Origin of the sequence: Anaerotignum sp. (assembly GCF_051877975.1) — a bacterium.
Lineage (GTDB): Bacteria > Bacillota > Clostridia > Lachnospirales > Anaerotignaceae > Anaerotignum_A.
Map to the genome: position 1 here is coordinate 1 of NZ_JBJEJK010000028.1, position 46,207 is coordinate 46,207.

General features: G+C 46.7%; 53 protein-coding genes, 1 riboswitch and 1 other annotated feature. Of the genes, 12 read left to right on the forward strand and 41 right to left on the reverse strand.

Annotated features, from left to right (window positions below; translation table 11 throughout):
• Positions 1–41: 41 nt before the first annotated feature.
• Positions 42–566 (forward strand): manganese catalase family protein, encoded by a 525-nt coding sequence (locus ACI39P_RS05005; RefSeq protein WP_439719587.1) that lies wholly within the window; start codon positions 42–44, stop codon positions 564–566.
• 62 nt (positions 567–628) lie between these two features.
• On the opposite strand, the gene ACI39P_RS05010 is transcribed toward ACI39P_RS05005, so the two are convergent.
• Positions 629–1,957 carry a Glu/Leu/Phe/Val dehydrogenase dimerization domain-containing protein gene (locus tag ACI39P_RS05010; RefSeq protein ID WP_439719588.1) on the reverse strand — a complete coding sequence of 443 codons (1,329 nt, stop codon included), beginning with the start codon at positions 1,955–1,957 and terminating at the stop codon, positions 629–631.
• A gap of 273 nt (positions 1,958–2,230) precedes the next feature.
• Between ACI39P_RS05010 and ACI39P_RS05015 the strand changes: the two genes are divergently transcribed.
• Positions 2,231–2,878, forward strand: coding sequence for a GntR family transcriptional regulator (locus ACI39P_RS05015; RefSeq protein WP_439719589.1), 648 nt, complete (start codon positions 2,231–2,233; stop codon positions 2,876–2,878).
• Positions 2,879–3,002: 124 nt separating this feature from the next.
• Here ACI39P_RS05015 and ACI39P_RS05020 read toward each other — a convergent pair whose 3' ends face one another.
• The 12 genes from ACI39P_RS05020 to ACI39P_RS05075 form a co-directional block, all read right to left on the reverse strand.
• Positions 3,003–3,887 (reverse strand): LysR substrate-binding domain-containing protein, encoded by an 885-nt coding sequence (locus ACI39P_RS05020; RefSeq protein WP_439719590.1) that lies wholly within the window; start codon positions 3,885–3,887, stop codon positions 3,003–3,005.
• Positions 3,888–4,052: 165 nt separating this feature from the next.
• A complete protein-coding gene (gene thiD / locus ACI39P_RS05025; protein WP_439719591.1) occupies positions 4,053–4,850 on the reverse strand; it encodes a bifunctional hydroxymethylpyrimidine kinase/phosphomethylpyrimidine kinase in 798 nt (265 codons plus the stop codon).
• Between the two features lie 48 nt (positions 4,851–4,898).
• Positions 4,899–5,540 carry a thiamine phosphate synthase gene (thiE, locus tag ACI39P_RS05030; RefSeq protein WP_439719592.1) on the reverse strand — a complete coding sequence of 214 codons (642 nt, stop codon included), beginning with the start codon at positions 5,538–5,540 and terminating at the stop codon, positions 4,899–4,901.
• A 12-nt stretch (positions 5,541–5,552) separates the two neighbouring features.
• The gene (thiM, locus tag ACI39P_RS05035) at positions 5,553–6,374 is read right to left on the reverse strand and encodes a hydroxyethylthiazole kinase (protein WP_439719593.1); all 822 of its coding nucleotides are present in this window, start codon (positions 6,372–6,374) and stop codon (positions 5,553–5,555) included.
• An 18-nt stretch (positions 6,375–6,392) separates the two neighbouring features.
• The gene (thiW, locus tag ACI39P_RS05040) at positions 6,393–6,893 is read right to left on the reverse strand and encodes an energy coupling factor transporter S component ThiW (protein WP_439719594.1); all 501 of its coding nucleotides are present in this window, start codon (positions 6,891–6,893) and stop codon (positions 6,393–6,395) included.
• A gap of 278 nt (positions 6,894–7,171) precedes the next feature.
• Positions 7,172–7,774 (reverse strand): thiamine phosphate synthase, encoded by a 603-nt coding sequence (locus ACI39P_RS05045; protein WP_439719595.1) that lies wholly within the window; start codon positions 7,772–7,774, stop codon positions 7,172–7,174.
• On the reverse strand, positions 7,755–9,008 hold the full coding sequence (thiH, locus tag ACI39P_RS05050) for a 2-iminoacetate synthase ThiH (protein WP_439719596.1): 1,254 nt from the start codon (positions 9,006–9,008) through the stop codon (positions 7,755–7,757). Before thiH ends, ACI39P_RS05045 begins: the two co-directional genes overlap by 20 nt.
• Positions 9,009–9,020: 12 nt before the next feature.
• Positions 9,021–9,794 (reverse strand): thiazole synthase, encoded by a 774-nt coding sequence (locus ACI39P_RS05055; RefSeq protein ID WP_439719597.1) that lies wholly within the window; start codon positions 9,792–9,794, stop codon positions 9,021–9,023.
• A 30-nt stretch (positions 9,795–9,824) separates the two neighbouring features.
• Positions 9,825–10,475 carry a thiamine biosynthesis protein ThiF gene (gene thiF, locus ACI39P_RS05060; protein ID WP_439719663.1) on the reverse strand — a complete coding sequence of 217 codons (651 nt, stop codon included), beginning with the start codon at positions 10,473–10,475 and terminating at the stop codon, positions 9,825–9,827.
• Positions 10,468–10,662 (reverse strand): sulfur carrier protein ThiS, encoded by a 195-nt coding sequence (gene thiS, locus ACI39P_RS05065; protein ID WP_439719598.1) that lies wholly within the window; start codon positions 10,660–10,662, stop codon positions 10,468–10,470. The genes thiF and thiS overlap by 8 nt, the downstream gene beginning before the upstream one ends.
• Positions 10,663–10,864: 202 nt before the next feature.
• Positions 10,865–10,971, reverse strand: a riboswitch (TPP riboswitch).
• A gap of 54 nt (positions 10,972–11,025) precedes the next feature.
• Positions 11,026–11,787, reverse strand: coding sequence for an esterase family protein (locus ACI39P_RS05070; protein WP_439719599.1), 762 nt, complete (start codon positions 11,785–11,787; stop codon positions 11,026–11,028).
• A 217-nt stretch (positions 11,788–12,004) separates the two neighbouring features.
• The gene (locus tag ACI39P_RS05075) at positions 12,005–12,943 is read right to left on the reverse strand and encodes a calcium/sodium antiporter (protein WP_439719600.1); all 939 of its coding nucleotides are present in this window, start codon (positions 12,941–12,943) and stop codon (positions 12,005–12,007) included.
• 182 nt (positions 12,944–13,125) lie between these two features.
• Here ACI39P_RS05075 and ACI39P_RS05080 point away from each other — a divergent pair, with 182 nt between their 5' ends.
• Positions 13,126–13,524, forward strand: coding sequence for a pyridoxamine 5'-phosphate oxidase family protein (locus tag ACI39P_RS05080; protein ID WP_439719601.1), 399 nt, complete (start codon positions 13,126–13,128; stop codon positions 13,522–13,524).
• Positions 13,525–13,601: 77 nt separating this feature from the next.
• On the opposite strand, the gene ACI39P_RS05085 is transcribed toward ACI39P_RS05080, so the two are convergent.
• From ACI39P_RS05085 to ACI39P_RS05100, 4 genes are all read right to left on the reverse strand, one after another.
• Entirely contained in the window at positions 13,602–15,680 is a 2,079-nt protein-coding gene (locus ACI39P_RS05085) for a heavy metal translocating P-type ATPase (RefSeq protein WP_439719602.1), read from the reverse strand.
• A gap of 54 nt (positions 15,681–15,734) precedes the next feature.
• Entirely contained in the window at positions 15,735–16,034 is a 300-nt protein-coding gene (locus ACI39P_RS05090; protein ID WP_439719603.1) for a DUF6110 family protein, read from the reverse strand.
• 244 nt (positions 16,035–16,278) lie between these two features.
• Positions 16,279–16,734, reverse strand: a complete 456-nt coding sequence (locus tag ACI39P_RS05095) for a transcriptional repressor (RefSeq protein WP_439719604.1) — start codon at positions 16,732–16,734, stop codon at positions 16,279–16,281.
• Between the two features lie 209 nt (positions 16,735–16,943).
• Positions 16,944–17,324 carry a cation transporter gene (locus ACI39P_RS05100; RefSeq protein ID WP_439719605.1) on the reverse strand — a complete coding sequence of 127 codons (381 nt, stop codon included), beginning with the start codon at positions 17,322–17,324 and terminating at the stop codon, positions 16,944–16,946.
• A gap of 435 nt (positions 17,325–17,759) precedes the next feature.
• Between ACI39P_RS05100 and ACI39P_RS05105 the strand changes: the two genes are divergently transcribed.
• Positions 17,760–18,092 (forward strand): hypothetical protein, encoded by a 333-nt coding sequence (locus ACI39P_RS05105; RefSeq protein ID WP_439719606.1) that lies wholly within the window; start codon positions 17,760–17,762, stop codon positions 18,090–18,092.
• A gap of 109 nt (positions 18,093–18,201) precedes the next feature.
• Here the strand turns inward: ACI39P_RS05105 and rplL are convergent, their stop codons facing one another.
• The 11 genes from rplL to ACI39P_RS05160 form a co-directional block, all read right to left on the reverse strand.
• Positions 18,202–18,567: a 50S ribosomal protein L7/L12 gene (rplL, locus tag ACI39P_RS05110; RefSeq protein WP_320790989.1), complete on the reverse strand. Its 366-nt coding sequence runs from the start codon at positions 18,565–18,567 to the stop codon at positions 18,202–18,204.
• A gap of 235 nt (positions 18,568–18,802) precedes the next feature.
• Entirely contained in the window at positions 18,803–19,303 is a 501-nt protein-coding gene (gene rplJ / locus ACI39P_RS05115) for a 50S ribosomal protein L10 (protein ID WP_439719607.1), read from the reverse strand.
• Positions 19,304–19,340: 37 nt separating this feature from the next.
• Positions 19,341–19,463, reverse strand: a sequence feature (ribosomal protein L10 leader region).
• A 55-nt stretch (positions 19,464–19,518) separates the two neighbouring features.
• Complete coding sequence (gene rplA / locus ACI39P_RS05120; RefSeq protein ID WP_439719608.1) at positions 19,519–20,214, reverse strand: 50S ribosomal protein L1; 696 nt, start codon at positions 20,212–20,214, stop codon at positions 19,519–19,521.
• 94 nt (positions 20,215–20,308) lie between these two features.
• The gene (rplK, locus tag ACI39P_RS05125) at positions 20,309–20,734 is read right to left on the reverse strand and encodes a 50S ribosomal protein L11 (protein ID WP_320790929.1); all 426 of its coding nucleotides are present in this window, start codon (positions 20,732–20,734) and stop codon (positions 20,309–20,311) included.
• A 104-nt stretch (positions 20,735–20,838) separates the two neighbouring features.
• Positions 20,839–21,396 carry a transcription termination/antitermination protein NusG gene (nusG, locus tag ACI39P_RS05130; protein WP_439719609.1) on the reverse strand — a complete coding sequence of 186 codons (558 nt, stop codon included), beginning with the start codon at positions 21,394–21,396 and terminating at the stop codon, positions 20,839–20,841.
• A 34-nt stretch (positions 21,397–21,430) separates the two neighbouring features.
• On the reverse strand, positions 21,431–21,697 hold the full coding sequence (gene secE / locus ACI39P_RS05135) for a preprotein translocase subunit SecE (RefSeq protein WP_439715156.1): 267 nt from the start codon (positions 21,695–21,697) through the stop codon (positions 21,431–21,433).
• 40 nt (positions 21,698–21,737) lie between these two features.
• Positions 21,738–21,887, reverse strand: coding sequence for a 50S ribosomal protein L33 (rpmG, locus tag ACI39P_RS05140; RefSeq protein ID WP_205133052.1), 150 nt, complete (start codon positions 21,885–21,887; stop codon positions 21,738–21,740).
• Between the two features lie 216 nt (positions 21,888–22,103).
• The gene (locus ACI39P_RS05145; RefSeq protein ID WP_439719610.1) at positions 22,104–22,355 is read right to left on the reverse strand and encodes a TIGR03905 family TSCPD domain-containing protein; all 252 of its coding nucleotides are present in this window, start codon (positions 22,353–22,355) and stop codon (positions 22,104–22,106) included.
• Positions 22,356–22,420: 65 nt separating this feature from the next.
• Positions 22,421–23,257, reverse strand: coding sequence for a metal ABC transporter permease (locus ACI39P_RS05150; protein WP_439719611.1), 837 nt, complete (start codon positions 23,255–23,257; stop codon positions 22,421–22,423).
• Positions 23,248–24,009 carry an ATP-binding cassette domain-containing protein gene (locus ACI39P_RS05155; RefSeq protein WP_439719612.1) on the reverse strand — a complete coding sequence of 254 codons (762 nt, stop codon included), beginning with the start codon at positions 24,007–24,009 and terminating at the stop codon, positions 23,248–23,250. The genes ACI39P_RS05150 and ACI39P_RS05155 overlap by 10 nt, the downstream gene beginning before the upstream one ends.
• A complete protein-coding gene (locus ACI39P_RS05160; protein WP_439719613.1) occupies positions 24,006–24,950 on the reverse strand; it encodes a metal ABC transporter solute-binding protein, Zn/Mn family in 945 nt (314 codons plus the stop codon). The genes ACI39P_RS05155 and ACI39P_RS05160 overlap by 4 nt, the downstream gene beginning before the upstream one ends.
• Before the next feature lie 168 nt (positions 24,951–25,118).
• Between ACI39P_RS05160 and ACI39P_RS05165 the strand changes: the two genes are divergently transcribed.
• Both ACI39P_RS05165 and ACI39P_RS05170 read left to right on the forward strand, forming a co-directional pair.
• Positions 25,119–25,649: a DapH/DapD/GlmU-related protein gene (locus ACI39P_RS05165; RefSeq protein ID WP_439719614.1), complete on the forward strand. Its 531-nt coding sequence runs from the start codon at positions 25,119–25,121 to the stop codon at positions 25,647–25,649.
• Between the two features lie 145 nt (positions 25,650–25,794).
• The gene (locus ACI39P_RS05170; RefSeq protein ID WP_439719615.1) at positions 25,795–25,965 is read left to right on the forward strand and encodes a DUF362 domain-containing protein; all 171 of its coding nucleotides are present in this window, start codon (positions 25,795–25,797) and stop codon (positions 25,963–25,965) included.
• Between the two features lie 143 nt (positions 25,966–26,108).
• On the opposite strand, the gene ACI39P_RS05175 is transcribed toward ACI39P_RS05170, so the two are convergent.
• The 7 genes from ACI39P_RS05175 to ACI39P_RS05205 form a co-directional block, all read right to left on the reverse strand.
• Positions 26,109–26,981 carry an EamA family transporter gene (locus ACI39P_RS05175; protein WP_439719616.1) on the reverse strand — a complete coding sequence of 291 codons (873 nt, stop codon included), beginning with the start codon at positions 26,979–26,981 and terminating at the stop codon, positions 26,109–26,111.
• Positions 26,982–26,993: 12 nt separating this feature from the next.
• Complete coding sequence (gene addA / locus ACI39P_RS05180) at positions 26,994–30,659, reverse strand: helicase-exonuclease AddAB subunit AddA (RefSeq protein WP_439719617.1); 3,666 nt, start codon at positions 30,657–30,659, stop codon at positions 26,994–26,996.
• A 37-nt stretch (positions 30,660–30,696) separates the two neighbouring features.
• On the reverse strand, positions 30,697–31,269 hold the full coding sequence (locus ACI39P_RS05185; protein WP_439719618.1) for a hypothetical protein: 573 nt from the start codon (positions 31,267–31,269) through the stop codon (positions 30,697–30,699).
• Positions 31,270–31,375: 106 nt separating this feature from the next.
• Positions 31,376–31,573 (reverse strand): chorion class high-cysteine HCB protein 13, encoded by a 198-nt coding sequence (locus tag ACI39P_RS05190; protein WP_439719619.1) that lies wholly within the window; start codon positions 31,571–31,573, stop codon positions 31,376–31,378.
• A gap of 93 nt (positions 31,574–31,666) precedes the next feature.
• Positions 31,667–31,942: a hypothetical protein gene (locus tag ACI39P_RS05195; RefSeq protein WP_439719620.1), complete on the reverse strand. Its 276-nt coding sequence runs from the start codon at positions 31,940–31,942 to the stop codon at positions 31,667–31,669.
• Positions 31,943–31,946: 4 nt separating this feature from the next.
• Positions 31,947–32,411: a transcriptional regulator NrdR gene (gene nrdR, locus ACI39P_RS05200; protein ID WP_439719621.1), complete on the reverse strand. Its 465-nt coding sequence runs from the start codon at positions 32,409–32,411 to the stop codon at positions 31,947–31,949.
• Between the two features lie 94 nt (positions 32,412–32,505).
• Positions 32,506–32,775: a YlmC/YmxH family sporulation protein gene (locus tag ACI39P_RS05205; RefSeq protein WP_439719622.1), complete on the reverse strand. Its 270-nt coding sequence runs from the start codon at positions 32,773–32,775 to the stop codon at positions 32,506–32,508.
• A gap of 249 nt (positions 32,776–33,024) precedes the next feature.
• Here ACI39P_RS05205 and ACI39P_RS05210 point away from each other — a divergent pair, with 249 nt between their 5' ends.
• On the forward strand, positions 33,025–35,373 hold the full coding sequence (locus ACI39P_RS05210; RefSeq protein WP_439719623.1) for an anaerobic ribonucleoside triphosphate reductase: 2,349 nt from the start codon (positions 33,025–33,027) through the stop codon (positions 35,371–35,373).
• 1 nt (position 35,374) lies between these two features.
• Positions 35,375–35,884 (forward strand): anaerobic ribonucleoside-triphosphate reductase activating protein, encoded by a 510-nt coding sequence (gene nrdG / locus ACI39P_RS05215; RefSeq protein ID WP_439719624.1) that lies wholly within the window; start codon positions 35,375–35,377, stop codon positions 35,882–35,884.
• 136 nt (positions 35,885–36,020) lie between these two features.
• On the opposite strand, the gene ACI39P_RS05220 is transcribed toward nrdG, so the two are convergent.
• Together ACI39P_RS05220 and ACI39P_RS05225 are read right to left on the reverse strand one after the other, a co-directional pair.
• Complete coding sequence (locus ACI39P_RS05220) at positions 36,021–36,392, reverse strand: hypothetical protein (RefSeq protein WP_439719625.1); 372 nt, start codon at positions 36,390–36,392, stop codon at positions 36,021–36,023.
• Positions 36,392–36,937, reverse strand: coding sequence for a hypothetical protein (locus ACI39P_RS05225; RefSeq protein ID WP_439719626.1), 546 nt, complete (start codon positions 36,935–36,937; stop codon positions 36,392–36,394). The genes ACI39P_RS05220 and ACI39P_RS05225 overlap by 1 nt, the downstream gene beginning before the upstream one ends.
• A gap of 794 nt (positions 36,938–37,731) precedes the next feature.
• Here ACI39P_RS05225 and ACI39P_RS05230 point away from each other — a divergent pair.
• Both ACI39P_RS05230 and ACI39P_RS05235 read left to right on the forward strand, forming a co-directional pair.
• Positions 37,732–38,430: a response regulator gene (locus ACI39P_RS05230; RefSeq protein WP_439719627.1), complete on the forward strand. Its 699-nt coding sequence runs from the start codon at positions 37,732–37,734 to the stop codon at positions 38,428–38,430.
• A complete protein-coding gene (locus tag ACI39P_RS05235; RefSeq protein ID WP_439719628.1) occupies positions 38,427–40,436 on the forward strand; it encodes a histidine kinase dimerization/phospho-acceptor domain-containing protein in 2,010 nt (669 codons plus the stop codon). Before ACI39P_RS05230 ends, ACI39P_RS05235 begins: the two co-directional genes overlap by 4 nt.
• Before the next feature lie 140 nt (positions 40,437–40,576).
• Here ACI39P_RS05235 and ACI39P_RS05240 read toward each other — a convergent pair whose 3' ends face one another.
• On the reverse strand, positions 40,577–41,065 hold the full coding sequence (locus tag ACI39P_RS05240; RefSeq protein ID WP_439719629.1) for a TrmH family RNA methyltransferase: 489 nt from the start codon (positions 41,063–41,065) through the stop codon (positions 40,577–40,579).
• A 246-nt stretch (positions 41,066–41,311) separates the two neighbouring features.
• Between ACI39P_RS05240 and ACI39P_RS05245 the strand changes: the two genes are divergently transcribed.
• Positions 41,312–41,725, forward strand: coding sequence for a transcriptional repressor (locus ACI39P_RS05245; RefSeq protein ID WP_439719630.1), 414 nt, complete (start codon positions 41,312–41,314; stop codon positions 41,723–41,725).
• 144 nt (positions 41,726–41,869) lie between these two features.
• Here the strand turns inward: ACI39P_RS05245 and ACI39P_RS05250 are convergent, their stop codons facing one another.
• The 3 genes from ACI39P_RS05250 to ACI39P_RS05260 form a co-directional block, all read right to left on the reverse strand.
• Entirely contained in the window at positions 41,870–43,108 is a 1,239-nt protein-coding gene (locus ACI39P_RS05250) for an aspartate kinase (RefSeq protein WP_439719631.1), read from the reverse strand.
• A 15-nt stretch (positions 43,109–43,123) separates the two neighbouring features.
• Complete coding sequence (thrB, locus tag ACI39P_RS05255) at positions 43,124–44,026, reverse strand: homoserine kinase (RefSeq protein WP_439719632.1); 903 nt, start codon at positions 44,024–44,026, stop codon at positions 43,124–43,126.
• Positions 44,027–44,093: 67 nt separating this feature from the next.
• Positions 44,094–44,537: an ACT domain-containing protein gene (locus ACI39P_RS05260; protein WP_439719633.1), complete on the reverse strand. Its 444-nt coding sequence runs from the start codon at positions 44,535–44,537 to the stop codon at positions 44,094–44,096.
• Between the two features lie 283 nt (positions 44,538–44,820).
• Between ACI39P_RS05260 and ACI39P_RS05265 the strand changes: the two genes are divergently transcribed.
• On the forward strand, positions 44,821–46,207 hold a 1,387-nt coding region (locus ACI39P_RS05265), incomplete at its 3' end, for a hypothetical protein (RefSeq protein WP_439719634.1).

The window sequence follows — 46,207 nt, forward strand, 5'->3', positions numbered from 1 at the left end:
GCATTGAGCTGTTTTTATTTGACGGATAGACCTATATCATAATGCAGAAAGGGGGCGCCGATGGTGAACTGGGCGCCACCCTGCGCTATCTGAGCCAGAAATTCACTATGGTCACCCCCGAAGCGAAAGCAACCCTGAATGATATTGCCACGGAGGAACTGGCACATCTGGAAATGATGGGAACCATCGTGCATCAACTGACACAGGGGCTGACGAAAGATCAGATCATTGCTGCCGGCTTAGACCCCTATTATGTGAACCATGGATTAGGTGTATATCCCTCTTCCGCCGCCGGTGTCCCCTTCAATGCCACCTGCCTGCAGTCCAAAGGGGATCCTATCACTGATCTGTATGAGGATATGGCAGCAGAACAGAAGGCCCGCAGTACCTATGAATATCTCATCGACCTGACGGATGACCCGGAAGTGCTGGCACCCCTGCGTTTCCTGCGGGAGCGGGAAATCGTACACTTCCAGCGCTTCGGCGAAGCACTGGAAATTGCCCGTGACTATCTGGATCAGCAGCATTATTTCTTCATACAGAAAAATGGCTGCAATACAAAATAAACACAACAAAACCCGGAGAAGTTCTCTCCGGGTCTTTTTATATCAGATTCTTATGTAACTGCTCAATCCTCGTAAAGCAAACCTTCGCACAGAGAATAGCATGCTTCTGTGGGCGTTACCCCCAGTTCCTTTGCTCTGTTCAGGTTATTCCATGTATTTACGGGCAGGATTTCTTCTACTTTCTTCTTCAGGGATGCTTCATCGCCATCATACAGATATTCTTCCGCACCGCAGATTACGCCTGCCGTGTTATGCCACCATTCAGACTGGAACAGCACACCATGCTCTGCCACCAATTTTGCCAGTCTGTATTCTTCTTCCTGGCTGGATGCCCGCAGCTGATTGTTTGCGGAGCCCCAGATATATTTGCATTTCAGTTTCGGGATATTTTCATCATACAGAATACCGCCGATGGCGCAAGGGCAAACGATATCCACATCCAAATACAATACATCCTCTACAGAGACAATTTCAACGTCTCTGCCGGGGTGTTTATCCACAAATTCCTGGGCTCTTGCAGGGTTGATATCGGCTACATACAGTTTGACATCTTCACTCAGCAGATGTTCCCCCATATACCAGCCAACAGCCCCCAGCCCCATCAGGGCAACGCTCTTGCCATCCAGGCTTTCGGTACCTTCTTTAAATTTGACAGCCTGTTTCATGGAAAGGTATACGCCGTAAGCTGTAGGTTTGCCGGTTTCGCCGGTTTTTGCGCTGGGGCCGCCTGTGTACTGCATGGAATAGCCTTCACGAATCATCACATCAGACATTTCTGTAGGGAAATTCATATCCGGGCCTGTCATATCTCTTGTCGTATCCAGCGCATACGCCAAAAAGCCCATGATCTCCATATTTGTTATATCCAATTCATCCATCTGTACTGTTGCCTTGCAGCCGCCAAAGGGCAGTTTCCCGGCAATATTTTTAAAGCTCATGCCACGACCTAAGTTCAGGCCATCGATGATAACTTCTTTTTCTTCCTCTTCGGGGAAATGTCTGCGGATACCCCCTGCCATGATTGCATGGCTCTTATTCAGCACCCCCAGCTTTCTGCTGTGTTCATGCATCATAAAGCGAATATCATATTTTTCATAGTAATATGCGTCGATGCCGAAATGTTTTCCCTGGCGGATCAAATCCAGAATTTCATCGAAATAGTCTTCCAAGTCATATTTTCTGTACAGTTCTCTTACCTGTTTTGTATTCAGATATACCGCATCTTCCGTAAAAATACCATCCAGATAAAATTCCTTATTATATTTGGAAAAATCAAAATCAGGTTCCCATTCCTTTGCTGCATAGAAACGGAAGCTGCCGTCTTTAAAATTATGTCTGATCTTCAGTGTTGTCAGGCCTTCTGCTTTCAGTGGTGTAAATAAGCTTTTCATGCCAGTTCATCCTTTCTTTTCTATCTCTCGCATTCAAATTACGCATTATGCACAATCGATAATTTGATTTTACCATTTTACCTCCGTATGTCAATGGATTTTTCACAAGATTCCTTCATTTTGTATCCTTTCACAAACATTCCTCGTCTTTTCTGTGAAAAATGGGGCTATTGACTGCCTTTTCCCTTTTCATTATAATTTGAAATAAGCATCAAAACCTTTCCGTACCAAGGAACGGTATCTATGAAAAAGGGACTTAGAAAAGAGGCATTTATGGGTACATTAAAGAAAACCACCATAAAAGAACAGGTCTGCGACCTGATCCGACAGCGCATTTTAGACCAAACCTACACCTTTGGCGAAAAAATAAATATGCTGGAGCTTTCTCAGGAATTGGGGGTCAGCAATTCTCCCATCCGGGAGGCCCTTTCTATTCTGGAAAGTGAGCATCTCATCACATTTGTACCAAATGCAGGCCCTAAGGTTATCCAAATCGATGAAAAAATTTTTGAAGAAGTACAGCAGACTGCCCGTATTTTGCTCATCGGCAGCTATGAGCAATGCCTGCAGCAGGGGCTGATCCCTCAGCTCATTCTGGAGATGGAAAAACACCTTTCCCGGCAAAAAGCCCTGATTGGAGATACTTCCCCGGAAAGCGGCCATGCCTTTGCAAAAATCGCCATTGAATTTGACGTTTCCCTCATCAAAATTTTGAAAAATGAAACGCTGGAAGGTCTGTATGCCGGTTTCTTCAATTTACTGTATCTGGTCGTTCTCTATGACCATCAGAATTCCGATACGGACAGAGCCATGAATGTAGCAGAACATGAACAGATTCTGGCTGCCCTGAAAAATGGCGAACCCACTGCAGTGAAAACACAGCTGCAGCTACATTTCAGCCGAACCATCGCAGCTCCATAAAAGATACCCAACCTCTTCCCAAACAATAAATGGGAGGAATCCCTGTTCCTCAAGGATTCCTCCCATTTTCTGTTTCTTTGCTTTCTTTGCGAAAGCCTGTGATTCCATAATTCTTTCCCGCTGTTTACAGCACACAGCGACGCAGATATTCTATTACAATACCCATGGGCTCAGAAATCCATTTATCCCGATGATGCAGCAGCTGGGTCCAAACTTCGATATCCAAATCCGGTACGTGCAGATACTGCACCGAGCCCTTTTCCACATAAGATTCGGTCACATAATCCGGCAGCAAGGAAATTCCGGCATTTTGCTCCACCAAATTGCAGATCAGCCCTGCATTGCCGCTGACAAAAACCGGCTGGATCTCCAAAGAACGGGCTGCCAGCTGTTCATCCAGCAAGCGGCGATAGCTCATTCCCCTTTCCGTCAGCAGGAAGGGCTGCTTGACCAGCTGTTCCAGAGGAATATTCTCCCGCCCTGCCAAGGGATGCTCGGCAGCGCAGACAAAATGCACGCTGATGCGGGATTCCTGCAAAATCACATAGTTTGTATCATAAATATGCTTATCCAACGTATAAACGATATCTGCTTCATTTTGATTCAGCAGGCGGAACATCTCCTGGGTTCCGGCGGAGATACACTCCAGCGTAATACCGGGATATTTGCGGCGCAATTCCGGAAAAATACGGCGAATGACTTCGTTGCTCAATGAATCGGCCATAGCCAGGCGCACCTGCCCGCAAACCTTTGTCTCCCCCTGCATTTCCTCCGCAAAATCCTGCAGCAGTTCATTAATCTTATAAGCAGAACGCAGCAAACGGCTGCCATGTTCTGTCAGGGTGACGGTGCGATTAATGCGCTCAAACAAAGGCACCCCCAATTCATTTTCCAACTGGCGAATCTGAAAAGAAACCGTAGATTGGGAATAGCCCAGCTTATCCCCCGCCTTGGTAAAGCTGTGCAATTCTGCCACATGTATAAAAGTAATCAGATTTTTGATATCCATAACGTACCCCTTTGCATCGAAAAAGCCAATGCTTCCCTGTAGTATCATCAAAATTTCAAATTCTATTTCTACTGTAATAGAAAAGGGAGGAAAATGCAAGGGAAAAGGGCATTTGTCACATATCCCGAAAAAAAGACCACTCTTTTCAGAATGGTCTCGCATTGCTTATTTTGTATATTTTTCTTTTAAATCGAAGGCATGGTTCATGGGGCCGCTGCCTGCACCCAAATCCAACATGGCCGCCAAGGCGCCGGAAATATATTCCTTAGCCCGTTCCACTGCCGTTGCCAGATCGTTGCCTTTTGCCAGATTGGCTGCGATAGCACTGGAAAGGGTGCAGCCTGTGCCGTGGGTATTGGGGTTATCGATGCGCTTACCTTTAAACCATTGATAGGTACCATCGTGATAGAGCAGATCGTTGGCATCATTCATGCTGTGGCCGCCCTTGCAGAGGACTGCACAATGATATTCTTTGCTGATTTTTTCCGCAGCCTTCACCATATCCTCCGGGCATGTAATCTGCATGCCGGAAAGGACTTCCGCTTCGGGGATATTGGGGGTTACTACCGCCGCCAAGGGCAGCAGTTTTTCCTTTAAAGCAGAAACAGCATCATCGCTGATGAGTTTTGCGCCGCTGGTGGCTACCATGACAGGGTCTACCACAATATTTTCCGCCTGATAAGCCGTCAGCTTTTCCGCAATGACAGAGATCAGTTCTGCAGAAGAAACCATGCCGATCTTCACCGCATCAGGGCGGATATCTGTGAATACACTATCAATCTGCATCCCCAGAAATTCCGGTGTCACTTCAAAAATCCCCTGCACCCCCACGGTATTCTGGGCTGTCAGCGCTGTCAAGGCGCTCATAGCAAATACGCCGTTCATGGTCATGGTTTTCAGGTCGGCCTGAATCCCTGCGCCGCCGCTGGTATCACTGCCGGCGATAGTCAATGCTGTTTTCATGCTTCATTCCTCCAAACTTTCAAATTCTTTTTTCTGCCGCAAAAAGGCTCATGCCTTTGTCATTTTCTCAGAAAGTGCTTTCAGTTCTTTGCATTCTGCTTCGATATCCTCTGCCCCGAAAATAGCAGAAACCAGAGCCACACCATCTACCCCTGTGCCGGAAAGCTCCAGCAGGTTTTTCTTATTGATGCCGCCGATGGCGACCACAGGAATGGATACGGCTGCGCAGATGGCTTTAGCTGTTTCCCGGGATACCTCAAAAGCATCCAGCTTTGTTGTGGTGCTGAACATGGCACCAACGCCCAGATAATCGGCACCGGCTTTTTCTGCCGCAATGGCCTGTTCTACGGTCTGTGCGGAAACACCGACGATCATCCCTTCGCCCACCAAGGCCCGCACATTGCCTGCTTCCATATCCTTCTGGCCCACATGGATGCCATCCGCCTTGCATTTGATGGCGATATCTACATTATCGTTAACGATGAAGGGCACGCCATATCTTTCACACAAACCCTTCATTTCCACAGCTTCCTGCAAAAAGCTTTCTTCGTCCAGTTCCTTTTCTCTGAGCTGTATGCAGGTTGCGCCCCCCTTCAAAGCTGCTTCCACCTGTTCCATCAGGGTCTGCTTGCCTGTCCATGCTCTGTCCGTTACAGCATAGAGCAGCATGGTCTCTTTATCACATTTCATGCTTTCATCTCCTTAAAAAATTTCGTATTTAGCACATTTCTCCAATTCCTCTCCATTCAGGTGGAAAATAGCATCGATGATATAATTTCTATAGCTGGAATTGCCGTCCTGTTCCGTCAATCTTGCATGAGCCTTTTCCCCGCAGATACCCATGGCGCAGACTGCCGCTGCTGCGGCTTCCAGAGGGCTTTCCGGGTTGGCTGTCACGTAAGCCGCTGTCATAGCGGAAAGCTGACAGCCTGTGCCGGTGATGCTGCTCATCATGGGATGACCGTTATAGATGCAGAAGGCCTTTTCCCCATCGGCAACGATATCAATGGCACCGGTGATAGCGATGACCGCCCCAGTTTTCTTGGCGAATTCCTTGGCAAAGGCTACTGCTTGGGGCAGATTTTCCTTTGTTACTTTATCTGCCACATCGGCATCCACGCCCTTTGCGCCACCTGTGCCCAAGGCCAGTGTTTTGATTTCAGAGATATTCCCCCGAATGACGGTAAATTTGATATTTTCTATCAATTCCTGCGCCGTTTTTGTTCTTAGGTTCGACGCCCCTGCCCCAACGGGGTCTAAAACAGAGGGATGTCCCAGCTCGTTGGCTTTTTTGCCCGCCAGATGCATCGCAGGGATAGTACGCTGGTTCAATGTACCGATATTGATATTCAGCCCGCCGCAGATGGAGGTGATCTCCTCCGCCTCATCCACATCATCGGCCATGATGGGCGAGCCGCCGCAGGCCAATAAAATATTCGCACAATCGTTCACCGTTACATAATTGGTAATATTATGGATCAAAGGGCATTTTTCTCTTACATTGTCAAGCATTTCCTTCAACATACTTTATTCCTCCTTTTCTCAAACCTTGGCCAAAACGCCTGTTTTCCGCAATGCTCCCAGCAAAATGCCGGAAAGGATGGCTCCCCCTGCCGTAGAGATCAGGAAAGGAACCACATAGGCATAAAAAGCGATCTCCCCCGCCTGCATCCCCATAAAGAAAATGGCAATCGGATAGGCGCACAGGCCGCCCAAAACCGCTGTTCCAAAGACTTCGGCAATCAAAGTCAGCGGGATATTTTTTGTTTTCCAATAGGCGATGCCGCAAAGCAATGCGCCGATCATACTGCCGGGAAAGGCCATCAGGCTGCCAATGCCCAGCAAATTGCGGATGACGCTGGCGCAAAAGGCCACGGCCACCCCATAAAAAGGCCCTAAAATAACAGCACATAAAATATTTACCATGTGTTGTACGGGTACACATTTGCTCCCAAAAACGGGAATATAGAATAAACTGCCGACTACCGCCACTGCGCAGAAGATACCGGCAAAGCATAACTTTCTGGTTTTTGTGTCTTTCATTCTCAAACGTCTCCTTTTTTATCGTTCAGGGAGAACGATGGATATAACAGCGCTCTCCCTGAAGCATACACTTCCCCCTTGGGGGATACATTCAGAATTATCGGTCGAAACTTCATGGCTTCCTCTCACGCCGGAACACGGCTTCCCATCGCTGTTATATCTCTGCAGGACACAAGGCGCTCCCCTTCTATCCTCCCGCCCCTGCGGGCCGTTCCTTCCAAAAAGGAATCGATCAGAAATACACTCACCTACTATTTACTTTTCTCTCAAATATGCTTTTATTTCAAAGCCTTTAAAAATTGCTCCACATCCTCGCATTTCATCAATCCGCTCATGATGCAGGCACCCTTTGCGCCCGCTTGGCGAACAGAATCGATATTTTCCCTGCTAATGCCGCCGATGGCATAAACAGGAATGGATACGCTTTGGCAGACTGCCTGCAAAAATGTCAATCCTCTGGGAGGAAGACCCTTCTTGCAATCGGTGGCAAATACATGCCCCGCTGTGATGTAGGTACATCCCAATCGTTCTGCTTCCTGCGCCTCTTCCACTGAATGGCAGGATGCGCCAATTTTCTTGAATTTTTCTTTTTTCTTCTCATCCAATTCCCTTAAAACAGGTAAGGGCAAATGGATATTCTCCGCTCCCAGTTCGATGGCCGCATCTGCAAAGCTGTGCAGCATACAGGGAACTTCGTATCTCTTGCAGAGCTTACATACCTGCTCTGCCAGTTTTTTGTACTCTTCTTCCGTGAAATCTTTTTCCCGCAGGATGATCCCCTTGGGTCTACATGCTGCGATCTTCTCCACTCTCTGCAAAAAATCCTCTTTGCAAAGGCTTCGGTTCGTTACACACAAAATATCATACATACAGATAATCATTCAGTACGGGCTGCAAGCCTTCCTCCGCCATATCCTCATACATTTTCTGGAAGCTGCGGTCATCGTTGATTTCAAACTGCTCGTCGCCTTCCGTACCGTCTGCCTCCTTCCCGGTGTATTTACTTTCATGGTCGCCAATACCCGTGGAAACCCCGGCAGATACCTTCGTTGCGGCAATTTTTACAATACCGTCCCGGAAAGATTTGCTTTCTCTGGAAGATACGGTGATCCCTACGAAAGGCAGGAAAATACGATATGCACAGAGGATCTGGCACAGCTGCTTTTCGCCCACATCCAAAGGACTGATCTTATCGTTATTGATGATGGGTCTCAGTCTGGGACAGGATAAGGACATTTCCGCATGGGGATATTTTCTCTGCAGATAATATACATGCAGTGCGCTTGCCAATGCGTCCTTCCTGAAATCAGAAAGCCCCAGCAGCGCAGAGAATGCTACCCCTCTCATGCCGCCTCGAAGTGCTCTTTCCTGGGCATCAAAGCGATAGGGCCAAACTCTTTTATGCCCCAGCAGATGCAGGGTTTCATATTTCACTGTGTCATAGGTTTCCTGGAAAACGGTCACATAATCCGCACCGCATTCGTGAAGATAACGGTATTCATCCGTATTCACAGGGTAAATTTCCAAGCCAACCATACGGAAATATTTTCTTGCCAGCTTACAAGCTTCACCGATATATTCCACATTGCTCATAGAACGGCTTTCCCCGGTCAAAATCAGGATTTCTTCCATACCGCTGTCGGCAATGACCTTCATTTCCTTTTCGATCTGCTCCATGGAAAGCTTCATGCGGTTGATGTGGTTATAGCAGTTGAAGCCGCAGTATACACAGTAATTCTCGCAATAGTTAGCGATATACAGGGGGGTGAACAGATAGACCGTGTTGCCGAAATGCTTGCTGGTTTCCATTCTGGCCTTCTGTGCCATTTCTTCCAGGAATGGTTCTGCCGCAGGGGAAAGCAATGCCTTAAAATCCTCTACAGAACAAATCTCATGGTCCAACGCCGCACGGACATCCTTTGCTGTATATTGAGAATAATCGTATGCCTTCATCTGGCTCATAACGGTTTCGCAAATCTCAGATTCGATGATCTCCATTCCCGGCAGATATTCCATGTGGTTCTTTCTGGATGCAGGGTTGGTTTCCAGTTCATGCTTCCGCTTCAATGCTTCGGGAGAAAGATACTCAGAATCTACAAAAAATTGATTTTCCATATTATCCCCTCCTTATTCATGCAGGAAGCCTGTCAGAGGATCCGATGCGGATGCGCCCCTTGTCAGCACTCTGCCCAAGCCGGAAAGGTATGCTTTTCTACCTGCTTCGATGGCCTGACGGAATGCCGCTGCCATCAGGGGCAGGTCGCCTGCTGTTGCCAGTGCTGTATTGGCCATGATTGCCGCTGCGCCCATTTCCATAGCTTCGCAAGCCTGAGAAGGTCTGCCGATGCCTGCGTCTACGATAATCGGCAGGTCGATCTCATCCACCAAAATCTGAATAAATTCTCTGGTTGCCAGCCCTTTATTGGAACCGATGGGAGAAGCCAGAGGCATGATCGTCGCTGCGCCTGCGTTTACCAAATCTCTTGCCACATTCAGGTCAGGGTACATATAAGGCATTACCACGAAGCCTTCCTTTGCCAGAATTTCTGTAGCTTTGATGGTTTCATAGTTATCGGGCAGCAGATATTTGCTGTCGCGCATGATTTCTACTTTTACAAAGTTGCCGCAGCCCAATTCCCTTGCCAGGCGGGCAATACGTACGGCTTCTTCCGCATTTCTTGCGCCGGAAGTATTGGGCAGTAATGTTACATTCTTGGGAATGTAGTCCAGAATGTTTTCCTGTTCCTTTGTATTGGCACGGCGTACAGCCAATGTGATGATTTCTGCGCCGGCATCTTTCACAGCCGCTTCAATCAGCTTCAGGGAATATTTCCCGGAACCCAGAATAAATCTGGAGTTAAATTCGTGCCCGCCGATGATGAGTTTGTCTTCTTTCTGCATGAAAATCCCTTCTTTCTTTTTTTCTTCGAATCATGGTTCAAAATTTCCAGAAAGGATACGCAAAACCATGTGCGCCTGATGCGCTGCACACAGCATCACACGGGACGATACCAATCCCATGGCATCTGCCACATCGCTGATTCCATCCCCGCATAGGTAAAAACGGTTTGTGATCCTTCTGGTTTGGATACTGTTTGCGGAGCCCAGCCCCGCCATTCCGGAAGCAGCGATCAGGTATTTTGTATGTAATTTTTCCAGCACACCACCCGCCAGCATGGCTTTTGCTTCCGCCCTGTCAAAGGCCTCGCAGATGATATCAGCTTCCGAAAGGAGCGCTTCTATATTTTCCTCCGTTACGCGGACTGTATGGGTCTCCACCTCTATATAAGGGGCGATCTCCCGCAGGTTTTCCGCCAGAGCTTCTGTTTTGAAGCGTCCGATCTGATCTGCTTTATATTGCTGCCGATGCAGGTTGGAAATATCCACCTGATCGAAATCCACCAAGATCAGCTTGCCGATGCCCGCCCTTGCCAAAGAAACGGCAATATTGGAGCCCAATCCGCCTAAGCCGCAGATGGCAACGGTGCTGTTGTTGAATTTCTGCTGCAGGTCTTTTCCGTGCCTTGCTTCCAGTGCTCGCTGCATGTCTTCCTTGCTTGGAATACAGCGCAACTCAACCACCTCCCACAAAATTGACTACTTCGATGACATCACCCTCCTGCAGAACTGTTTCGTCATATTTTGCTTTGGGTATGATTTGGCCGTTGCGCTCAACAGCGATGCGCGTGGAATCATACTTTGCGGACGCCAAATACTCTGCCAGTGTTTTGCCGGCGATATCAAAGGTTTCTCCATTGATCTTCACCATTCTTTTCACCTCCTTTTTTATGAAAAACGAATAGAAAGCCATTCGTAAGGCTTCGCCTTACTCATGATGTTGCTACGCAAATCATTTTCAAACGATGTAAGCATTGACTTTCGTAAACAAATTCAATGCTTACATCGTCTGAAAACGGCTTTCTCCGCTATAACACAAAAGGGAAGTTACACCGATTTGGCAACTTCCCTTGTACTGTCTTTTTCAGGCGTCCCTACGTTGGCATTATCCAAATCAGGTGTATGGGTCGAAGGTTTTTCCTTCCTCTCAGCCTGTTTCACAAGCTCCCCGCTGGCTATTCACTTGCAGTTTCATTATATACCCGCCTTTCCAAAAAGGCAAGGCTGTTTTTCCTCAATCTCCCAACAGTTTGTTGACGAAATAAGGGAATTGGATGAGCCACCAGGGCCAGTCGTGGTTCACATCTTCGCCCCAAAGGTCTATCCATGCGGGTACATTCAGGCGGTTAAACTGTTCCTGCATGATACGGGCATCAGCTTTGGCTTCATCCTCCCATGCACCTTGGCCGCAGCAGATGATGATCTTCCCCCGGCGGAACTGCTCCACCAAAGGATGATCATAGGGCATCTGGGGCAGATAATCCACAGGGGAATTATAATAAATATCCACATCATCATAATTGGGGAAGAAATACCCCGCATGGAACAGGCCGCTCAAAGAGAGGCAGCCCCCAAAAAGATCGGGTCTGCGCAGGTAGAAATTTACACAATGGTAGCCCCCCATGCTGGCACCGCTGAGAATGACCTTGCCATAATAGGGCGTAGGGTCTGTTTCTGCGTGGATCTGATGCAGGCGGGGCATAAATTCCTCGCAGAGATATTTGAACCATTGTTCATGCCACAGAATACGTCCATGATAATCGCCCCCGCCGGCACTCCAGGTTTCTTCATCCACACAGGAAACGCAAAACAGCTGTAACTGTCCATTTTCCAGATGACCCGCAACGGAGGCAACCATACCGCGATCTTCAAAATCATAAAATTTCCCATCCTGACAGGGGAAAACCACAATGGGCAGCCCTGCGTGGCCATATACCTTAAATTCCATATCCCGATGCAGATGATGAGAATATTCTTTATAATAACGAATATGCATGCTTCTTTTCCTTTCTTTTCCATTGGCTGCTAAAAGCAACCTTTCCAAATGACCTTTTCCTTATATATCATGCTACGATTGTATCAGAATTGATACAAAGATGCAAATTAATCCCCTTATTTGGTCAAAAAGCAGTGTCGAATCCCATTCTGACACTGCTTACCTCTTTCCTTTTTTAAGATAGATTTGATTCTTTCAAGCATTTTCAGCAACCGTACTACACGGTGATCAGATTCACAAAATATGCACCATACCCCACCAGCAGGACGGCGCCCCCCAGGCGATTCAACTCATGTTTTCTGATTACGCACAGCAGCAGAAGCACCACTGCCGCCACCGCAACGATACTGTCCACCAAGAAAGATGCACTGTATACCACAGGTGTGATGAGGGCTGTCGTGCCAACCACAAACAGGATATTAAACAAATTGCTGCCGACGATATTCCCCACAGCAATCTCCGATTTCCCTTTGACCGCTGCCGTCACGCTGGTCACCAATTCCGGCAGGGAGGTTCCCAGTGCTACGATCGTCAGGCCGATGATCCGTTCGCTCAGGTGGAAAATACGGGCAATCTCCGTTGCCGCATTGACCGCCACATCGCTGCCCCAAACAATCAGCGCCACACCGATGACAACCAAAAACAACAATCTGATCATGGATTTCGGGGCTTCCTCTTCTGCCGCCTCTTCCACGATCCCATTTCTGGCCATATGCAACAGATAAAGCAGATACAGGATCATAAAGCCCCATAAGATCACACCTTCCCAGCGGCTGATAACAGAATCCCCCAGCCCCAGCACTGCCAGAAGAATGGATACGAAGATTACAAAGGGAATCTCATAGCGGACGGTGGAACGCTGTACGCCAATCACACGGATCACCGCTGTCAGCCCCAAAATCAGCAGAACATTCAGAATATTACTGCCCAACACATTCCCGATGGTGATTTCCGCACTGCCCTTCAATGCCGCAGAAATGCTGACTGCTGCTTCCGGGGCACTGGTGCCCATGGCCACAATGGTCAGCCCGATCACCAGGGGCGGAATGCCAAATTTATCTGCAATATTGGAGGCCCCTTCCACAAACCAATCGGCGCCTTTCACCAACATCACAAAACCAATGACCAATGATACAATTTGAATCAATAATTCCATAAATAACCCCCTCGATTTTCCAAGTATTACAAGCGATATCATTCTGATTATACCCTGTTTCTTAGGAAAAATCCACAGAATCCCTCCTCTTCCCGAAAAAACAGGCATGAACAAAGCTCTTTTTCATGCTATATTTTCATGCTATAATGGATGTAATAGATACAAATACAAAGGAGGATGATATGATGCAGGAAGTATATGAATTTTTGAAAAAATGTAGTACCTATTACCTGGCAACTGTGGAAGAAAATGGTCAGCCCCGGGTTCGCCCCTTTGGCACCATCGATTTATTTGAAAATAAGCTGTATATCCAAACAGGGAAAAGCAAGGAAGTTTCCAAACAGATTGCCGCCAATCCCAAAGTAGAGCTTTGTGCCTTTGACGGCAAGAAATGGCTCCGCGTCGCCGGCACACTGGTGCGGGATGAAAGAGTGGAAGCAAAGGAACATATGCTGGATAACTATCCTTCTCTGAAAAAGATGTATTCCCCCACAGATGATAACACAGAAGTGCTGTATCTGAAGGATGCAACAGCAACCTTTTCTTCTTTTACAGAAGCGCCCAAGGAAATAAAATTCTAAATAAAAAAGAGCCCTTTTGAAAGGAACCATTTTGTACTGTCCGCACAAAATGGTTCCTTTCCCTTTTAGGGCTCTTTTTATTTTCCTAACAAATTGCTCATGCCTTTCAAACTAATCGCCAACGTAGAGGCATTATGGAGCATTGCCGATGTGGTAGGCATCAGGAAGCCCGCAACCCCCAGAACGATCAGGCTGGCATTAATGCCAACAATCAAACGATAGTTTTGCTGGATACGCTTCATCAAAAGGTCGCTCAACCGTTTCAGTTTCACAATCTCATGCAAATCATCTGCCGCAATGGTAATATCCGCAATCTCGCGGGCAATTTCCGCACCATCACTGATGGCAATACCAACATCTGCCGCAGAGAGCGCGGGGGAATCATTGATGCCATCGCCGATCATGATAACCTTATTCCCGTTTTCCGTTTCTTTGCGGATAAATTCCGCTTTATCCTCAGGCAGCACTTCGGAATAATATTCATCAATGCCTACCCGAGCCGCGATGGATGCCGCTGTATGCGCATTATCTCCTGTCATCATCACGACTTTTTCAAACCCAACTTCTTTCAGGCTGCGGATCACATCTGTTGCTTCTTCCCGCAAGGGATCCTCAATACAGATAACTGCTGCCAGCTTGCCATTCACTGCCAGATACAGGTGGGAATACTGTTTGGGCAGGCTGTCAAATTTTTCCTGATAGGCCGGGTCAATGATACAGCCTTCATCCTCAAATACAAAATGAAAACTGCCGATGACAACTTTTTGCTCCTCGATGGTCGTCGCAATGCCATGGGCAACAATATATTCCACCTTAGAATGAGTTTCTTCATGTTCCAGTCCTTTTTCCAAAGCCGCTGTCACCACAGCTTTCGCCATGGAATGGGGGAAATGTTCCTCCAGGCAGGCAGCGATACACAGCATTTCATCTTCGCTCTTCTCACAGAAGGAATATACCTCCCGCACAGTAGGGCGGGCCTTTGTCAGGGTACCTGTTTTATCGAAAACAATGGTCTTTGCTTCCGCCACTGCCTCCAGATATTTGCCCCCTTTCACGGTAATATTATGCAGGCTCGCTTCCCGAATGGCAGAAAGCACAGAAATGGGCATTGCCAGTTTCAGCGCACAGGAGAAATCCACCATCAGCACTGCCAGTGCTTTTGTTGTATTTCTTGTGATGCCATAAACCAGACCTGTTCCCAGCAGTGTATACGGCACCAGTCTATCCGCCAGATGTTCCGCCCGGCTTTCCACTGCGGATTTCAGTTTTTCAGAATCTTCGATCATCGTCACGATTTTTTCAAAACGGGTAGAGCCGCTGGTCTCTTTCACCTGCAGAATGATCTCGCCTTCCTCTACCACCGTTCCGGCGTAAACATAGCTGTCTTTTTCCTTCCGAACGGGCAGGGCTTCCCCTGTCATAGAAGCCTGATTGACCATGGCTTCCCCACTGCGGATGATGCCGTCAAAAGGAATCACATTGCCCATACGGACAACAACACTATCGCCAATTTCAATTTCTTTTGCAGAAACCAGGATTTCCTGCCCATCCTGCAGCAGCCAAACCTTGCTGACATTCAAAGACATACTTCTGGCCAAATCATCCACAGATTTCTTATGGGTCCATTCTTCCAAGGTTTCCCCGATGCCCAGCAAATACATAACGGAGCTTGCCGTATCCATTTCCCCCCGGAATACGGAAACGCCAATAGCAATGGCATCCAATACGCCAACTTCTATTTTCCGCTGCAGCAGGCAATGAACCCCTCTGTAGATATATTTCACAGATTTTACCGCCGTCAGAACCGCCCTTACGGAATAGGGGATCAACAGCTTTTTCCCAAAATGGACAGCCGTCTGCTGCATCAGCTTTGCCTGATACTTGGCATTCAGGGCTCTGCCAGAATGTTCTGCCAATGCTTCCGGCAATTCCACTTTTTCATAAGCGAACTGCTTCAAGCCGCGGATCACTTCTTCCCTGCCGCAGGTATAACAAAGGACTGCGTCACCGGTCTTTTCATAGACCTTTGCCAGTGTTACGCCGGGCAGGCTGTGCAGATAATATAACAGAGTATCTGCTTGGGCACAGGTCATCCGCTTTTGCAGCAGATGCACACGAAGCCTCCCCTTCATTTCATGCTTGATTTGAAAATCCATTCTTCCACCCCCATAGAAAAAACGGAGCCAAAGGCTCCGTCAGAAATCACATGCTTATTCTTCTTCTGTTTCTTCTGCAGTTTCTACGGAGTTTTTCTCCATTTCATAGCGTTCTTCGTTGATCTGTTTTGCTTCTGCCAGAATATCTTCCGCATTTTCCTGCACTGTTGTGGTGGTCTTCATCACACAGTCCTTTGCCCGCAGCACCGCAGCTGTGCCATGGGTATATACCTTTTTCGCATCCTTGCTGCTCAAAACCTTCAAACCAGCTGTGCCAAACAATACACCGCCAACAAAAACAGCAATTTTATCCACTTTCACATTTGCCAAGCAATTGATACATTTATTCAACATATATAAAACCTCCTTCAAGTACGTTTATAACCAGTCAGCATTGTCATAAAGAAACAGACCACGCAAAGCCATGCCCAAGTTTTATGGTTTTTCATGTTGTCCCTCCTATTCTGTTTTTCAAATTAATCCTTTTCATCATACAAAAAACGCTATTTTCATTTGATTCTATCATAACAACCCAAGCCAAAATTAGTCAAATCTAACAATTTTTAATGATATATTTTATCAATTATGCCTTTATATTTCAGCCATTCACCACAGAAACGATCTTTTCATCCTCCAGATAGCCACATGCCTGTAATCCCATTTGCAGCACTTCGTTCCATTCTTCCGAAGTCAGCTGCAGCTCCTCTCCATCCTCCAGCAACACCAGAACCATCTCTTCCCCGCTGCCTCCTGTCAGATCAGAAAGCTTGTACAGGTTTCTTCGATTGATGGCACCAATCTCTTCCAACATATTGATGGTGCGGTAGATGGTGGCTGCGCCAATCTTTTTGTTGATTTTTGCCGTTTTATAGAAGATTTCCTTGCAGCTGCCGCAGTCGTTTTCCAAAATAATATCAATCACAGCAATCCGCTGCTTTGTGATACGATATCCGCCTTCCTTCAGCTTCTGCAATATCATTTCCCGCTGCATCTGAATACGAAATTTCTCCAAATCCATAGAATCTTCTTTTTTTGCACTTGTGGTGTGTTTCACTTTCACAACCCCCATTTCACTGCTCTAATAGTTAGCAGCAACTAATTCCATTCGTTAGTATAAACGAATATAAGTTAGCTGTCAATAACTTAACAGGATTTCCCTTGCAAAAAATCCTATTTTTCCACAAAATAAAAATGTGACGGGAAAAACCCGTCACATTTTTATGTAGAAAGAGGTGTACTATATGCTTGCTTTCACCGAATGGCTCATTCGGAGGGATTGCGATCTTTTACTTCTGTTACTGTGTATCCTGCTCGATGGAGAATACGGCTAAATTCTTCCTCTGTATATGGCTTTTTCATCCGGACAAAAGCCGCATTCATTTTCAAATCCGCCTGCGCCCAAATGCCTTCCTGTTCATTCAATGCATTTTCCACATAGCGCACACAGTTTTCGCAGCTCATTCCTTTGATGCTCAAAACCGCATGATAGGGATAGTTGGCAGGGTCTTTATCTGCAACCTCCACCCTTCTGCCTGTTCCGCTGTTTCCGGAACCGCAGCAGCCATATTTCATATTGGATTTATATTTCTTTATAGATATCACCGCAAGAACCACGATGATGAAAATAATAATACCATCTATCATAATTATTCTCCATTGAGTTAGCTATGACTAACGGTTACGGATTTATTATAACAATCAACTCCTACCCTGTCAATAGTATTTCTTTCCATAGTTGATTTCTTTTTCTCAATAAATCCTCAATAAAAAATTGCTTTGCCTTTCTTTCTACATACGAAAAGACGGGCATTTCCCCGTCTTTTCGTATGTAGAAAGTGTTTTTGAAGTTTTCCGATTGGCTCATTCGGATTTTGTAGAATAATTCTCTAAGTTAGTATTAGCTAACTTATGGACTTATTATAACAATCCTTTTCCCATCTGTCAACTGTTTTTTTTTCAAATCGTTTTTTCTTCTATATTCTCAAACAAATCCTCGATAGAGACATCCAATACCTCCGCCAACCTATATAATTCAATATCTGTCACTGTCCGCAATTTATCTTCAATACGGCAGTAGAAATGGATCCTCAGTACCGTCAGGCAATCGTAGATGGTACTGCCGCAAATGAAGCAAGAATGGTTGAAGAATTTGTTGGGCAGGTCGTTACAAATTCCGAAGTTATTGTTTCTGATATCAATTCTGATGGGTCCGTTGTTTTGGGGCTTGGCGCAGTCAAAACCTATCTGGATCTTCCTTCTGAAGATGTTGTCAAATTTGAAGAAGGCGACTTGATCACTGTTGTTGGCAAAATTGAGAATATTTCCGTTTGGAGCAGCGATGATATTGATGTAGAACTCTATCCCGCCTATCTGGTAGATGTCCACGGTGCTTCCATGTTTAAGATCAACTAAAAACAGTAAAAACCCTGTCCATTCGGACAGGGTTTCTTTTCTGCGCAAAAAAATCCGCAGGAAAATTCCTGCGGATTTCAAGGATTCTTAGGATTTCAGAAGGGCTGAATTACTTCAGTGTTACTTTAGCGCCAACTTCTTCCAGTTTTGCTTTGATTGCTTCAGCATCTTCTTTGGAAGCCTGTTCTTTCAGAACCTTAGGTGCGCCGTCTACAGCTTCTTTTGCTTCTTTCAGGCCCAGACCTGTTACTTCACGAACAACTTTGATAACTTTGATCTTTTCGGAACCAACTTCTGTCAGTTCAACGTCGAATTCTGTTTTTTCTTCAGCTGCTGCGCCTGCTGCGGGGCCAGCTACTACTGCTACGCCTGCTGCTGCGGATACGCCGAATTCTTCTTCTGCTGCTTTTACCAGATCATTCAGTTCCAGTACTGTCAGTTCTTTTACTGCTGCGATAATTTCTTCGATTGTCAGTTTTGCCATTGTAAAGCACCTCCGATAATATTTGGTTTTCGTTTCAATCAGTTAATTTTCGTTCATAAAAATCGATTGTTCCGTGCTGCGCACTCTCACAATCGCCATCCGCATTCGCAAACCGCTCTGCTACGCATAGCTTCTTTGCTCATGTCGGCTTGCCCGTCCTATGTTCATGCACTCCTGCGAGCAAGCTCGCATCGCCCATGACCGCACGCCGGGGCTTTTATACAAATTATTCTGCTGCTGCTTCGCCGTCTTTCTTTGCGATCTGATCGATAACACGTGCGAAAGAGGACAAGGGGCTCTTGAAGCTGCCCAGCAGTTTGGACAACAGAACGTCTCTGGAAGGGATATCAGCGATCAGCTTCATGCCAGCTGCATCGTATACAACGCCTTCTACTACACCTGCTTTGAATTCCAGTTCTTTTACATCCTTTGCTACTTTGTTCAGGATGCTTGCGCCAGCTGTTGCATCTTCATAAGAGAATGCGAATGCGCTGGGGCCTGCCAGATATTCATCCAGGCCTTCAAACTGTGTGCCCTGGATTGCGAAGTGCACCATTGTATTTTTGTAAACTTTATAGTCAACACCTGCTTCTCTGAGCTGTTTTCTCAGTGCAGTGTCCTGTTCTACAGTCAAGCCTCTAGCATCAACCATTACTACGGATGTTGCTTTTTCCAGCTTTTCTTTGATTTCGTTTACGACTACCTGTTTCTGTTCGATTTTTGCCATTGTTTCCTTACACCTCCTTGGAATCCTACTTTTGTTTCATGTCATTGAAAAAGCCTCTTTGCACATAGACAAAGAGGCTCAAAAGCTCATAGCAATTTTCCTCGGCAGGATTTACGCGGCGAACCACACCTGCTGTCTACGGCAGTATTCGATTTTTTCATCTAACTCGTTTATTTTACTCCATAAACAAGCTCCTGTCAAGGATTTTCCAAAGATTATTCGGAAATTTTTGCAGGGTTTACTTTAATACCAGGGCCCATTGTTGTTGTCAGCACAACGCTCTTCAGGTACTGACCTTTTGCAGCCTGGGGTCTTGCTTTTATTACTGCACTCATCAGAGTCTGGAAGTTTTCTGCCAGTTTTTCGGAACCGAAAGATACCTTGCCTACAGGCACATGAATGATGTTTGTTTTATCCAGACGGTATTCGATCTTACCAGCTTTGATGTCGTTGATGGCTTTTGTAACATCCATTGTTACTGTGCCAGCTTTGGGGTTGGGCATCAGGCCTTTAGGACCCAGTACACGACCCAGACGACCAACAACGCCCATCATATCGGGTGTTGCTACTGCAACGTCGAAACCGAACCAGTTTTCATTCTGAATCTTAGGAATCAGATCTTCTGCGCCTACGAAATCCGCGCCAGCTGCAAGTGCTTCTTCAGCCTTATCGCCTTTTGCGAATACCAATACACGAACTGTTTTACCTGTACCGTGGGGAAGAACAACGGCACCACGAACCTGCTGATCAGCATGTCTGCTGTCAACACCCAAACGAATATGTGCTTCTACTGTAGCGTCAAATTTTGTAGTAGATGTTTTCTGTACCAGATCGATTGCATCTGCTGTATCATACAGCATTGCGCTATCTACGAGTTTAGCTGCCTCGCTATATTTTTTACCTCTTTTCACTTTCGTGACCTCCTTATGTGGTAGTATCGGGAGAATTCCCTCCCACTTTATGCGCCGTAATTATTTGAAATTCTTTTCTGAATGAAATTCCGGCTTATTCTTCAACAACGATACCCATGCTTCTTGCTGTGCCACAGATCATGCTGTAAGCTGCTTCAACGCTTGCTGCGTTCAGGTCGGGCATTTTCATTTCAGCAATTTTCATTACTTCAGCCTTGGGCAGTTTTGCAACCTTTGTTTTATTAGGTGTGCCGGAAGCGGATTCGATGCCGGCTGCTTTTTTCAGCAGAACTGCTGCGGGGGGTGTTTTTGTAACGAAAGAATAGCTTCTGTCCTGGTAAACTGTGATAACTACAGGGATGATCAGACCAGCCTGAGATGCTGTTTTTTCATTGAATTCTTTGCAGAAACCCATGATGTTCACACCATGCTGACCCAGTGCGGGACCAACAGGAGGAGCGGGTGTTGCCTTCGCTGCGGGGATCTGTAATTTAATATAACCTGTTACTTTCTTTGCCATGATGGCACCTCCTATAAATGTGGTAATTAGCGGGGATTTTCCCTCCCACTCGGCAGAATTTTCTGCCGTTTGACAAACAATTGACTAAATTTTGAAGCTTATGATCAAAGCTTATCGATCTGAGCGAAATCAAGCTCTACCGGTGTCTCTCTGCCAAAGATGGAAAGACTTACGACCAGCGTCTTCTTGTTGGCGTTGATCTCTTTGATCTGTCCAACGGAATCCGCAAAAGGACCTGTAGCAACGCGAACACTGTCGCCAACTTCTACATCCAGATTTTCCACCTCGCCGCCGATGCCCATGGAACGCACTTCTGCGTCTGTCAGGGGAACGGGTTTGGAGCCCGGACCAACGAAGCTTGTTACGCCTCTTGTGTTTCGAACGACATACCATGTCTCGTCATTCATGATCATATTCAGCAGTACATAACCGGGAAACACTTTGCGCTGCACTGTTTTCTTCTGGCCGTCCTTCATTTCCACAACGTCCTGCAGGGGAACGCTCACTTCAAAGATCTGATCCTGCATTCCTCTGTTTTCCACCGTTTTTTCGATGTTGGCCTTCACCTTGTTTTCATAGCCGCTGTAGGTATGCACAACGTACCATCTGGCTTCTGTAGGCACTGCTTTTGTTTCCTCAGCTTTATTGATTTCTTCAGACATTCTAAACCATCCTTTTTCTATTCGTTTCCGCTTATTAACCTAAAAGACCGATGATCGCGCTGTAACCGGCAGTAAACACCGTATCCATGCAGAAAATAATTGCGCCGATGATGAAGGATGTAACAATAACCGTCGCTGTGCGCTTCACGACTTCAGGGCGTGTAGGCCACACGATCTTTTTGAACTCTGCCTTATAATCGGCAAAAGTATCTTTGTCATTGTTTTTCTTTTTTGTTGCTGCCTGCGCTGGCTTCGTTTGCTTCACTTCGTTCGTTGGGTTTGTGATGTTTTTTTCTTCCAATACGTTCACTCCTTAACTACGGAATGTCTCGCACACATGATTATTTTGTTTCTTTATGCAGTGTGTGAGCTTTGCAGAACTTACAATACTTTTTGATTTCCATTCTGTCAGGCATAACTTTTTTGTCCTTAGTCGTGCTGTAGTTTCTCTGTTTGCACTCTGTGCAAGCCAAGGTAATTCTTGTTCTCAAGATGTTCACCTCCGTCTCTGATGATGTGTTTTTTCTTTAAAAATCCCGCTCCTCGGGAGCGTTTTTGTGTAGGAAAAACTTTTCGCACACAAAAAAAAGACCTGCGTCTTCTCATAAAGAATAACACAAGTCCCCCCTGCTGTCAACAAAAAATCTTTGGAAATCCGCAGTTTTCAGGCTTTTTCCCAGTTTTTCCGTTCAAAACAGGCCGTTTTTTCACTGATTCTTTAAAAATTCTTCCAAAGCAACAGCCAACTGATCGGGGCAGCTGGTGTTTCTTCTGCCGCAAGTAATGCCCTTCAGTCTTTTTGCCGCTTCTTCGGGGGCCATTCCCTCCGCCAGGGCGGCGATGCCCTTATGGTTGCCATCGCAGCCACCCAGGAAGCTGATGTTCTTCACTACGCCATCCTCTACATCAAATTCCACACGAACGGCACAAATGCCTTTTGTATTATATGTTACATGCATTTCCGTATCCTCCTCAAAATTTCTTCTGTTGTTCAGAATAGCACAACCTTCGGCAAAAGGCAACTTTATTTACGTCTTTTGCCGATGAAATAGGTCAGGAAGAACAGAACCGCCGCTGTCAATACCATGGTCGCCCCGGCAGAAGTACCAAAGGTATAGGAAATCCCCAGGCCCACCAAGGAAGACACCAGGCCGAATACCGTTGCCGTCCAGTGATAGCTCTTTGTGCTGCCGGTGATATTTCTTGCCGCCGCTGCAGGCAAAATCAACAGGGAATTGATCATCAGAATCCCCACCCAACGAATAGAAACCATGACAGCTACCGCCACCATCATCACAAAAATATTTTCCACCAGCATGACTTTGACCCCGCGGCTGGCCGCCAAGGAACGATTCACGCTCAAAAGCAGCAGCTGATTATACAGCAGCGCCCACAAAATATAGGCAAGGATAAGAACAACGGCGATTACCTTCAGATCGCCTTGCCCCACAGTTAGGATATCCCCAATCAGATAGGAAGAATATTTGGCAAAGCCGCCGCTGGCAGAAAGAATGACAATGCCCAAAGCCAGCGCTGCCGAAGAAAACACGCTGATGACTGTATCGGAAGAAACCATATTGGCGGATTTCACCTTTGTGATGACCAAGCCAAGGAAAATACCAAAGGCCAGCATCGCCAAAAGAGGGTCATCCATACCCAGCAGCACACCAAGCCCAATGCCCGTAAAGGCGCTATGCCCCAAAGCATCGGAAAAAAAGGCCATTTTGTTATTGACTGCCATGGTGCCCAGCAGGGCAAACAAAGGGGCAATCAGGATTGCTGCCAGAAAGGCATTCTTCATAAAATCATACTGAAACATGGAGAAGGGCAGCAGATCCAAAAAATGATAAATCATTTCCATGCTGTCACCTCCCCGCTGTTGAAGCCAAAGGCTTCCCGAAAGGCTTCCGTTGCAAAAACCTCGTCGGCCTCCCCTTCCGCCACTACGGTCTTATCCAACAGAACGACCTTATCCGCATACTGCCGAATCAGCCCCAAGTCATGGGAAACCAAAAGCACCGCCATGTGCTGTTGATCCCGCAATTCGGTCACTCTTTTATAAAACAGATCCAGCCCCGCCATATCCACGCCGGAAACAGGCTCATCCAGAACCAGCAGATCCGGAATAGGGTCTGTTGCCAAGGCAAGCAGCACCCGCTGCAGCTCGCCGCCGCTGAGAGCCCCCAGCCTGCGGTCTGCCAGATAGCCGCATTCCATTTCTTCCAGCATTTTTTGGATCTGTTCTTTCATTTTTTTATTCTTGCCAAACCAAACAGCCCTGCCCCCCTTTGCCGCTGCAATAAAATCTGATACGGAAACGGGCATACTCTTATCAAAATCCAGATGCTGGGGCACATAGCCGATGCGAGGCACGGGAAGCACTGTGCCGTGATGGTCTGTAAAGGAAATACTTCCTTTATAATTGCGTTCTCCCAAAAGGGTACGCAGTAATGTGGTCTTGCCTGCGCCGTTTTTACCAATGAGGGCGGTCAATTCCCCACAGTGGAAGGTTAGGTTGACATTTTCCAACAGGGTATCCTCGCCGCTGATGACAGTGATATCTTTCATTTCAATGCTGCAAAGCCCGCAGCTATTGTGGATGCCGTTGCTCATTTTGTGACCTCCTTCCAATGTTTTTCTACGGTTTCAATATTTTTTTGCATTCTTTCCATATAAGAAAGATTTTCTTTTTCCGCCGTCGTCAGCGGATCAAGAAGAACAATCTGCTCGTCCACTTCCCCTGCTACGGTTTCCGCATAAATCTTACCGGTATCATCGGCAGTCAGGAAAAAACGAATCCCGTGTTCTTTGGCTTCCTCCGCCGCTTCCGTCAATTCTTTAGCAGAGGGCATTTGATATTCATCGGCAAAAATGCCGCATACCGTTTCCAAATGGAACAACTCCGCAAAATAGGCAAAGCCCTCGTGGAACACCGCCGCATGCTCCCCTTCGGGAATGCCGATTTCCGCCGCCTGTTCCAGCAACGCTTCTGCTTCCGCACGGAAATCCGCCGCATTCTTTTCAAAAATCTCTTTTTCTGCCGCATCCAGTTCCCCTAAAGCCGCAGAAATATTCTCTACTTGTTCTGCCGCCCTGGCAGGGGAAAGCCAAATATGGGGATTGCCTTCATGGTCATGGTCGTGACCCGCATGGGCTTCTTCCGCCTCCTCCTCATGATGATGGTGTTCCTCTTCTTCCAGCAATTCGATTCCCTGGGAAGTATCCACCACCTGCAGATCAGGATAGCGCTCCATGGCCTGCTCCAAAAAGCTTTCCATGCCGCCGCCGTTGATGATAAGGACATCTGCCCCCTCCAAGAGCTTCATATCGGAAATGGTCAGTTCATAATCATGGAGGCAGCCAGTCTGGGGCTGGGCCATATTTTTCAGCTCCACCCCTTCCGTTCCTTTCACCGCCGCCTGCGTCAGCAGATAAACGGGGTAAAAGCTGGTAACGACCGTCAGCTTATCGCTATCTTCAGTTATATCCTTTTTTGCGCTGCAGGCCGTCAGCAGCAGGGACAGCAGCAACAAAGAGATCAGTTTCTTTTTCATAGTTCCTCCAAACGCAAATGCAAAGCATTTGCAAATAAGTTGCAAATAGAATTGTATATAAACTCTTCCCTCTTGTCAAGAATCATCTTTCCGGATATGATAGGCATAGAAGAAATTCCAGCAAAATTGCAGTATAAATGAGATTCTTTTTCAGAAAGGAGTATTCCCATGATCCGCAAATATAAAAACCTCATTCCAAAAGTGCCTGAAAGCTGCTTTATTTTTCCCACAGCAGAAATCATCGGCAGCGTGGAATTGGGTGAAGATGTCATCATCTATCCCGGCACAGTGGTGCGGGCGGGCTATGGCAAAATCACCATCGGCGATCGAACCAACCTGCAGGAAAACACTACCTTCCACGTAGAATGCGGGTTTGATATCCATGTTGGCTCCGGCGTGACCATCGGGCATAATGCTATCATCCATGGCTGCACCATCGAGGATAATGTTCTCATCGGCATGGGCGCCATCATACAGGAAGGGGCCGTCATCGAAGAAAACTGCTTCATTGGGGCAGGGGCGGTGGTCAAAAGAGGCATGCGGATTCCCAAGGGCCACATGGCCTACGGCATTCCCGCCCGCATCGTTCGCCCCATCACCCAGGCAGAATATGATGAAATCCGCGTTTCCACGGCAGAATATCAGGAATATAAGGAAGAATACCAAAGACAGGAACGGGAAAATGATAAATTAATGTGATTTGAGAAAAATACACCTTTTACATAAAAAAACAGGATTTTACTCTTTTTGATGTTTTTTTCTCATAAAAATAAGAATTACACCTTGCAAAATACATGGTTCTGATATAAAATAGGCATGTAGAAAGAAGAAGGAGGTGTTTCCAATGGCTCATAAAATCGGTCCCGAATGCATCGGTTGTGGCGCTTGCGCAGGCGGCTGCCCTACAGGTTGCATCGTTGAAGCAGGCGGCGTTTACGAAATCAAAGCTGCAGAATGCATCGACTGTGGCGCTTGTGAAGGTAACTGCCCTACAGGTGCTATCAAAGCTGAATAATTCTTACTTAAACGAAAAAGTGAGCCATTCCAATGGCCCACTTTTTTACGTTGTAGCAAAAAATATTTTCTCTATTTTAAAATCGCCTAAAAAACCAGAAGCCCCATCCACATTTGCGGAGCAGGCTTCTTTTTTTCATGGATTCATTTTCTGCTTCCCTGCCGGTTCATCAGCACCACGGAAGAAAGTACCAGTACGATACCGGCAATTTTCAGAAAAGATGCGCTTTCATGGAACACAACGATACCCAAAACCGCCGCCACCACCGGCTCAATGGTGGCTGTAACGGATGCCTGACTGGCAGGCAGCCCTCTGAGCCCTTTTGTATAGCAAAGATAAGGCACTACCGTCGTCAGCAGGGCAAAGGAAATGGCCAAAGGCCACTGCCCCATGGCTGTAATCTGCCGCACAACTGTCACAGGCTCTACGCAGAAAAGCATAAATACCGTTGCCAGCAGGAAGGTATAAAAAGAGATGCACAAAGAACCATAGCCCTCCTTGATGGCATAGGTACCAAAAACACTGTACAGAGCATAGCCGATGCCGGAGCCCAGCCCAATGAGGATGCCCTGCCAGGTAAAGGCAGCGCTGCCCTCCAATAGCCCCGTCACCAGCACGCAGCCAAGGAAGGTCATCCCCAGCACAACACCTTTGATCTTCGTCATTTTTTCATGGAACAGCAAAATCGAAAACAGCATCACGAAGGTGGGCGCCGTATACAGCAGCACCGCCGCAACCCCCAGGCTGGTCAGATTGATGGCTTTCATATAAGCCCAACTGAAAAAGGTGAAACTGCAAATGCCTGTGCCGACGAAATAGCGGATATGCTTCCAATTTTTCAACTTCAGCTGGTTTCTGTCTTTCAAAAATGTAATGAGAAACAGCAATGCTGTGGCCAATGCGCCTTTCACGAACAGCATCTGCATTTCTGTAAAACCCAAGGTATTGATCGCCTTTGTAAAGACACCGATGAGCCCCCAGCTGATTCCCGCGATCAAGACCAAAATATATGACATCTTTTCCACCTCTTACTTCAACAAAATCGCCCTGCCCATGGCAAAGGAATAAAGATATGTCTCCTTCACCGGCAGCCCCAAAGCCCGCTCCAGTGCAGTGCGATACAATTCCAACTGGATATGGTATCGTCCCTTCAACTCCTCTTCATCATAGACTCTGTCGCTCTTATAGTCAAGCAGAACAATTTCGTTATTTTCGATGAAATAGCAGTCAATGATCCCATTGACCAAAATCTGATCTGTCACATTCTGATATTCCTCCCCAAAGAACAGTTCTTTAGGCTGCATCAAAAGGGAGAAGGTTCGTTCTGTTTCTATCTGATCTGCTTTTCGCAGCCGCTGCGCCAACGGGGAATGGAAGAACCGCAGCAGTTCCTTTTTCCGCAATGCTCCTGCCTCTTCCGCCGTCAGCCTGCCCTTCTGCACCAGTTCCGCCGCCAATGCCTCAATTTTTTCCCAATCGTATTCCTGCCTTAAGTCGGCTTCTTCCAAAAAGGTATGCATAGCCGTACCCAACTGAGCGCCGCGGACTGCCGTCTTTTCCTCCCAATTGGGCAATCTGATTTCCTTGGGCGTGGATGCCGCCACTTCCCCCGTCATTTCCTCCTGATATTTTCGCTTGATTTCCGAAATAGAAAGCTTTGCCGGCAGTTTTGTCTCCTTTCCATAGGGGTACTGCCAGCTGAGGATGCGGAAAACAGTTTTCTGCTGCTCTGTCATTTCCCTGGGGCTTTCCCAGCCGGCAAAGAAATTTTTCTGTTCCTCTGCCCGCTTTTGCTCCTGAGAAACGCCTTGCAAGGTTTCTTCCCGATTCCGCAGCTGCACCTTCCAAAGAGAAACTTCCTCTGTGAAAAGGAGAGGGTCTGTTTCCCCAAATGTATCTTCTGCCAGAAGTTCCTCTGCTGTCTCCGCCCCGGCAGGGTGCCGCAGGATTGCGGGCATCACCCAATCCAAATAGCTGCGAGCCCTGCGCAGGCGGGAAACAGGAAGGGGTTCCGTCCGGCAATCGGCAATATCATACCATTTCAAGAAGGCCTTTACAAAATCCTTCACTGTTCCCGTCAGAATGAGCTTTTCCTTGGCACGGGTCAGGGCAACATACAGCACACGGATTTCCTCCGCCAGGTTTTCCTCTTTGATAGCCTCCGCCAACGCCCGTTTCGCCAGGGTGCGGTAGACCACCCGTTTTTCAACATCTGTATAATCCATGCCGCAGCCCCATTTCTGGTGGAAGATGACAACACTGCGGGAATCCATTTCATTGAAATTCTTGCCCATATCGGAAACAAAGACTACAGGGAATTCCAGCCCCTTGCTCTTATGAATGGTCATCACATGAATGCGTTCTTCAGCCTCCGCGGGCAGCTTTGCGGCGGTCGTTTCCGCCTCTACCGTTTTCATATCCTCCACATAGCGGATGAAATAGAATAACCCCTTATGGCTGCCCTTTTCATACTGCTCCGCTTTTTCCAAAAGCAGCTGCAGATTGGCCTGCCGCAGGGCTCCCCCCGCCGTCATGCCTAAATAGTCATAATAGCCGGTCTCTCTGTAGAGCAGGCGCAAAAGTTCATGGAGAGACAAATCTCTCACCTGTCTGCGCCAGCTTTCCAAGTCGCCGAAAAAAGCAGCGAGTTTGCCTCGCAGTTCCTCGTTCTCCCCCTCCTGCAGATAGAGGTGCATGCAATCATAATAGGAACCCTTGCCGCCCCCCAAGCGCACCTGCATCAATTCATCGGCACTGAGCCCATAAATGGGAGAATGGAGGATGGAAAGAAGGGGGATATCCTGTCGGGGGTTATCGATCAGCCGCAGAAGATGGAGGATAGTCTCCACCTCCGGCATATCGAAATAGCCCTCGGCCGTCTCCGCATAATAGGGCATCCCTTCCCTGCCAAATACATCCTCCAGCACACTGCCCCAGTTTTTCATGGTTCTGAGCAAAATGGCAATATCCCCATAGCGCAGCAGGCGATATTCTCCCGTTTTTTTATCCAAAACCTGATAGCCGCTGTCCATCAATTCCCGAATACGGGCAGCAATGGCAGTGGCTTCCACCTGTCGTCTGTCCAACTCCTGCAATTCTTCCGGCAATTCGGAATCAGCCTGCTCCGCCGTTTCTATCAGCAGGATTTCATTGGCGCCGCCGTGGGGGCCTTCACAGGGCGGAAAAGGCGCACCCTCATAGAGAGCCGCTTCGGCATCATAATCGATATCCCCCAAATCCCGCTGCATGATCTGGCGGAAGATGAAATTCACCCCATCCAGTATATTTTTTCTGCTGCGGAAGTTTTTAGAAAGGATGATTTTCCGTTCCTTCCAGCCGGTGGTGGCAGGATACCGCTGATATTTGGCATTGAACAGCTCCGGCATAGCCTGACGGAAGCGATAGATGCTCTGCTTCACATCCCCAACCATGAATCGGTTGTTCTGCCCGATGGATTCTCCGGAAACCGCCGCCAGCACCAGTTCCTGCACGATATTGCTGTCCTGATATTCGTCGATCATGATTTCATCATACCGCTGGCGCAGTTCTGCCGCCGCCTCAGTCGGCGTGCCGTCTGCATTCAGCAGGACTTTCAGGGCAAAATGCTCGTAATCGTTGAAATCGATGATATTCTTTTCCCGTTTTGCTGCCCCAAAGGCATCCATAAACAGCTTTGTCAAATGGAAAAGACCTTTTGCGATGGGGTACAGCTTTTGCACCAGCTCCGCCTGATGCTCCGGGCTATAGGCAAAATAGACCTCCCCCAGTTTTTTGACGGTATCCTTGGCCTCATTCCGCAGGGCTTTGATGCGCTCTGCCCGTTCCTTTTCTTCCCCCCGATAAGCAGGCAGACGGGCAAAATCCACAGCCAGATAGAACAGCCGCCACTCGGCATAAGGTTTCTGCAAGGCCTCCTGTAAATTTTTCAGCATGGCCACTTCATTTTTCAGCAGCTTGTTATATCCGCCAAATTCCCCTTCATCTGCCATAAAATACGCCTTTTGCAGCTGATAAACAGCATATTCCAGAGAAGTTTCCATCCCCTGCCGAATCATAGGGAACCAGACGCAATCGTCCACAGTCTTTCCTTCTTCTAAGTAGAAGCTTTCCGTCATTTCCTCCAAAAGGGCTTCAGGATGGGGGCTGCCCTGGGCAAAGGTATAGGTATCCAAAACCAGTTCCCGCAAGGGGGTATCCTTGGTAGAGCCGGCAAAGGTTTCCAAAAGGTCAAAGAACCACTGATTCTGTTCCTCGGCATATAAATTTTCAAACAGCTCTTCCAGCACTTCCTTCTGCAGCAGCTTGATTTCCGCAGGGTCTGCCGTGCGAACGGCAGGGTCAATTTCCAAAATATGATAATATTCCTTGATGACCTGCAAGCAAAAGGCATGAATGGTCTTGATATCTGCCCGCGGCAAAAAAGCCATCTGCTTTTGCAGATGAAGGTTATTGGGATCTGTTTCCAGCTTTTTGGCAATAGCCGCGCCGATGCGCTGACGCATTTCCGAAGCTGCCGCCTTGGTGAAAGTCACCACCAGCAGGCGATCGATCTCCTGTTCTTCTTCAAGGATACGGGTGATGATCCGTTCCACCAGCACCGCCGTTTTGCCGCTGCCCGCCGCCGCGGCAATCAGCAGATCGCTGCCCCTTGCCTCGATGGCCTGTCTCTGTTGGTCTGTCCATTTATTTGCCATGCCTGTTCCTCCTTGCAGCCGGAATTTTGCAGCCGCTTTACTGGGCCCGCTTCAACCGGATATGAAAAGGCACATAGCCTGTAAAGGAGCCCATAAAACTACTATAGGAATTATACCAGAAATTCCCGATAAATGCGAAAGAAAAACCGGACAAGGCCCGATCGCCGAAGAGATACCTTGCCGTAGTCTTATGAAACAGTTCCTGAAAGCCGCTCTGATACAAATTTGCACATTGATGCAGCAGCTCTGCCAGCTTTTGTTCCATTTCTTCCAGCTCATAAATTTCTGTCAGCGCTGCTTTCATCTGCATCCAATCCAGTTCTTTTTTTCTGCGGCGGGTAATGCGAATGGTATGATGGATCGCCGCCAGCTTGAAAAAACGGCAGACCCCTTTTTCATCCAGCCTATCCAGGTTTTCCCGAAAATAATTGAAGGACAGGGGCGTCTCCAGGAAAATCTCATGGGCATCGGCGGCAGTGCTTTCCGCGCATTGGGCGTAAAAGGAGGATAAAAAAACATCTTTATAGGCATAAGCCCGCCCGGAAAGCCGTTCCCGCTCCGCCTCGATCCAGCAGCGTACCCGTGCTTCTTTTTTTCTTCTTTCTAACATAAAAAATCACCTCTCCTTCATTTTAAAAGAAGAGGTGCCCCCATTCCGAATTTCTTTCCGCAAAATAAGACAGGCTCCCGCAAAATACGGGAGCCCTCCTTACTCATTAGCAAGAACCGCAGTTGTTGCCAATCCGATTGTTGTTGTTGCCGCAGCAGCAGAACAGCAGGATCAGGATCCAGATCCAGGAGCAGTTGCCATCGCCCCACCAGTTGTTGTCGCAGCCGTCATTGTTGCCGCACAGGCACAGCAGGATGATGATCCAAATGATGCTACTTTCGTTACCACAACCAAATCCACACATAATAAAATACCTCCTTAAGATAAGAGAGTTTTTTGTTACAATCCTATCCTATGAGGTATTTTGTTGTTTCTTGCCTGTCTCAAAAAAATCTTTTTACTTCGGCAATATCAGGTCGTTCACGGTGATATCCACCGTAAAGCCGCCCATTTCATCGCTGATGCTCACCAATTTCAGGTTTTCCCCATCCAAAAAATGCAGCACATGGGTCATCCCATTGGTTTCCCCCAGGGAAATCAAATCCTTTTCCTCCGCAATGCCGTAGAAAAATGCCTGCATGCCGCTTTTGCGGTATAAATCCATAATGCCGATTGCCGCGTCATAGCCGGCTTCGGTGCAGGTAAAGAGTGCTTTTGTTTTTTGTTCCGCCATAGGATCACCCCTGTTTCTTTTCACTCAGCAGCTTTTCCAGCTCATCAATAAAGGTATTGATATCTTTAAACTGACGATAGACAGAAGCAAAGCGCACATAGGCAACCTCATCCAGGTCTTTCAGTCTGTCCATGACCATATTGCCGATCTGCTTGCTCTCCACTTCCCTTTCGCCGCTGCCCATCAGGGTATTTTCGATATCATCCGCCAGATCCTGAATCTGCTGAGCCGTTACGGGGCGTTTGTTGCAGGATTTCATGACACCATTCATAATCTTGCTTTTATCGAAGATTTCTCTGGTGCCATCGCTTTTGATGACAGTAATGGGGATCATATCGATCCGTTCATAGGTTGTGAAGCGCTTGCCGCAGTTTTCGCAGACACGGCGGCGGCGGATAACAGAATTATCATCCTGTCCCCGGGAATCGATGACTTTTGTATCATTATGATTGCAAAAAGGACATTTCAAGGCGGATTCCTCCCTCAAGTTTACATAGTTATGTTATTTCCAGTATAAAGGAGAAACGCCGCCAGGTCAACACCTCAGCCACTATATCTGGTATTTAATCCTCATCGCTGCGAAGGATATCATCCCCATCCACTTCCACCAGTATGATATCGTCCCCGATGCGGCGGATACAGCGCCACGGGACAAAAAATGCCCGTTCCTTTCCAAAAAAATTCCACTTTCCCCCATCCTCCGGAATGACAAGGGTACAGATTTTTCCCGTCACAATATCCAGTTCCAGATCGCAGACGCACCCCAGCCGTTTTCCATCACAAATATTGATGACCTCTTTTTCCTGCAGGCAGGAAAATCTCTCCCATTTCATATTTTTCTCTCCTTTTTCGGTAAATCTTTTTCTATTTTATGCGAAAAAAGGCTGTCCCTGCGCAATATTTGGTCATTCTGATAAAATTCATCTTTTTGCCCTGTTCCCCTTGACGCTGTCCTGAATATGAAATACAATATATATGTTCATTATTTTAACAGAAAACTAGATATTGTGTTTTTTATTTCAAACAAAAATCTGCGAAAGATCGGGACATTGCAAGGGAAAACAAGGAAAGAGGGAAGGAAAATGATCACAACTATCACCAAAAGAGACGGACGTACCGTTCATTTTGATATCAACAAGATTGCCAGTGCCATGGAAAAGGCCTTCGAAGCGACCGTAGGCAAAAAAGAGTATGCCATCTGCCTGAATCTGGCTCAGGAGGTTTCCAATAAATTTGAAGCGGAAGGCATTACCTCTCCTACCGTCGAACAGATTCAGGACAGCGTAGAACGGGTTCTCATCGACCACGGCTATGTGCGCACAGCAAAGGCCTATATCCTGTATCGGGCAGAACGCACCAGGGTGCGGAATATGAACGACCGCCTGATGAAAACTTTCCAGGATATCACCTACAAAGACGCTACAGACAGTGATATCAAACGGGAAAATGCCAACATCGACGGCAACACTGCTATGGGTTCCATGCTGAAATACGGCTCCGAAGGCGCAAAGCATTTTTACGAAAGCTATGTGCTGAACCCTGCCCATTCTGAAGCCCACAGAAACGGCGATATCCATATCCACGATCTGGATTTCTATACTCTGACCACCACCTGCTGTCAGATTGACCTGCTGAAGCTGTTCAAAGACGGCTTTTCCACAGGTCATGGCGTTCTGCGGGAACCCAACGATATCGCCAGCTATGCCTCTTTGGCCTGCATTGCCATCCAGTCCAACCAGAATGACCAGCACGGCGGTCAGTCCATTGCCAATTTTGATTACGGTCTGGCTCCCGGTGTAGCAAAAACATACAAAAAACGGTATCGTTCCATCATGGCTTCCCTCATCGAAGTCATGGACAGCGTGGAACATGCAGAAAAAGCAAAAGAAGTTTTTAAAGTTCTGGCGGAACAGAATCTGGTTCCTACACTGGATCAAAATGATGCTTATTTAGAAGCAGAAAAGGCTCTGCTGCTGGAAGCCGGTGTCCCTGCTGATACTTTAGAAAAAATCCAGGCCTTCTCCGCAAAGAAAGCAACAGAAGAAACGGACAAAGCAACTTATCAGGCTATGGAAGCCCTGCTGCACAACCTGAATACCATGCACAGCCGTGCCGGCGCCCAGACACCTTTCTCCTCTATCAATTACGGGATGGATACTTCCACTGAAGGCCGCATGGTCATGAAAAATATGCTGCTGGTAACAGAAGCCGGTCTGGGCAATGGCGAAACAGCCATCTTCCCCATCCAAATCTTCCGTGTAAAAGATGGTATCAACTTCAACCCCGGTGAACCCAACTATGACCTGTTCAAGCTGGCCTGCCGTGTCAGCGCCAAGAGATTGTTCCCCAACTTCTCTTTCCAGGATGCTCCCTTCAACCTGAAATACTATAAAGAAGGCCACCCTGAAACAGAGATTGCCTACATGGGCTGCCGTACCCGTGTCATTGGGAATGTACACGACCCTGAACGGGAAATCACCTTGGGCAGAGGCAATCTGAGCTTCACCAGCATCAACCTGCCCCGTATCGCCATTTTGGCAAATAAAAATATTGACTGGTTCTTTACCGAACTGGACAGAAAGATCGATTTGGTCGTAGAGCAGCTGTTGGAACGCTTCGAAATTCAGGCAAAGAAAAAAGTCCACAATTATCCTTTCCTGATGGGCGAAGGCGTTTGGATCGACAGTGAAAAGCTGAATTATGATGATGAAGTGCGGGAAGTGCTGAAACACGGCACCCTCTCCGTTGGCTTTATCGGCCTGGCGGAAGCTTTGAAGGCTCTGGTCGGCATGCACCACGGCGAAAGCGAAGTAGCCCAGAATCTGGGTCTGGATATCATCAGCCACATGCGGAAACGCATGGACGACCTGTCCCAGAAAACCCATATGAACTTCACCCTGCTGGCAACGCCTGCAGAAGGTCTTTCCGGCCGTTTCGTCCGCATGGACAGAGAACGCTTCGGCTCCATCGAAGGGGTTACCGACAGAGAATATTATACCAACAGCTTCCATATTCCTGTATACTACCCCATCAGCGCCTATAAAAAGATTCAGCTGGAAGCCCCTTACCATGAACTGACCAATGCGGGTCATATCACCTATATCGAACTGGACGGTGACCCCAGCACCAACTTGGATGCCTTTGAAAAAGTCATCCGCTATATGAAATCTCAGGGCATTGGCTACGGTTCTATCAACCATCCCGTTGACCGTGACCCTATCTGTGGCTTCAACGGCATCATCGGCGACACCTGCCCCAAATGCGGCAGAAAAGAAACGGAAGGCGACGTTGGCTTCCAGCGCATCCGCCGCATCACCGGTTATCTGGTAGGTACACTGGATCGTTTCAACAACGCAAAACGGGCAGAAGTGCGGGACAGAGTGAAACATTCCATCGTAACAGAAGTAAAATTAGAAGCAAAGGAACAGTAATATGCGTATCAGTCTCAGCGGCGTGACCGGGGATTCCATCGTGGATGGCCCCGGGATTCGCCTGACTATATTTACCCAAGGCTGCCCTCACCATTGCCCCGGCTGCCATAATCCCCAGACCCACGACCCCAACGGCGGTTCCTGGGGAGATACGGAGGATATTCTGGCGGCAGCAGCGGAAAACCCCCTGCTGGACGGCATCACCCTTTCCGGCGGCGATCCTTTTCTGCAGCCTGTCCCCTGTAGGGAGCTGGCAGAGGGCGCCCACAAATTAGGGCTGAATGTCTGGACCTATACCGGCTATACCTGGGAGGCCCTCTGGCAGGAAAATGACCCCGAAAAAATTGCTCTGCTGAAAGAAACCGACGTTTTGGTGGACGGGCCTTTCCTTCTGGCGGAACGCTCCTTGGAACTGCGGTATAAGGGCAGCAAAAACCAACGCACCATTGATGTGAAGAAATCTCTGGAAATAGGAGAAGTGGTGCTTTGGGAGGAAAATTTTAATTTTTAGACATAAACAAGAGACAAAGTCTAAAAAATAGCTTTGTCTCTTGTTGTCTATAACATATTTTACACTGGATGTTCGGATTTGTACAAAATTGAAATTCCTTCCTGAAACTAAGTACAAATTCGATATGATTAAATATCTACTTCCTTTTCATTTTAATTGTTCCATAATATTGACTAATAAGAAAATCTTTTCGTTGATTCACTGGTACTTTATTCAAAATATTACCATAATGATCTTGTCTAAACGGAATTTCTTTATTATTTAGATGCTCACTTTGCTTATTCGCTTTTGCTATAGATATACTAATTATTAAAAAAAATCCCTCTCTTTCCTCATCTTTATAAAAAATACTTTTTTGTGTTAAAATTTTATTTGCAACATAATTATAAAAATCTGGATAATCTAATTCGCTATATGTAATCCTATAGCTAATCACATCATTCTCATCAGTAAAAATCTCGCTTACAATATCTATTTGGTAATAACCATCGAATATTCCTTTCATCATCAATATACAAACGTTAAAAATGCACCTGAAGGAACATAAAATATTTCTTCTGCTCCATCAACTGCTGTGCCTGTAAGTATTGCTCGATAAAGATGCCCTTTTTTTAAGTTAAATTGATAAAGATCAACTTCATCAGCTAATTTTCCGGTACCCGCAACATAAAGATCTTCCCATCCTACTCTTTTTCCTGTATCCTCATCAAATATTTTCATTGCACCAGAGAAAGTATAAGGCAAGACAGTATCAGGTTTGACAGACCAAGTAATCATCGAAGCAGAACTCATGTAATTAATTGTAGAGATACCTCTTGATCCTGTAATTGTTTTATAGGGCTCAATTCCTACATCAATGTCTTGGTTTTCTTCAATTTGAATCATTTCAAATTCTGCATATAAATTAGTTTCTTCATCACGTACTGTTATAGGCTCCTCTTGTTCAAAGAAAATATCTCCTTTTTCTAAAATCTCATTCCCTTCAAAAGCAAATGCTGAAGCAGGAAATAAAAATGTTGCTAAAACCAAAAATATGAGCATTCTTTTTTTCATAAATCATACATCCTTTCAAATTACAAATAATTATTTACATGACTATTGCCTTATAGGCTAAACTATTTTAGAATACATATATCCCTGTATAAAGATAGATTTTTGTGTTAGCCGCACACTTTTCGTTCTTCTATGCAGGGTATTTCTTACCTCCTTTCTATTTTCTATTTTCATCTACTTCCCTCCTTTCGATTTGTTTATCTTTTCATTTAAATATATAAAACTGCCTTCACAGTTCATATAACATCACTCTTCCTCCCTCCTTCCCGTTTCTGCCCATAAAAATAAAACCCCTTTTCCTGTCTTTTTATGGAATCGCCGTCCCCCGGCGTTTTCCCCACAATCGCCCTAAGCAGAACATTCTGCTTTTTATCAGTCAAATTCCCCAATTTGTCTGACTTCATAGCAAACATAACATACCTTTCATCTCTTTTCAATAATTTTGTATATTTTTCATTGTATTATTTCTTGTACAAGCCATCTCTTTGTTCAAATTAGCCAAAAACAAGAGGCAATACAGTGCATCCTTAAGGCATTCTAAATTCTTTTACATTCCACGCCCCATCGGGATTTTCCCTTGCCAGAACAGCTGTCCAGCGATCCATACCTTCTTTCCCTTATGATTGTCATACTTTGTTTTTTCTCTCTTGCACCTACTTTTTTTCAGAAGAATATGATAAAATTCTTAAAAAAAAGAAAACACAACATCTTAAGGCAATCTTAAATATTTTCCTGCTAGTTTCTTAAAGCCAGTCAGGTAAAATAAAATCACAGCATGACGGAGGTGCAACACCATGTATAACATTTTGATCTGCGACGACGAAAAGGATATCGTATCCGCATTGTCCATCTATTTATCCACAGAAAACTACAACATCTTCACCGCATACACCGGGCAGGAAGCCCTGGATGTGGTAGCACAAAATGATATCCACCTGATCTTAATGGATATCATGATGCCCCAGATGGACGGCATCTCTGCCACGGCAAAGCTGCGGGAAACCTCCAATATCCCCATCATCCTGCTGACGGCAAAAAGCGAGGACAGTGACAAGATTCTGGGGCTGAATATCGGGGCGGATGATTATATCACCAAACCCTTCAACCCCATCGAAGTATTGGCACGGGTACGCTCCCAGCTGCGCCGTTATACTTCTTTGGGCGGCATGGCAAAAAAAGCCTCCCATCTGGTCATCGGTGGCATCGATTTGGATGATGAATCGAAAATTGTTACCGTAGACGGAGAAGTGGTAAACCTGACCCCCAGCGAATACAACATCCTGAAGCTGCTGATGGAAAACCCCGGCAGAGTATTTTCCTCCACCCAGATCTATGAAAAAATCTGGAATGAGGATGCCTATGGTTCCGGCAGCGTTGTGGCAGTACATATCCGTCATCTGAGAGAAAAAATCGAGATCAACCCTTCCGAACCCCGCTACCTGAAAGTAGTCTGGGGGCTGGGGTATAAGATCGAGAAGGAGGCGAAGGAATGACAAAACTCACCCACAATCTGGGTATGAAGGTATTTGCCTGTTTTCTGGTCATCCTCATGGGCTTTACGGCCCTCATCAGCGGACTGGGCATCGTCACTGCCGGGGAAAGCGGCTTTTACGGCAACCGCCCCCTTTCCTATGGGGAAACGCCCTATTGCCAAAGCACCACCTATGCCTATGCAGAGCAGGTGATGGATTGGCTCAATTCCAACATGAGCCTGAAGGAAATTGCAGAACAGTTCGATGCAGGCAGAACAAATTTCCGTTTCGAATTATTTTCCCCTAAAAACGAGCCAATCCTCTCCAATTTTGACAAAAGCCAATCGGCTGCGACCTATGTGGGGGAATATCGTTTTTCTCTGTACTATGATTATGGCAATGGTATATTGGTACAGGATGAGGACAACAGCATCTCTATCATCTATAATGCAGAAATAGCAACAGAGGAGGCTGTTGCCTACAGCGAACCCGTTCTGGCTACCATACGCTGCTATGTGGCAGACCCTTTGACGGTTTCCGATAATTATTGGATTAGCTATCGCCTGTATCAGTTCACCTATGATTTCCATTTCTGGCTGATTCCCATTTTGGCAGGCAGTGTGCTGCTCCTGATTGCAGGAATGATTTACCTGCTCTGCGCCGCTGGGCATCAGGTTGGGAAAGAAGAAATCGTCCCCAATCTGCTGGACAAAGTGCCGCTGGATTTATACTTAGGTATGATTTCTGTGCCCCTGCTATATGGGCTTTATATTGATGTCAACGGAAGAAGCATGATTTTCAATATCTATGAAATTCTGTTCGGAGTGGCATATATCTTCTTTCTTGGCATCCTGCTGCTGGCAACGATTTTAACCTGCGCCACTCGCCTGAAGCTGGGCAGATATTTCTATCAGAATACGATCACCTATAAAGTGCTGCATTTCGGCTGGAAGCTTTTTGCGGCAGTCTTTTCCACGGGGATGGATGCTCTGAAAGCCATTCCTGCCATGTGGAAGGTGGCTGTGGCCTGGCTGGTGATCTCCTCCGTCTATGTGGGCGGCGGCTTTGGTGCAATTCTGCTGAATCTTGCCTTGATGTTCGTTTTCTGCCTGATGGCCTCCCAAGCCCAAAAGCTGCAGGAAGGCGGCGAAGCATTGGCAAAGGGAAAATTGAATCACAAAATCGACACCAGAAAAATGTTTTCCATGTTCCGCAAACACGGGGATAACCTGAATAGCATTTCCAAAGGATTTTCCATTGCGCTGGAGCAAAAAATGAAAAGTGAACACCTGAAAACGGAGCTGATTACCAACGTTTCTCACGATATCAAAACCCCTCTGACTTCCATCATCAACTATGTGGATCTGCTGAAAAAAGAAGGGCTGGAAGGACAGGCGGCGGAATATATCGAGGTGTTGGACCGACAGTCCCACCGGCTGAAAAAGCTGACAGAGGATCTGGTAGAGGCATCGAAAGCATCCACCGGCAACCTGAAAGTCAACCTTGCCCCTACGGATATGGGGGAATTGGTGGCCCAGGCCGTGGCGGAATATGAAGAGCGGTTGGAAAAGGCAGATTTGAAAGTTGTGCTCAACGGCTTAGAATCTCCCACATTTGCCATGGTAGACGGCAATCTGACCTGGCGCGTGCTGAGCAACCTTTTGAGCAATGCCTGCAAATATTCCCAGACAGGCACAAGAGTTTATATCGATCTCAAAAAAGAAGCTGGTTCTGTAACTGTTTCTATGAAAAATATCTCCAAGGATGCCCTGAATATTCCCGCAGATGAGCTGATGGAACGCTTTGTCCGCGGCGATAGTTCCCGTCATACGGAAGGCAGCGGTCTGGGGCTGAATATCGCTCAGTCTCTGGTGGGCCTGCAGAAAGGGAAATTCTCTCTGGAAATTGAAGGCGATCTGTTCAAGGCTTATATGAAATTCCCGGCGACAGAACCCCCCGCTCCCCCTGCGGAGGAACCACCCGGGGAAGAACCCCTGGACGATGTGACCGAAGAACTAACTGAATAACCAAAAAAGAAAGGCTAAAACCAATCGGTTCTAGCCTTTTTCTTATTATGCCTTTCTTCTGCCAAATGCGCTGCATTTTGCAGCTCAGGGGCGAAGGGAATCATTCCCCTCGCAGGGTTCGGGACAAAATCCCGAGAAAATCACCATTTGTGATGGTGCAGCTGTCCTTCCATCAGCATACCGGGAAAGCCCTGCTGACGCATGGCCTCATAAATGATAATGGCAACGGAATTGGATAGATTCAAGCTCCGCGCCGCTTCCAGCATAGGGATACGGATGGTATTGGCTTCATTCGCCATCAGGATTTCCTCGGGAATGCCGGCGCTTTCTTTGCCGAACATGATATAATCATTTTCTTCATAAACCACATCTGTATAAACATGGCGTGCCTTGGTAGATGCCATCCAAATCCTGGCATCGGGATTTTTCTCACAGAAATCCTGAAAATTTTCATAATAGCGGATATCCAGCAGCTTCCAATAATCCAGCCCTGCCCGCTTCAAATATTTATCTTCTACGGAAAACCCCAAAGGCTTGATCAGATGCAGCACAGAATTTGTCACCGCACAGGTACGGGCGATGTTTCCTGCATTCTGGGGAATCTCCAGTTCCAGCAAAACGATATGCATACACGTTCTTCCTTTCTTTTCTAAATACAAACCATTGTAGCACAGGCATTTCTAAAAAACAACTGCACAAGTACCGCCGCCATCAGCCTATACAAAAATCTGAACAAAAGACATCCCGAGGATTCTGATTGGATTTTTAAAAATTTTAAAATTCCTTGTATTTTGGTATAAATTCCCATTGACGCAAATAAGAATCTGTATTATTATTAAATAACAATAATTATTCATTAAAGAGGGGTGTTGAAAATGAAAGAAATTGCCCAGACCCTGAGAGAAAAAGGTCTGAAAGTCACCCCACAGCGCATTGCCGTCTATAATATGCTCTGCAACAGCCACGAGCATCCCAATGCGGAAATGATATACAAAACGCTGGAACCAACCAATCCTACCATGAGCCTTGCCACCGTGTATAAAACACTGGATTTCTTCAAACAGCTGGGTTTGGTGCAGGAGCTGAATGTTGGCGAGCCCAGTTCCCGTTATGACGCTGTGGTTCAGTGTCATCCACACACCGTTTGTAAGGTATGCGGCCGGGTGGAAGACCTGCGTATAGAAGCACTGACAGAAGTAACCAGAAAACTGGTGCCGGATTTGGATTTTGATATAGAATGCGAACAGCTGATCCTATACGGTACCTGCGGAAAATGCCGCAAAAAATAAATACTCTAAAAAGGACATCGATACATCGTTGTCCTTTTTTATAAAAATACGGAGAGCACCTCAAATCCTTCGGATTTTCAGTGCATTTGCTCCGCAAAGGCAGAAAAAAAGACACTATCTTTTTCGATAGTGTCTTTCTGTTTCTTATTCGTTGCCGCCGCCTTTTCTCATATTTACGGAAGCCAGTTTAAATTTATCATGTACAGCTACCATAGCTGCGTCCACATCATCCTTTGCAATCAGAACTGTAATCTTGATTTCGGATGTAGAGATCATCTGAATGTTTACGCCAGCGTCATACATTGCTTCAAAGAACAGAGCCGCAACGCCGGGGTTTGTTGCCATACCTGCGCCAACGATGGAGAGCTTTGCTGTGTTTTCGTCGTGAATGATTTCCTGGGCTGTCAGGCGTTCTTTATTCTTTTCCAAAGCCTTCAGGGCAATATCCAAGTCATCTTCGCCAATGGTGAAGGAGATATTCTGTTTGCCGTCCTGCCCTGTAGACTGCAGGATGATATCTACGCTTACTTTTTCCTTCGCCATCAGAGAGAAAATCTCAAAGGCCTTTCCGGGTTCATCATTGATACCCATAATAGAAATACGAGAAACTTTTTTATCCGCTGCAACGCCGCTAACCAGCATTCTTTCCATCTTTACGTCCTCCTTAACTTCTGTACCTTCCGCTTCAGACATACTGGAACGTACAACCAGTTTCACATTGTATTTTTTCGCCACTTCCACGGAACGGCTGTGCAGTACCTTTGCGCCCAAAGATGCCAGCTCCAGCATTTCGTCATAGCTGATTTCATCCAGTTTGACTGCATCAGGCACCACACGGGGATCCGCTGTGTAAACGCCTTCAACGTCTGTGTAAATTTCGCAGATATCCGCATGCAGGGCTGCCGCCAATGCAACCGCAGAGGTATCGGAACCACCGCGGCCCAGTGTTGTGGTATCCCCAATCTGGTTCACACCCTGGAAGCCTGTTACCAGCACGATACTGCCTTCATCCAATTCGTTTTCAATACGCTCCGTATTGATCGTACGGATACGCGCATTGCTGTATGTATTTGTTGTTTCGATCCCCACCTGGGCAGCATTTAAAGAAATGGCTCTGCCGCCAATGGCACTGATCGCCATAGCCATCAGCGCAACAGACTGCTGTTCCCCTGTGGACAAGAGCATGTCCATTTCTCTGCGGCTGGGTTTCGGGTTGATCTCTTTTGCTTTTGCAATCAATCCATCTGTTGTTTTGCCCTGTGCAGACAACACAACCACTACGTCATTGCCTTCCATTCTTGTCCGCATGATGCGCTTCGCAACATTGAATACTCTCTCCGCATTTGCGACGGAACTACCGCCGTATTTCTGCACAATCAACATCGTTATTTCCTCCTGTTATTCTGTCTCAACTTTTACGCCTTCCATATCGGGCTGCAGCAAGGTCAATTCCCAATTATGCTCCAACTGGTGTAAATATTCAGACATTTTTCTTTCGAATTCCTCCGCTTTCTCTTTCGTAACCATTGCCATCAGGGTAGAACCCGCGCCGCTCAGATAGCTGGCAACCGCGCCAAATTCCTTCGCATGGGCAAAAATTTCATCCATACCGGGGATCAAAGAACTGCGGTAAGGTTGATGTACCCTGTCTTCCATGGCCATATCGAAATTCTCATATTTTCCTGCCATCATAGATGCGATCAGAAGCGCCGCACGGGATGCATTGAACACCACATCTGCCCGGGAATACGTATCGGGCAGGACACCTCTGGCCTTTTCTGTAGAAACGGGAAAATCAGGAACCATTATAGCAAAAATCAAATCATCAGGCAACTCCAAACGAACATGTTTCATTTCTTTTTCGTTCAAAGCACCAACGACCATGCTGCCGAAGATAGCAGGGTTGGAATTATCGGGGTGGCCTTCCAGCTTTGCTGCCATCTGTGCCAGTTCATCCCTGCCGCAGGGTCTGCCTGCCAGTTCATTGGCTGCAAAAAGGCCGCCGACGATGCAGGCTGCGCTGCTGCCCAGCCCCCTTACCATTGGGATATGATCCTCCTGAATGATATGCACACCGGGCATATTCAGCCCCTTCTGTTCATAGAAGTATTTCATCGTCTGATAAATGAGATTCGTTTCATCGGTGGGAACGGGAATCGCCTGTTTACGCTTCACTTCGATGGTCAGGCCGGTGGTCTGTTCTTCCACCCAAATGTGGTTGTATAACTGCACTGCGATGCCAATACTGTCAAAGCCGGGACCCATATTTGCGGATGTCGCCGGGATCTGGATATGAATCATGTTTCGTTCCCTCCTAATTTTACTATGAAAATGCTGCCGGCTTTCCTGCAGCCGGCCTTCCTTTCTGTTATTCTCTGGCGATGATCTGCAGGGACTGTACCCCTTGCAGGCTCTCGATCCTGTTCATCAGTCTGCCTAATTCGCCCTGCATCTCATTGGTTTCAATAGTGATGGTCACATTGGCGATCCCGTTGATGGGAATGGTCTGGTTGATGGTCAGAATATTTGCGCCTTCTGTGGCGATGCTGTTCAAAACAGAGGACAATAAGCCTCTGGTATGATCCAGATTCATGGAAATGGTCACTGTCTTTCCTCTTGTATTTTCATAAAGAGGATGCACCGCATCACGATATTTATAGAAAGCACTGCGGCTGATGCCGACACGATTTACCGCATCCTGTACGGTTTTTTCCTTTTTGCTTTCCAGCAGATTTTTTACATCCATGACTTTCAAAAAAATTTCAGGCAATACGCTTTTATCAACGATATAGAAATTCTTATCCTCTTTCATGGAATCCTTCCTCCTGTTTCTCTTTTAAAAACATTTGTTTTTGACATAAGGACTATATCACAAAATTTTTGCCTTGGCAAGTACAAAAAACAAAAAATGTCCTTCAGCCATGAATTTTTGTCATTGTTGAAAGAAAATCTTGTTTTTTCCTTTTATTTTTGTTGGTTTTTCCGCAAAAAGCAAGATTTTTTCCGCTTTTTGGTTTTAAAATCAGTGGTTTTCTGTTACAATAAATGAATTAGGCTTGCGGCGAAAGCCCGCAAACAAAAGGAGTTTTGATACTATGAAACAGGCAAGACCCGTGCAAGCGAAGCATGCGCCTCTTTTGGAGCTGTTTCTAAACGGATATGAAAACATGCGTCAAAAAATGGATGAACCCTGCCGCCGCCCTCTGCTGGATATTGCCCCTTTGGCCTTCGGTAAATGGCAGTATACCACATTGGCTTCGGAAACTATCCTTTCCCCTGCCAATATTCTGGCATTGGATCTGGAAAAAGACGCAGACAATCAAACAGAATATGCCTATGTGCTGGGGATAAAACCTGCCCAAGAGCAGCCCCCTGCAGAATATATCTCGGAATACAGCTTTGCATTGGTGGGCTACTCCACAGAAAGCCACCCCTTGGTGGACGACCTGCAAAGCCTTATCGCTTACTGTACGCCCGACCGCGCTACAGATGAAAGCGGATTGCTTCTGCCAGAGGAAACGGATGGGATTTTAAAACAGCTGAGCCTGCAGACAGATTTTTATCTGGAATATCTGACCCGGCTGGCATGGCTCCATGGCCTTTTGGTCCCCCTGCCTTCTATCCATACCCAAAGGGTGCAGCCTGCAGAAGAATGTTCATCTTTCTTTGCCCAAAAAACAGCAGATATTCTTTTTCAGCTGGGGGAAACCGCCTGCACACTTGCTTCGGAACGCTTTACCTGGGCCATGGATCTGGAAGAAGATATCGCTCCTCCGGATTTTTTCTATCACTTATTGGAAAGCCATAAAGAAGTAGACCGTATCTTCATTGATTTTTATCATAAAGTAGACGTAAATATTGAGGAAATCTGGAAAACCTCTCCTGAAAACCTGAATCCTGAGGAAAGATCCATCGTTTCTTCCTTTTTATTTACCGGCATCGTACTGGATAAGTGGTTTCTGACTCCCATGAGCCTGTTTTTCCACTTTATCCGCCCCATTGCCTTTACCCCCATCCGTTTCTTCTCTTTGGTAAACAACCTGGCGGCACTGGTATTGATGAAACATAACCTGGGAGCGGAATTATTTACTCCCCCTACCTATTATAGCCTGACCTCGCTGGGCAAAGCCCTTTTCGCCGATCCTGCCTCCAAAGAGATCGACCGGCAGAAAATGCCCCACGCCCTGCCCTATGAACAGCTCTTAGAAGCAGTCCTACAGGAAGCAGAGTTACGGGCCCGGGAAAGGATGTTTTTGATGGAAGTGGTTCCCGATGTGCTTTCCATCAAGATTTCCCATGCAAATGATGAAGACCTTTGGAAGGTGATCGAAGTGGGGCAGGATATGGATGTAAACCTGCTCTGCAGAGACCTTTGCGCCGCCTTCTGCATGGAAGAAGGAGCAGATTATCTGCTTTCTGTTCCCGATCAGAATGGGTTTCCTATGGAATATTCCGCGAAGGGCTCCAAGCGTTCCATCAATA

Excerpts from the sequence above, each read along its gene's own strand:
- ACI39P_RS05240 (WP_439719629.1), bottom strand. The coding sequence starts at position 41,065 with ATGCATATCGTTTTGCTGGAACTGGAGATTCCCCAGAATGCAGGAAAC.
- ACI39P_RS05010 (WP_439719588.1), bottom strand. The coding sequence starts at position 1,957 with ATGAAAAGCTTATTTACACCACTGAAAGCAGAAGGCCTGACAACACTG.
- thiD (WP_439719591.1), bottom strand. The coding sequence starts at position 4,850 with ATGAAAACAGCATTGACTATCGCCGGCAGTGATACCAGCGGCGGCGCA.
- ACI39P_RS05185 (WP_439719618.1), bottom strand. The coding sequence starts at position 31,269 with ATGTTAGAAAGAAGAAAAAAAGAAGCACGGGTACGCTGCTGGATCGAG.
- ACI39P_RS05175 (WP_439719616.1), bottom strand. The coding sequence starts at position 26,981 with ATGTCATATATTTTGGTCTTGATCGCGGGAATCAGCTGGGGGCTCATC.
- ACI39P_RS05225 (WP_439719626.1), bottom strand. The coding sequence starts at position 36,937 with ATGAAAAAAAGAATGCTCATATTTTTGGTTTTAGCAACATTTTTATTT.
- ACI39P_RS05085 (WP_439719602.1), bottom strand. The coding sequence starts at position 15,680 with ATGGATTTTCAAATCAAGCATGAAATGAAGGGGAGGCTTCGTGTGCAT.
- thiH (WP_439719596.1), bottom strand. The coding sequence starts at position 9,008 with ATGGAAAATCAATTTTTTGTAGATTCTGAGTATCTTTCTCCCGAAGCA.
- ACI39P_RS05105 (WP_439719606.1), top strand. The coding sequence starts at position 17,760 with ATGGATCCTCAGTACCGTCAGGCAATCGTAGATGGTACTGCCGCAAAT.
- ACI39P_RS05165 (WP_439719614.1), top strand. The coding sequence starts at position 25,119 with ATGATCCGCAAATATAAAAACCTCATTCCAAAAGTGCCTGAAAGCTGC.
- ACI39P_RS05190 (WP_439719619.1), bottom strand. The coding sequence starts at position 31,573 with ATGTGTGGATTTGGTTGTGGTAACGAAAGTAGCATCATTTGGATCATC.
- ACI39P_RS05160 (WP_439719613.1), bottom strand. The coding sequence starts at position 24,950 with ATGAAAAAGAAACTGATCTCTTTGTTGCTGCTGTCCCTGCTGCTGACG.
- ACI39P_RS05145 (WP_439719610.1), bottom strand. The coding sequence starts at position 22,355 with ATGCATGTAACATATAATACAAAAGGCATTTGTGCCGTTCGTGTGGAA.
- thiE (WP_439719592.1), bottom strand. The coding sequence starts at position 5,540 with ATGAAATGTGATAAAGAGACCATGCTGCTCTATGCTGTAACGGACAGA.
- addA (WP_439719617.1), bottom strand. The coding sequence starts at position 30,659 with ATGGCAAATAAATGGACAGACCAACAGAGACAGGCCATCGAGGCAAGG.
- ACI39P_RS05100 (WP_439719605.1), bottom strand. The coding sequence starts at position 17,324 with ATGATAGATGGTATTATTATTTTCATCATCGTGGTTCTTGCGGTGATA.
- thiM (WP_439719593.1), bottom strand. The coding sequence starts at position 6,374 with ATGTTGAAGGAAATGCTTGACAATGTAAGAGAAAAATGCCCTTTGATC.
- ACI39P_RS05020 (WP_439719590.1), bottom strand. The coding sequence starts at position 3,887 with ATGGATATCAAAAATCTGATTACTTTTATACATGTGGCAGAATTGCAC.
- ACI39P_RS05150 (WP_439719611.1), bottom strand. The coding sequence starts at position 23,257 with ATGGAAATGATTTATCATTTTTTGGATCTGCTGCCCTTCTCCATGTTT.
- ACI39P_RS05090 (WP_439719603.1), bottom strand. The coding sequence starts at position 16,034 with ATGTTGAATAAATGTATCAATTGCTTGGCAAATGTGAAAGTGGATAAA.
- ACI39P_RS05005 (WP_439719587.1), top strand. The coding sequence starts at position 42 with ATGCAGAAAGGGGGCGCCGATGGTGAACTGGGCGCCACCCTGCGCTAT.
- nrdG (WP_439719624.1), top strand. The coding sequence starts at position 35,375 with ATGCGTATCAGTCTCAGCGGCGTGACCGGGGATTCCATCGTGGATGGC.
- thiW (WP_439719594.1), bottom strand. The coding sequence starts at position 6,893 with ATGAAAGACACAAAAACCAGAAAGTTATGCTTTGCCGGTATCTTCTGC.
- ACI39P_RS05080 (WP_439719601.1), top strand. The coding sequence starts at position 13,126 with ATGATGCAGGAAGTATATGAATTTTTGAAAAAATGTAGTACCTATTAC.
- ACI39P_RS05155 (WP_439719612.1), bottom strand. The coding sequence starts at position 24,009 with ATGAGCAACGGCATCCACAATAGCTGCGGGCTTTGCAGCATTGAAATG.
- ACI39P_RS05250 (WP_439719631.1), bottom strand. The coding sequence starts at position 43,108 with ATGTTGATTGTGCAGAAATACGGCGGTAGTTCCGTCGCAAATGCGGAG.
- ACI39P_RS05230 (WP_439719627.1), top strand. The coding sequence starts at position 37,732 with ATGTATAACATTTTGATCTGCGACGACGAAAAGGATATCGTATCCGCA.
- thrB (WP_439719632.1), bottom strand. The coding sequence starts at position 44,026 with ATGATTCATATCCAGATCCCGGCGACATCCGCAAATATGGGTCCCGGC.
- ACI39P_RS05195 (WP_439719620.1), bottom strand. The coding sequence starts at position 31,942 with ATGGCGGAACAAAAAACAAAAGCACTCTTTACCTGCACCGAAGCCGGC.
- ACI39P_RS05055 (WP_439719597.1), bottom strand. The coding sequence starts at position 9,794 with ATGCAGAAAGAAGACAAACTCATCATCGGCGGGCACGAATTTAACTCC.
- ACI39P_RS05070 (WP_439719599.1), bottom strand. The coding sequence starts at position 11,787 with ATGCATATTCGTTATTATAAAGAATATTCTCATCATCTGCATCGGGAT.
- ACI39P_RS05220 (WP_439719625.1), bottom strand. The coding sequence starts at position 36,392 with ATGATGAAAGGAATATTCGATGGTTATTACCAAATAGATATTGTAAGC.
- ACI39P_RS05205 (WP_439719622.1), bottom strand. The coding sequence starts at position 32,775 with ATGAAATGGGAGAGATTTTCCTGCCTGCAGGAAAAAGAGGTCATCAAT.
- rplJ (WP_439719607.1), bottom strand. The coding sequence starts at position 19,303 with ATGGCAAAAATCGAACAGAAACAGGTAGTCGTAAACGAAATCAAAGAA.
- thiS (WP_439719598.1), bottom strand. The coding sequence starts at position 10,662 with ATGGTGAAGATCAATGGAGAAACCTTTGATATCGCCGGCAAAACACTG.
- ACI39P_RS05210 (WP_439719623.1), top strand. The coding sequence starts at position 33,025 with ATGATCACAACTATCACCAAAAGAGACGGACGTACCGTTCATTTTGAT.
- ACI39P_RS05245 (WP_439719630.1), top strand. The coding sequence starts at position 41,312 with ATGAAAGAAATTGCCCAGACCCTGAGAGAAAAAGGTCTGAAAGTCACC.
- ACI39P_RS05260 (WP_439719633.1), bottom strand. The coding sequence starts at position 44,537 with ATGAAAGAGGATAAGAATTTCTATATCGTTGATAAAAGCGTATTGCCT.
- ACI39P_RS05170 (WP_439719615.1), top strand. The coding sequence starts at position 25,795 with ATGGCTCATAAAATCGGTCCCGAATGCATCGGTTGTGGCGCTTGCGCA.
- ACI39P_RS05075 (WP_439719600.1), bottom strand. The coding sequence starts at position 12,943 with ATGGAATTATTGATTCAAATTGTATCATTGGTCATTGGTTTTGTGATG.
- rplK (WP_320790929.1), bottom strand. The coding sequence starts at position 20,734 with ATGGCAAAGAAAGTAACAGGTTATATTAAATTACAGATCCCCGCAGCG.
- ACI39P_RS05045 (WP_439719595.1), bottom strand. The coding sequence starts at position 7,774 with ATGATTATCTGTATGTATGATATTTTGTGTGTAACGAACCGAAGCCTT.
- ACI39P_RS05015 (WP_439719589.1), top strand. The coding sequence starts at position 2,231 with ATGGGTACATTAAAGAAAACCACCATAAAAGAACAGGTCTGCGACCTG.
- ACI39P_RS05235 (WP_439719628.1), top strand. The coding sequence starts at position 38,427 with ATGACAAAACTCACCCACAATCTGGGTATGAAGGTATTTGCCTGTTTT.
- nusG (WP_439719609.1), bottom strand. The coding sequence starts at position 21,396 with ATGTCTGAAGAAATCAATAAAGCTGAGGAAACAAAAGCAGTGCCTACA.